The organism is Bradyrhizobium sp. YR681 (genome assembly GCF_000282615.1).
In the GTDB taxonomy this organism is placed as follows: Bacteria; Pseudomonadota; Alphaproteobacteria; order Rhizobiales; family Xanthobacteraceae; genus Bradyrhizobium.
Map to the genome: position 1 here is coordinate 1 of NZ_AKIY01000183.1, position 55,000 is coordinate 55,000.

Genomic DNA, 55,000 nt, shown 5'->3' on the forward strand with positions numbered 1-55,000 from the left:
CGAGCGCAGCGAAGCAATCCAGGCGGTTGCCGCGGAAAGATTCTGGATTGCTTCGCTGCGCTCGCAATGACGAGAGGCTTAAGCCGTGCCCGCCTCACGTCCCAAGATCCCTGCCTCGATCGCCTTGATCTGGAGCGCGAGATATTTCGAATTGATCCGGCACTGCGCGAGGCTGCCGGCGATGAACCACAGGCCGGGCTGCCGCGTGCGCGCATACATGTTGCGCAGCTCAAGGCCGTCGCCAAAGCCCCAGACCGGGCCGACGCGGTCGGCCACGGCGTCGCCGAACAGCTTTCGCACCAGATATTCCTGTGGCTTGTAGCCGGTCGAGAGCACGACGAGGTCGGCCGAAATGGCGGTGCCGTCCTTCATCCGCGCACCGTCAGCCGTGAAGCTTTCGATGTCGTCGAACTGCTTGAGCTTGATCGCACCCTCGACGATGAGGTTGGAGCAGCCGACATTGAAGTAATAGCCGCCGCCGCGGGTGAGGTATTTGAACTGCCAGCCGGTGCCGGCCTCGCCGAAGTCGAGCTTGAAGCCGACGCGGCGGAGGCCGTCCAGCAGTTCCTTGTCGAGCTCCCTGGACTGCTCGGTCAGCATCACGTGGGTTTTCTTCGCCAGCGGCGTCGGCATCGAGGTCGCGATCAGGTCGTTGTCCTCGAGCGTGCCCTCATTGTAGGTCGCATAGGCCAACTGCGCCGAGGGCTCGATATTGGTGACCAGCGTCGGCGAGCGCTGCATCAGCGTCACCTCGGCACCGCTGGAATACAGATCCTGCGCGATGTCGTGGCCGCTGTTGCCGGTGCCGATGACGATGGCGCGCTTGCCTGCCCAGTTCTCGCCGTCCTCGTAGCGGCTCGAATGCAGCAGCGTGCCCTTGAAATTGTCCAGCGTCGGAATATTCGGCACGTTGGCGATGCCGCTGACGCCGGTCCCCATCACCACATGGCGTGGATGCATGGTGCGCTTGCTGCCGTCGGCGCGCCGCAGGGTCACCGTCCAGTGGCCTTTCGCCTCGTCATAGGCGCCACCCTCGAACTCGGTACCGGTCCAGAAGTTCAGCTCCATGGCATCGACATAGGCTTCGAACCAGTTGGCGAGCTTGTCCTTTGGGATATAGACCGGCCAGTTCGGCGGGAACGGCATGTAGGGCATGTGATTGACCTGCACCTGGTTGTGCAGGGTGAGCGCGTGATAGCGCTTGCGCCAGTTATCGCCGATCCGCGTCTCGCGATCGACGATCAGCGTGTCGACCTTCAATTGCTTCAGCCGCGCCGCGATCGCGAGGCCGGCCTGACCGCCCCCGACCACCAGCACGGCCGGATCGCGATCGGTGTAGTCACGGGAGGCGTTGCGCAAATCGAGCCAGTTCGGCCCGCGAAAATCGCGCGAATAGGTCTGGCCGCGCGGCCGCGACGTGCCGAGCTGCTCCTCGAAGCCCTTGAGTTCGTCGAGCGCGGTGAGCAGCGTCCATGCTTTCAGGCGGTCGCCGTCTGCTGCGTCCGGAACAAGACGTACGATGCCGCTGCCGCGGCCGAGCACGGTCTCGAAATTGAAGATCGCCTCGATATTGCCGGTGCCGGCGCGCGTCACCCAGCGGGGCGCCGCGCGGTTCGGCGCGAGCTTTAAATTGGAGGGCGCCGCTTTGGCTGCGAGCGCGGCCAGCGCTTGTGAGACTTCATCGCGGCCGGCGATCGTTTGCAGGTTCCAGCTCAGCGCCAGCACGTCGCGCCAGAAACATTCGGCAACGAACAGGCGGTCGAGCGCTTCGTCATCGGGCTCGCCCAGCGTGCGCTCGAATTCATCGAGCCAGGCTTGTGCGGCGACGGAAATATCCTTCGTCCTGTCCAGCATGCGCGACCTCGTGGCCGTCTTCGCGGCGTTTCCTGTCGAGCATAATCCGGAAAAGTATGCAGCGGCTTTCCGAAGAGATCATGCTCCCCTTATAGAAGTCGAACGCTATACTGGATCAATGGTCGTCGAAAGCGCTTTACCCGAGCAGCGAGAGCATGTGGCCCTGCTCGGGCGGAATGCGCCCTTCAGCGTGTCGAGACCGGTCTGCCGCGCCATGTCGGGCTTGCGGGCGCTCGCGCACCCTCCTCAGGAACCGTTTGGAGCCCGGTTCGCCCAATAGGGATCGCGCAGCTTGCGCTTGAAGATCTTTCCGGTAGCCTCGCGGGGCAGCGCATTCATGAACTTGATGTCCTTCGGCACCTTGAAGTTGGCCAGGCGCTCGCGCAGAAAAGCCTGCACCGCGGCGGCGGAGAGCTGCACGCCGGTCTCCGGCTCGATGCAGGCGCACAGCCGTTCGCCATACTCCGCGTCGGGGATGCCGAACACGGCGCAATCGCGCACGCCGGGCATTCCGATCAACACGTTCTCGATCTCGGCGGGATAGATGTTGACGCCGCCCGAGATCACCATGTCGCGCTTGCGGTCGCACAGGAACAGATAGCCGTCCGCGTCGAGATAGCCGACGTCGCCGACGCTGACGAGGCCGTTGCGTCCCGCCTCGGCCCTCGCTTCCGCCTTGCCGTGATAGTCGAAATCAGGCACCGCCGTCTGGCGCATGTAGATCTCGCCGACCTCGTTGACACCGCAGAGGCTGCCGTCGTCCCGGAAGATCTTGACGATGCCGCCTTCGATGGCGCGGCCGACGGTGCCGGGCTTCCTCAATGCTTCCTCGGCCGAGTGCCACACCGGAATGCCGGTCTCGGTCGAGCCGAAATATTCGTTGATGACCATTCCCCACCAATCGAGCATGGACCGCTTGATGTCGGGCGGGCAGGGCGCGGCGCCGTGCACGACGAAGCGCAGCGACGAGAGGTCATAGCACTGCTTCACCGTATCAGGCAGCCGCAGCAGCCGGACGAACATGGTCGGCACCATGTGGATGTGCGTCACGCGGTGGCGCTCGATCAGGGCCAGCAGCTCCTCGGCGTCGAAGCGCGCCTGAAGCACGATGGTGCAGCCGCTGCGGAACGCGAGCATGCCATAGGAATGCGGCGCCGAGTGATACATCGGACCGTTGATCAGCACGACCTGATCTTCGTGTGGCTTGATGCCATAGGCGATCGCACCCATCCGTTCGGCGGCGGCCGCCTGCTCGGGCTGCATCGGCCTGCGCCGCACGCCCTTCGGCATGCCGGTGGTCCCTGACGTGTAGATCATCGCCGCGGCCCGGCGGGGTGGCTCCTGCATTTCCGGATGGCCGTCGCGCCAGCGGTCCCAATCGGTCAGTCCCGCGGGGACCTCGGTCATCTCAGGGGAAATCGCGAAGGTCGCCGCGAGCTCGGGCGGTGTTGCGACGACGAGGAGGCGGACGTCTGCCGGCAGGCCGGCGCTGATCTGCGGCAGCAGGTCGGCATGGCAGATCAGGATCTTCGCTCCGCTGTCGATGAGGATGTAGCGGACTTCCTCGGCCTTGAGATGCCAGTTGATCGGCACCACCGGACTGCCGAGCGCGGCGGAGGCTGCAACCACCTCGAACAGCGCGAAATCGTTGCGCAGCATCATGGCGACCGGGGCGCCCTCGGCGAGCCCGAGCCCGCGAAGCCCGCTTGCGGCCCGCCTGATGCGCGCCTGGATCTCGTCATAGCCGATCCGGCGTTCGCCGCTGATGATCATGGCTTGTCCTTGTTCAGCTCGAGCCTAGCGATCATCCAGCACGTCGCCAAATCCCACCCAGCTCTTGCCGTTGAAACGGCGGAGCTGAAGCTGCTGGAACGGCAGGTAATCATCGGGGCCGGTCGTCACAGCCATGCCCGGCAGCAGTAGCGGCAACTTGATCTCCTTCAGCGAGGCGGCCTGGCGCATGATGTTGTCGCGGCTGACATCGTCCTTGCACGCCTTGAGCACGGTCATCAGCAGCGTCGCGTAGTGGTAGCCGGCCGCATAGTTGGAGTTGGAGAGGTCCGCATTCGGCATGTACTGTTTCATGAAGGCGAAATACTCCTTCACGCCGGGATCGCCGGCCCATTGCGGATCCATCGTGTCCTTCTGGTTGCTCGACGAGATCAGGCCGACCGCATTGTCCAGGCCCGCCGGCTCGAGGAGCGAGATCGACGAGGCCGACGTCGGCACGAAGAACAGCTCCGGCTTCCAGCCGATCTCGGCCACGCCTTTGATCATCTGCGAGGTGAATTTTCCGAGCACGACGCCGAACAATACGTTGGCGCCGGATGCCTTCAGGGTCGAGAGCTGCGAGCTGATCGTCGGCGCGCTGGTCTCGTAGCTCGCCTCCGCGATGATCATGCCGGCGGCCTTGGACCCAAGCGCGCGCTTGAAGCCCGCGACATAGTCGCGGCCGAAATCGTCGTTCTGGGACAGGATCGCGATCTTCGCGTCAGGCTTGGATTGCAGGATGTATTTGGCATAGACGACGCCCTCGGATTCGTAGGCCGCCATGCCCGGCATCGTCCACGGATTCTTCTGCGGATCGGCCCATTTGGTCGCGCCAGAGAGCACGAACAGCTGCGGCACCTTCTTGGCGTTGAGATAGCGCTGCACGGCGCTGTTGGTGGCGGTGCCGAGCGAGCCGAACATCATCAGCACCTCGTCCTGCTCCACCAGCTTGCGGGTCTGCTCGACCGTTTTCGGCGGCGAGTAGGCGTCGTCCAGCGTGATGAACCTGACCTTGCGGCCGTTGATGCCGCCTTCGGCATTGACCTTCTCGAAGAACGCCTCCTGCGTGCGTCCGATCGTGCCGAAGCCGGAGGCCGGGCCGCTATAGGGCAGGGTCTGCCCGATGCGGATCTCGTCGGCGCCTTCGGCATGGGCGTTGCCGGCGGCAAGCGTCAGCAAGGACAGGCCGATCAGTGCGGCTGCCAGCTTCATGATGTCCTCCCGTTTGTCTTTTTTATCAGCTGGAATCGTCAGGCGCTGGCGCGCATCAGGAAATCCTGGCGCGCCTGATCGAATTCGCCCTTCATCCGGTCGACGAGCTCGGCGACCGGAGGCGCATCCAGGATCTGGCCGATGCCCTGGCCCGAGCCCCAGATGTCGCGCCACGCTTTGGATTTCATGTTGCCGCCGGAACCGAAATTCATCTTCGTCTTGTCGGCGACCGGGAGATTGTCCGGGTCCAACCCGGCGGCCGCAATCGACGGCCCGAGGTAATTGCCATGCACGCCGGTGAACAGGTTGGTGTAGACGATATCGTGCGCCGCGTGCTGCGTCAGCGCGGATTTGTAGGCCTCGTCCGCATTGGCCTCCTGTGTCGCGATGAAGCGCGTGCCGATATAGGCGAGGTCGGCGCCCAGCGTCAGCGCGGAGGCGATGCCAAAACCATCGCTGATCGCGCCCGACAGCAGGATTGCGCCGCCAAACCATTGCTTGACCTCGCGCACCAGCGCGAAGGGAGAGAGCGTGCCGGCATGCCCACCGGCGCCGGCGCAGACCAGGATCAGGCCGTCGACGCCCTGCTCGGCGGCTTTGCGCGCATGCTTGACGTTGATGACGTCGTGGAACACCAGCCCGCCATAGGAATGAGCGGCCTCGACGATCTCGGAAGGCGGCCGCAGCGAGGTGATGATGATGGGCGCCTTGTGTTTCACACAGGTCTCCATGTCCTTCATCAGCCGGTCGTTGGAGGCATGGCAGATCTGGTTGACGGCGTAGGGAGCGACCTTCTTGCCGGGATTGCGCGACTTGTATTCGCCGAGCTCGTCCTCGATGCGGCTCAGCCACTCGTCGAGCTTCTCGACCGGACGGGCGTTGAGCGCGGGGAACGAGCCGACGACACCTGCCTTGCATTGCGCGATCACCAGTTCCGGTCCGGAGACGAGGAACAGGGGCGAGCCGACGACGGGCAGCTCCAGATTGTTCTTGAGCAGAGCGGGCAATGCCATCCGATCCTCCTGACGACGCGCATCGCCGGCCTGTCGGCCGATCGTGAGCGCTTCCATGTCGATTGTCGCGCCGGCGGGGTGTCCGCCGCCCAGCGCTTTGACCGCACTATAGGGTTGGACGGCGGGCAGGGGATCGTTCAATATTGAACAAGCGGATATTCATATTTGTACGGAGCCGGCGGTGGATTGGGACCTCTGCAAGACCTTCGTCGCGGTCGCCGATACCGGCAGCTTCACTGCTGCGGCCAAACGGCTGCATGCGAGCCATCCGACCGTCAGCCGCAAGATCGCGGCGCTGGAGGCGCAGCTCGGCACCAAACTGCTGGCACGTGCCGCCGACGGATTCGTGCTCACCGCCGATGGACGTACGCTGCGCGAGCATGCCGAGGCGATGGCCGCCGCCGCGCTGCGAGCAGAGGTCGCCGTTGGTGCCGGCGGGCGCAAGGCGCGCGGCACGGTCAAGCTGTCGATCGGCGCGACGCTGGCCTCGCACTGGCTGATGCCGCGGCTGCGATCGTTCCTGGGCGCGCATGACCACATCCGGCTCGAGATCATCACCCATCCGTTTCCGGCCAGCGTGCGTCGCCGCGAGGCCGACGTCGTGTTGCGACCGGTCGATAGCGGTGAGGAAAACCTCGTCGGCCGCAGGGTCGGCCGTCTCGGCACCGGCTTCTATGCCGCGCGCGACTACGCCCTCGGCCGCTCCTTGCCGGAGCGGAGCGGCGAGTGGAAGGGGCACAGCGTCATCGGCTTTGCCGATCAGGATTCGAACGCGCAGCTGGCGCGCTGGAGCGACACGATCACACGCCAGGGCACCGTCGTGATGCGCTGCTCGTCGCAGGGTGACATGCTGGCGGCGGTGCGCGCCGGGATCGGAATCTCCGCGCTGTCCTGCTTCGTCGCGGAAAGCTATCCGGACCTCGTGCGCGTCGCGCCGCAAAAGCTCGTCAGCGTCGCCGATCTCTGGCTGCTGGCCCATCCCGACCTGGTCGAGCTGCCCGCAGTGCGCGCCGTCGTCGACTTCGTGGCGGAATGCGCCCGCGCCGATCGCGAGCGGCTGCGGGGCTAGCCTGATCCGGCCATGACGCCTTCGCGCTTCTTCACCGCGCGATAATAGCTCCACCACAGATGCGCGGCTGCGCCCCGCAGCGGACGCCAGGGCTCGGCGAGCGGGGCCATCTGCTTCTCCGTCGGCCGTGCCTGAAGGCCGAGGCCAACCTTGATTCCCTCCTGCACGGCAAGGTCGCCGGCCGGCCAGGCATCGCCATGGCCGAGGCAGAACAGCAGATAGACATCGGCCGTCCACGGCCCGATGCCGGGCAGCGAGATCAGCGTGTGATGCGCAGCGTCAGCGTCTTCCTCGGCAAGCACGTCGAGGTTCAGCCGCTCCGCGTTGATCTCGCGGGCGAGATGCTTCAGCGTCTTGATCTTCGCGGCGGACAGGCCGAGCCGTCCCAGCCGGTCGGTGCGGGCTCGGCGCACGGCGTCATGGTCGAACGGATCGAACGCCGCCGACAGCCGTCCCCAGATCGCCGCGGCGCTGGCCGTGGAGAGCTGCTGCCCGCAGACGATGTGCGCGAGCCCCGCAAAGCCCGGCTCACGCCGCCGCAACGCCGGCATGCCCGCGGCCGCGAGCACCGGCTTGAGGCGCGGATCGCGCTTGACCAGCGCGTGAACGGCCTCTTCGAGATCGGACTGGGTTTCGAGGTGGATGGTCATGACGTCATCGGCTCGCCGCGATGCGGGTTGGCGTCCTGTGGACGGTGTGGGACGATAAGATTAAGACCATACTATCGGAATCCCGGAAGCGTTCGATGACTTTGAGAAGTATTCCTGTGGAGATGGACGGCGAGAAAGTCGCCCAGATCGACGTCATGCTGGATCGTGTCATCGAGGAACACCGCGTATTCCTGCCGCTGGCGATCGAGAGCGGCAGCCGCGCTTGGGGTTTTGCGTCTCCTGACAGCGACTATGACTGTCGTTTTGTCTATGTACGCCGCGCGGTCGATCACATCACGCCGTGGGTTAGCCGTGATGTCATCGAGCTCCCGTTCGAGGGGGATCTCGACGCCAATGGTTGGGACTTGCGCAAGGCACTCCAGCTCCTGTTGAAGGGAAATGCGGTGATCGTGGAGTGGCTGTGCTCGCCAGTCGTTTACCGGGGGCAGGCATGGTTTCGCGACGAATTTCTGGCGTTTGCCAGAGGGGCCGCGAGTCGTGAGGCCGTCTGCCGCCACTATCTTCATCTCGGCGAGCGGCAGCGGCGGGTCTATTTCGGCGACGGGACGAGCGTTGCCCAAAAGAAAATCTTCTATGCACTTCGGCCCGCCGCCGCGTTGCGGTGGCTGCGTATGCGTCCTGCCGAAGCCGTGGCGCCGATGCATTTTCCCACTCTCATGGCGGAGTGCGATCCGCCGAGCGAGCTGAAATCGGAGGTCGTCGAGCTGATGGCCCGGAAGTCGATCACGCATGAACTCGGCTCGGCTCCTCTACCGCGCACCGTGGCCAACTTCCTCGATACGGAGTTCGAGCTTGCTCGTGGTCTTGTCGAAGGCCGTGGGCCAGGTGCATCGGAAGAGATGATCCTTCGGACAGAACAGTTTTACCGTGGCGTGGTGGAGCGCCTCGAACGTGAGAGCGGTGCTGTTCTTCCGTTCCGGCTTGTCTGATGCCACCCGTTTTCCGATTTGCCCCGAGCCCCAACGGTCACTTGCATCTCGGCCACGCCTATTCCGCTCTGCTGAACGCCGACCGCGCGCAACAGACCGGTGGGCGGCTGTTGCTACGGATCGAGGACATCGATGCGACCCGGTGTCGGCCGGAATTCGAGACGGCAATCTACGAGGATCTCGCCTGGCTCGGGATTGGCTGGGAGACGCCGGTGCGGCGGCAGTCGGAGCATCTTTCCGATTATCGCGCCGCGTTGGAAAATCTCTCGGCGCTCGGCCTCGTCTATCCCGCCTTCGAAAGCCGCGCCGAGATCGCAAGGCTGGTCGCCGCGCGCGAGGCGGACGGGCCGTGGCCGCGCGATCCGGATGGCGCGCCGCTTTATCCCGGCGACGCCAGATCGCTGTCGGCCGGCGAACGCGACCGGCTCGTCGCCTCGGGCGCGCCTTACGCGCTGCGGCTCGATATGGCGGCCGCCTGCCGGCGTGCCTCCGGCCTGAGTTGGCATGAGCTGGGCGAGGGCCCAGAGAGCGAGCATGGCACCGTCCCGGCGCGCCCCGAAAGCTGGGGCGATGTCGTCCTCGCCCGCAAGGAGACGCCGACCAGCTACCATCTGTCCGTGGTTGTCGACGACGCCCTTCAGGGCGCCAGCGAGGTGGTGCGCGGTCAGGACCTGTTTCACGCGACCTCGGTCCACCGCCTGCTTCAGGCCCTGCTCGGCCTGCCAGAGCCTGCCTATCGCCACCACGCCCTGATTCGCGACGGCGAGGGGCGGAAGCTGTCGAAATCGAGCCGCTCGACCGGTTTGCGGGAGTTGCGTGCCGCCGGCACCTCGCCTGCTGGCATTCGCCGATTGCTGGGATTAGGCTAAGTTTCTCTGGGGGTTAGCAAAACACCGCCGTGACTCCTGGGGTTCCGCCGTGCCATGCTGACCAGACGGCCCGAGGTTCGAAGGGGATACTTCGAAAGGGAGTTATGGCGGCGAAAACGCGCACTACGCGGACGTCCAGGCGAGTGGCTCGGAAGCGGTCCGGGCCGGCCGCGAAGGTGCGCAAGCGCAGCACCCGGGCGGTTGCGCCCGATGTGGTCCAGGCGGCGCTCGCCGCCTTCGCCCATGAGGTCCGCACCCCCCTGACCGGCATTCTCGCCATCAGCGACCTGCTCGCGACCTCCGATCTCGGCGAGCGTGAACGGCGCTGGGCCGACACCATCAAGGCCGGCGCCGAGCATCTGGCGAGCCTTGCCACCCTGTTCGTGGACGCTGCCCGGACTGGCAAGGGGGCCGGGAAGGGCAGCCTGCTGCGGCAGGATCTGTTCGACCTGCGCGCGCTCGCCCGCAGTGCCGGCGATTCGCTGGCCGGGCGTGCCGCGGCCAAGGGCCTCCAGGCCGAGGTCGATATTTCGGAGAAGCTTCCCGGCCTCGTGGTCGGCGATCCCGTCCGCCTGCGCGCCGCGCTGGAGAACCTGATCGACAACGCCGTGAAGTTCACTGACCAAGGCGGTGTGGCGCTCGCGGTCGCGCCCTGGCGTCCGGCAAAAGGCAAGGCGAAGGGAAAGGCAAAAGAGAAGAGCCGGGTCGGTGTCGCCTTTGCGGTGTCCGACAGCGGCATTGGCCTCACCATGGCCGAGATCAAGCGGCTGTTCCGCCCGTTCACCCAGGCCAATGTCACCATCGCCTCACGCTTCGGCGGCGCCGGCCTCGGGCTGTCCTCGGTGAAGCAACTGGCGCGCGCGATGGGCGGCGACATCTCGGTCGCACCGCGCCGCGGCGGCGGTGCCACCTTCATGCTGACGGTCTCGCTGGATGCGACGGGACCGACCAGGTCCCGCAAGTCGAAGGGCGAGCCCGACGTGGATGCGGTTGCGGCAATGCGCGTGCTCAGCGTCGAGGACAATCCGTTCGGCCGCGTCGTGCTCAACACGATCCTGACGGAGCTTGGCCATCATGCGGAGTTCATCGGGCGCGGCGAGGATGCGGTGAACCGGCTCGCGCAGGGCGCCTTCGACGCGGTGCTGATGGACATGGTGCTTCCGGGCATCAACGGCATCGAGGCGATCAGGCGCATCCGCACCATGGCGACGCCGCTGGCTCAGATCCCCATCATCGGGGTGTCCGGCCGCGGCGAGGACGAAGCGGCCTCACGCGAGGCCGGCGCCGACGCCTTCCTGGTCAAGCCTGTGTCTCCGCGGGCTTTAGCGACTGCGCTGCTTGAAGCGAGACGCCGTGAGGAAGCCGCGACTTGATGATCGCGGCGTTGAGCTCGCCGCCGTAAACGAAGATCGCGGCAATGAAATACAGGAACACCAGCGCGATGATCACCGAGGCGAGCCCCGCATACATCGTCACGTAATTGTTGGCGAAGCGCGCCAGATATTGGCCGAACACGATGCCCGAGATCAGCGACGCCACGATCGTGAAGACGATGCCGGGCAGGATCTGGAGGAAGCCGCGCCGTCCCGCCGGCAGCCAGGCGTGCAGGATCAGCAGCGCAACCACCAGCGCAGCCACGGTGATGCCGTAGCGCAGCCAGGTGAGAATGCTCTCGTTGGACTCGACGAATAGCGGAATATGGCGCCGCGCCGCCTCGATGAAGAGCGGGCCGAGCACGATCAGGAATGCCATGGCGAGCGCGGTGAAGGCGGCAACCAGCGTGTAGCCGATCGACTCCAGTCGCAGCCAGTACCAGCGCCGCATTTCCACCACCGCATAGGCGCGGTTGAGCGCCACCCGCAGCGCCTCGACGCCGTTGGAGGCGAAATACACCGACAGCAACGCGCCGATCGTCAGCACCCCGGTGCGGGTGGTGGTGAGCACGTCGTGGATTTCGCCGGACAGCGAGTCGGCGACCTGCTGCGGCCAGACTTGGAGCATCAGGCCCGCGGCCTGGTCGGCGAGTTCCTTGGAGCCGAAGAAGCCGGCGAGCGAGGTCAGCACGATCAGGAACGGGAACAACGCCATCAGCGTCGACAGCGCGATGTGACTGGCGATCGCCCAGCCGTCGTCGGCGAGGAACGTGTAGAAGGCGTCCTCCACGACAATGTAGATGGTGCGGATGGCTTTCACGCGCCACCTACACGACAGCTGCCGCTCGTTCGCCCCGTGCGCGGGGAGAGGCGAGGAAGCTGGGCAATTGGCACGGACCGGAAATCATCTCGCTACCATCTGATATTATTGGCGGAAAAGCCAGATCGCGAAGAGCCCCCGTCGTCATGCAATGACGCCGGGGCTGCCGTGGCACCATGGCGCATCTGCAAGCCCGGTGTTATCTACTGCCCATGGCATCTATCCTGAGTACTTTCATCCTGCCGGTGGCAGCCGGCGCCGTGGCGTTGGTGCTGCTGCTCGGTCTCGTCAACATGATGCGTGGCGGCTCGCCCAACACCTCGCAGAAGCTGATGCGCTGGCGCGTGCTGCTTCAGTTCGTGGCGATCGTCATTGCGATGATCGCGGTCTGGGCGATGGGACGCTGAACATGGTCGTGCTCAACCGCATCTATACCAGGACTGGTGACGACGGCACGACGGCGCTCGGGTCGGGGGAACGCCGTCCGAAATATGATCTGCGCATCGAAGCCTATGGCACCGTCGACGAGACCAATGCCGCGATCGGCGTTGTCAGGCTCCACACCCATGACGTGCCCGAGTTCGATGCGATGCTGGGCCGTATCCAGAACGATCTGTTCGACCTCGGCGCCGATCTCGCAGTGCCCGAGCGCCAAGACAAGGACAAAGGCAAGGCGGAACGGCTGCGGGTGGTGGCAAGCCAGGTCGAGCGGCTCGAGCGCGACATCGACATGCTCAACGACAAGCTGGCGCCGCTGACCTCTTTCGTCCTGCCCGGCGGCACGCCGGCCGCCGCCTACCTCCACGTCGCCCGCACGATATGCCGCAGGGCGGAACGCGTGATGGTGGAACTCGCGGGCCGGCCAAATGAACCGGTCGGCGCGGCTGGCATCCAATATATGAACCGCCTGTCCGACTTCCTGTTCGTGGCGAGCCGCGCTGCCAACCATAACGGCGCCGGCGACGTGCTCTGGGTTCCGGGCCAGAACCGCTGACCCATTGAGGTCAGTATTTCCAAGGTCTAAAAATTGGCCCCTTCGCGCGTTGACCGGGCCGGATCAGGCCTTTAGGTTCCGCGCCAGTTGATAACCCCCCTCCCAAATTGAGTGAAAGAGGATCGATGAAGGTCTTGGTGCCGGTAAAGCGGGTGGTCGATTACAACGTCAAGGTCCGCGTCAAGGGCGATGGATCGGGCGTTGAACTCGCCAACGTCAAAATGTCCATGAACCCGTTCGACGAGATCGCGGTCGAGGAAGCGTTGCGCCTGAAGGAAGGCGGCAAGGCGACCGAAGTCGTGGTGGTCTCCATTGGACCTGCGCAGGCGTCGGAGACGATCCGCACCGGTCTTGCCATGGGCGCCGACCGCGGCATCCTGGTGAAGGCGGAAGGCGCCGTCGAGCCGCTCGCCGTTGCCAAGATCCTCAAGAAGATCGCCGAGGAAGAGCAGCCGGGCCTGATCATTCTCGGCAAGCAGGCGATCGACGACGACAGCAATCAGACCGGCCAGATGCTGGCCGCGCTGCTGGGCTGGTCGCAGGCGACGTTCGCCTCCAAGCTCGAAGTCGAAGGCTCCGATTTCAAGGTCACGCGCGAAGTCGATGGTGGTCTTCAGACCGTGAAGCTGAAGGGCCCCGCGATCGTCACCACCGATCTGCGTCTCAACGAGCCGCGCTACGCCTCGCTGCCCAACATCATGAAGGCGAAGAAGAAGCCGATCGCGGAGAAGACCGTCGCCGATTACGGTGTCGATATCGCCGCGCGCCTCGAGGTTCTCAAGACGACTGAGCCGTCGGGCCGCAAGGCAGGCGTCAAGGTCAAGGACGTCGCCGAGCTGGTGTCGAAACTCAAGAACGAAGCCGGGGTGCTCTGATGACGACGCTTCTGATTGCCGAACACGAACACGAAGTCCTCAAGGACTCCACGAACAAGGCGCTCACTGCCGCCTCCCAGCTCGGCGGCGACGTTCATGTGCTGGTCGCCGGCGGCGGGCAGGGCACCAAGACTGCGGCCGAGGCGGCCTCGAAGCTCGCCGGCGTTGCCAAGGTGCTGGTCGCCGAGGGCGAGACTTATGCGCACGATCTCGCCGAGCCACTGGCCGCGCTGATCGTCTCGCTGGCCCCGTCCTATGACGCGATCGTCGCGCCCGCGACCTCGCGCTTCAAGAACGTGCTGCCGCGTGTTGCAGCCCTGCTCGACGTCATGCAGGTTTCGGAGATCATCAAGGTGGTCGCCCCGGACACCTATGAGCGTCCGATCTATGCCGGCAACGCCATCCAGACGGTGAAGTCGAAGGACGCCAAGAAGGTCATCACGGTCCGCACCTCCACCTTCGCCGCGGCAGGCGAAGGCGGCAGCGCGCCGGTCGAGGCCGTCGCTGCGGCGGCTGATCCCGGCCTGTCGTCCTTCGTCGGCGAGGAAGTCGCCAAGAGCGACCGTCCCGAGCTGACCTCGGCGAAGATCATCGTCTCCGGTGGCCGTGCCATGCAGAGCCGCGAGAACTTCGCCAAATACATCGAGCCGCTCGCCGACAAGCTCGGCGCCGGTGTCGGCGCCTCGCGCGCGGCGGTGGACGCCGGCTATGCGCCAAACGACTGGCAGGTCGGCCAGACCGGCAAGGTCGTGGCCCCTGAACTCTACGTAGCGGTCGGCATTTCCGGCGCCATCCAGCATCTGGCCGGCATGAAGGACTCCAAGGTGATCGTGGCGATCAACAAGGACGAGGACGCGCCGATCTTCCAGGTCGCCGATTACGGTCTGGTCGCCGACCTTTACCAGGCGGTTCCGGAGCTGACCGACGCACTCGCCAAGCTCGGCAAGTAAAAACGCGCTAAAAACACCGGCCGGAGTGGTACACTCCGGCCGGTTTTTCTTTTTCGAGGCGTTTTCTTTGGCGTGGGGCACGCCTTCGAAGCGATCCAATCTAGGTTTCGAGCCCGGGTTCTGATTAAATCGGACCTCCCGGCTCAGGGGATTAAGGCAGGGCGCGATATGCGCGCCGTTCCGGTGGATGACATTATGGCGGCAGTGATCAAGAAGGTCGGCGTGATCGGCGCGGGGCAAATGGGCAACGGCATCGCGCACGTCGCGGCGCTGGCCGGTTTCGACGTGGTGCTCAACGACGTCTCGGCCGACCGGCTCAAGTCCGGCATGGCGACCATCAACGGCAATCTGGCGCGCCAGGTCTCCAAGAAGGCCGTCTCCGAGGACGACAAGGCCAAGGCGATGGCGCGCATCAAGCTCGCCGAGAAGCTCGACGACCTCTCCGACTGCGACCTCGTGATCGAGACCGCGGTCGAGAAGGAAGAGGTCAAGCGCAAGATCTTTCACGAGCTCTGTGCGGTGCTGAAGCCCGAGGCGATCGTCGCCTCCGACACGTCCTCGATCTCCATCACGCGGCTTGCCGCGGCCACCGACCGGCCCGAGCGCTTCATCGGCATTCACTTCATGAATCCGGTGCCGCTGATGGAGCTGGTGGAGCTGATCCGCGGCATCGCCACCGACGATTCGACGTTCGAGGCGTCCAAGGAATTCGTCGCCAAGCTCGGCAAGCAGGTCGCGGTCTCCGAGGATTTCCCGGCCTTCATCGTCAACCGCATCCTGCTGCCGATGATCAACGAGGCGATCTACACGCTGTATGAAGGCGTCGGCAACGTCGAGGCGATCGACGCTGCGATGAAGCTGGGCGCCCATCATCCGATGGGTCCGCTTGAGCTTGCCGATTTCATCGGCCTCGATACCTGTCTGTCGATCATGCAGGTGCTGCACGAGGGGCTCGCCGACTCCAAATACCGCCCGTGCCCGCTGCTGGTGAAATACGTCGAGGCCGGCTGGCTCGGCCGCAAGACCCAGCGCGGCTTCTACGACTACCGCGGCGCCAAGCCGGTTCCGACGAGGTAGGGCGGCGATGCCGTAGGGTGGGCCAAGCGAAGCGTGCCCACGCATTTTTCGCGACCATGATGAGGTGGAGGGCCCGGCGCAAGTGCGCCTTTGCCCACCCTACGGCACCTCGGCCGCGCACCCGCTTCGTGATAATTCATGTCGCGTTAACCCATCGCCCGTAGTCTGCCGCCCGTAAATTGGGTTCGCGTAATGGACATGATGGCAATGGTCAGCACCATGCTGGCCGCTCAGCAGGGCGCGTTGCAGTCGAATATTGCGGCGACGCTGACCAAGCAGAACATGGACATGGAGAAGTCCACCGTCCTGACGCTGCTCGGCGCCGGCCAGCCCTCGCTGGCCAATGTCGGCGCTGGCGTCGGCGGCAATCTCAACGTCACCGCCTGAATTCCTAAAGCGACGCGGCGGCCTTGCCGGTCGCGGCCCGGATCAGCTTGAGGGCGTCCTCGCTCGCCCATTCCGCCGGCCCCGCGATCGTCGCGATCTCGCAGCCTTGCGGATCGACCAGCACCGAGGTCGGCATGCCCAGGGCCCGGCCTATGGCCTTAAGATCCTGGAAAACCTTGGCTTTCTGGTCGCTGAAATAGCCAAGCCGGGTCAGATTGGCCTCTTTCAAGAAGGTCTTGGGCTTCTCGGCGTCGCGGGTGTCGATGTTGATCGCCACCACCTCGAAATTCGGCCCTGAAAGCTTGCCCTGAAGCTCGTCCAGCGCCGGCATTTCCTTCCGGCAGGGCACGCACCAGGTGGCCCAGAGGTTCACCAGCAGCGTCTTGCCGCGGAAATCGGACAGCTTTTTCGGCTTGCCGTCGACGTCCTCGAAGGTGAGGTCCGGCAGCTTCAACGGTGCGCTCGCCATGGTCAGGGCGGCGATCTCGCCATGGGCGAGCGGGGCGATCTTTTGCGCCGTCGCGACCGCCGGCTTGCAGGTCGGATCGCCCGAGGGCGCCCGGCCGAGGCCCAGCCCATACAGCGCGGCAAAGCCGGCCAGCCCGCCGACCGCCACGGTGGCGATGACGAGCGGGATCCGGCGCGTGGCGGAGGGCTTCCTGTCGAGCATATTGTTTGTCATCCGGTCGCAGATATGGCTATCAGAGGCCTCTTAATACGGCTGGCTGCGGCCAGCAAATGTGCGGCAAGGCAAGGCGTGAGCAGGGGATCATGAGCAACAAGATGTGGGGCGGCCGGTTCTCGGAACGTCCCGACGAGATCATGGAAGAGATCAACGTCTCCATCGACGTCGATCGTCACCTGTTTGCCCAGGACATTGCCGCGTCCAAGGCCCACGCCGCGATGCTGGCCACGCAAGGCATCATCACGGCCTCTGATGCGAAAAATATCGGCAAGGGTCTAGACACGATTCTGTCAGAGATCGGCAAGGGCGGCTTCACGTTCAAGCGCGCGCTCGAAGACATCCATATGAACGTCGAGAGCCGCCTGTCCGAGTTGATCGGCCCCGCCGCCGGCCGCCTGCACACGGCCCGCTCGCGCAACGACCAGGTCGCGACCGATTTCCGTCTCTATGTCCGCGACGTTCTCGACGAGACCGATGCCGCGCTCGCCGCATTCCAGGCCGCCCTGGTCAACCGCGCGCTCGAACACGCGGCGACCGTGATGCCGGGCTTCACGCATCTGCAGACCGCGCAGCCGGTGACCTTCGGCCACCATCTGCTCGCCTATGTCGAGATGGCCGCGCGCGACCGCGGCCGTTTCCAGGATGCGCGCAAGCGACTGAACGAATCGCCGCTCGGCGCCGCCGCGCTGGCCGGCACCTCGTTCCCAATCGACCGCCACGCCACCGCGAAGGCGCTCGGCTTCGACCGCCCGATGGCGAACTCGCTCGATGCGGTCTCCGACCGCGACTTCGTGCTGGAGACCTTGTCGGCGGCCTCGATCTGCGCGGTGCACATGTCGCGCTTCGCCGAGGAGATCGTGATCTGGACCTCGCCGCTGGTAGGCCTGATCCGCCTCAGCGACAAGTTCACGACCGGCTCCTCGATCATGCCGCAGAAGCGCAATCCGGATGCGGCCGAACTCGTGCGCGCCAAGACCGGCCGCGTCATCGGCGCGCTCAACGGCCTGCTGATCGTGATGAAGGGCCTGCCGCTCGCCTATCAAAAGGACATGCAGGAAGACAAGCAGGGCGCCATGGAGGGCTTTGCCGCGCTGTCGCTGGCGATCCGTGCCATGACTGGCATGGTCCGCGACCTCGAGCCTGACGAGGCCAAGATGAGGCTTGCTGCCGGCGAGGGCTATGCCACCGCGACCGATCTTGCCGACTGGCTGGTACGGACGCTGAAAATGCCGTTCCGCGACGCCCACCACGTCACCGGCCGCATCGTGGCCAAGGCCGCCGAGGGCGGCGTGGCGCTGCACGAGCTGCCGCTCAAGGAGATGCAGGCGATCGAGCCGAAGATCACCAAGGACGTGCTCGGCGTACTCTCGGTCGAATCGTCGGTGAAGAGCCGGACCAGCTTTGGCGGCACCGCGCCGAAGAACGTGGCGTCGCAGGCCAAGGCCTGGGCCAAGCGGCTGGAAAAAGAGCGAAAATTGGGCTGAGGGCAAAATTTCGCTGATGTTTCATGGTCATCCGGCTCTCGCCAGAGCGCGCCAATCTCTGTATGGTGCGCCCCGTAGTGGGGATTTCGTCGTGACGTCAAAGTTTCGCCCGGCCGGCTCGGGGTGGGCCATCATTGTCTTGAGCCTGACGGCGCTTGCGCTGGCTGGCTGCGGCCGCAAGGGCCCGCTCGATCTGCCGCCGACCGCCTCCAGCGCGTCCACGGCCAATGTCGCAGCGCCGGCCGATACCGAGACCGAGACCCAGAGGACGCCGAGCGTGTTCAATCCCACCTATGGTGCGGATGCGGGGCCTGCCGCGACCAAGGGCAAGAAGAAACCGTTCATTCTCGACCCGCTCCTGGACGAACCTCCCGGCAAGAAATAAGCCGGGACAACCGAGCCAACGCCATGAACCATTTCGACTATCGCAACGGCGTGCTGCACGCCGAGGCGGTGAACCTGTCCGAGCTGGCGGCAACCGTCGGCACGCCGTTCTATTGCTATTCGACCGCGACGCTCGAGCGGCACTACCGCGTCTTCGCCGATGCCTTTGCCGGCGAGAAGGTGCTGGTCTGCTACGCCATGAAGGCGAACTCCAACCAGTCGGTGCTGCGCACGCTGGCCAAGCTCGGGGCCGGTGCCGACGTGGTCTCGGGCGGTGAATTGAAGCGCGCGCTGGCCGCCGGCATTCCCGCGGGCAAGATCCTGTTCTCCGGCGTCGGCAAGACCGAAGATGAGCTGCGCGCCGCGCTTGCCGCCGACATCCTCTGCCTCAACGTCGAATCCGAGCCAGAGCTCGAGTTGCTCTCGCGCCTTGCGACCGAGATGGGCAAGACCGCGCGGATCTCCGTGCGCGTCAATCCCGACGTCGACGCCGGCACGCATGCAAAAATCTCGACGGGCAAGTCGGAGAACAAGTTCGGCATTCCGCTCGCGCATGCCCGCGAGGTCTACGCGCGGGCCGCGAAGCTGCCGGGCATCCAGGTGACCGGCACCGACGTGCATATCGGCAGCCAGATCACCGACCTCTCCAAGATGGAGATCGCGTTCCGCATCCTCTCCGAATTCGTGCAGACGCTGCGCGCCGACGGCCACGACATCAGCCATGTCGATTTCGGCGGCGGCCTCGGCATTCCCTATTACATGGACCGCGAGGCGCCGCCGGCGCCCGACGCCTATGCCGCCATGGTCAAGCGCGTCAGCCACAATCTCGGCTGCACCCTGATGTTCGAGCCGGGCCGCATGATCGTCGGCAATGCCGGCATCCTGGTCGCCAAGGTGATCTACGTGAAGCACGGCGACGGCAAGAATTTCGTCATCATCGACGCTGCGATGAACGATCTGATCCGCCCGACGCTGTACGAAGCCCATCACGACATCCTGCCGGTGACGCAAGCCCCGAAGGGCGCGGCCACCATCATGGCCGACGTCGTCGGCCCGGTCTGCGAGACCGGCGACTATCTCGCGCTCGACCGCGCGCTGCCGACGCCGAAGGCGGGCGATCTCATCGCCATCATGACCGCCGGCGCCTATGGCGCGGTGCAGGCCGGCACCTACAACACGCGGCCGCTGGTGCCCGAGGTGCTTGTGAAGGGCGATCAATACGCCGTGGTGCGCCCGCGCATCGAGGTCGAGCAACTGATCGCGATGGATACGCCGGCGCCGTGGCTGTGAGGCGGGGCGCTACTTTCCCGCCAATCCGCCCTTGGCTCCGCCGACCACGACCCCGGCCTTCTTCTCGATCGGCTTGATCGCGGCGGTGAAATCGGACTCGGCGCCCTCCGCGCTGATCACGGTCTCCCACAGGCGCCCGACGGCGTCGGCGACCTCCATCGACAGTCCGAGTGATTTCATCTCCTCCAGCGCCAGCCGCACGTCCTTCACCATCAACCCCGTGGCGAAGCCGAAATCGAAGCTGCGCGGCAGCACCGAGCGCGGAAACTTGTCGCGGCTCGCCGTGTTCATGCCGGAGCCGGCATTGATGACGTCGATCATCACGGCGGGATCGAGACCGGCCTTGACGCCCATCACCACGGCTTCCGACGTCGCCACCATTGCGGTTGCCGACAGGAAATTGTTGGCGAGCTTCATGGTCTGCGCCGCGCCCGGTTTCTCGCCGATGAAGAACACCTTTCCGATCACGTCGAGCGCCGGCTTGATCAGTTCGAACTCCGCCTTCGGCCCCGACACCATCACCGCCAGCGTGCCCTTCTCGGCGCCGCCGACACCGCCCGAGACGGGGCAGTCCACCTGCACGATGTTGCGCGCGGCCAGCAGGCCGTGAATTTTTGAAGCCATCGTCGAGCCGACGGTGGAGAGATCGATGAAGCGTTTTGCGCGGCTTCCTTCGATGACGCCGTTCGGTCCCGTCGCAACCGCGAGCGAAGCCTGCAGCGACGGCAGGCTCGCCATCACGGTCTCGACCTGGTCAGCGACGTCCTTCGGTGACGTCGCGGCAGTCGCGCCGCGCGCCACGAGCTTGTCCATGACCTCCTTGCGTGTGTCGAACACGACGAGCTTGTGGCCGGCCTCGATCAGCCGCCGCGCCATCGGGAAACCCATGTTTCCGAGGCCGATGAATCCGATGTCCATGGTGTTTCCTTCTTTAGTTTTCGTTGTTCGTTGGACGTGACGTGGCGACTATTCTCCGCTCGTCGTCCCGGGGCATCGCGAAGCGATGAGCCCGGGACCCATAACCCCAGGATGGGGTCATTGCGCGGAGGCGGTAACTCCGAGTCCCCATAACCACATCTTCCTGTGGTTATGGGTCCCGGGCTCGCGCTGCGCGCGCCCCGGGACGACGGAGGAAAGAGGCTCCCCTCACGCCTTCCCGTCGATCTCCGCGAACACCTCGCGCGCGGTGCGGAAGCTGTCGACGGCAGCCGGCATGCCGCCATAGATCGCGACCTGCATCAGGATCTCGCGGATCTCGTCGCGGCTGACGCCGTTGGTGAGTGCGCCCTTCAGGTGCCCGCGGAATTCGTGCTGGCGGTTCAGGATCGCGATCATCGCGATGTTGAGCATGCTGCGGGTCTTGCGCGGCAGCTCCTCGCGGCCCCACACCGCGCCCCAGCAATATTCGTTGAGCAGCTCCTGGAACGGACGGTTGAAGTCGTCGACAGTCTTCAGGGCATTGTTGACATAGGCTTCGCCCATCACCGCCTTGCGAATTTCCAGGCCCTTGTCGTGCATTTTCTTGTCCATGGCGTTTCCTCTCGTCTTTCTTGGATGGCGGCGCGGAAATTACGGGGTTGCGGCGGGCCAGTCACGTCCTCGTGTTATGCGGGAAAAGGGGTGTGTCCAGTACAGGAACGGATGCCTCAGTGCTGCCGTTGTGATACGCTTGGCTCTACCGGGCAACCTGGAGAGCTGATTGAACGGCGTCACCCCCGACCCGTCAGACCCGAACCGCGATGGCGACGCTCTGTCGCGGCTGAAGCTGGCGCAGGCCCTCGATCGGGCGATTTATGCCATCGCGTGGGAGCGTGCCTGGCCAAATCTGGCGCGGCTGCTCACCGTCGTCGGCCTGTTCCTGGTGGTGTCCTGGGCCGGTCTCTGGCTCGCGCTGCCGTTCCTCGCCCGCGCCGTCGGTCTCGTTGTTTTCACCGGTATCGCGATTGCCGTCCTGCTCCCGCTGCTCCGCTTCCGCTGGCCGAGCCGCGAGGAGGGGCTCGCCCGGCTCGACCGTGGCTCCGGCATCCGTCACCGCCCGGCCACCACGCTCACGGACACGCTGACTTCGCAGGATCCGATCGCGCAAGTGCTGTGGCAGGCACAGCGCGAGCGCACGCTGGCCTCGCTCAAGCGCATCCGTGCCGGTCTGCCGCACCCCCGCCTGGCGCTGCATGACCCCTGGGCGCTGCGCGCGCTGGTCATGGTGATGCTGGTTGCGACCTTCTTCGCCGCCGGCGACGAGCGCGCGATGCGGCTGGGCGCCGCCTTCGACTGGAATGGCGTGCTGGCGCCCACGAATGTTCGCGTCGACGCCTGGGTCACCCCGCCGCTCTACACCGGCAAGCCGCCCGTGATCCTGTCCGCGGCGAACAAGGAAGCCGCGGCGCTGCCGACCTCCGGCCCGCTCGCCGTTCCCGCCGGCTCGACCCTGATCGTGCGCTCCTCCGGCGGCAATCTGGATGTCGCCGTCTCCGGGGGCCTCAAGGAGGTTGCCCCGACCGAAGCCACGCCCAAGGGCACCAACGAGAAGCATTTCACCATCACCGGTGACGGCACCGCGCATGTCCGTGCGCCCTCCGGCCAGCCGCAATGGGCATTCGCGGCCACGCCGGACCGCGCGCCGACGATTGCGCTCGCCAAGGATCCGGAGCGCCAGGCCCGCGGCGCGCTCCAGCTCTCCTACAAGATCGAGGACGATTACGGCGTCACCGGCGCCGAAGCGCAAATCGGCCTGCGCGCTGCCGACGGCAAGGATGCTGGCAAGGATGCCGGCAAGGGCGGCGATACCAAGGCCGCGGCGCGGCCGCTGTTCCAGCCACCGCAATTCCCGCTGGTGCTGCCGAATGCGCGCACCCGCAACGGCGTCGGCCAGACGGTGAAGGATCTCAGCGAAGACCCCTATGCCGGCGCCGACGTCACGCTGACGCTCGCCGCCAAGGACGAGGCCGGCAACGAGGCGAGGAGCGAGCCGTTCAGCATGCGCCTGCCCGAGCGGCTGTTCACCAACTCGCTCGCGCGCGCGCTGATCGAGCAGCGCCGCATCCTCGCACTCGACGCCAACAAGAATTCCGACGTCTACGCCGCGCTCGACGCGTTGATGATCGCACCGGAATTGTTCACGCCGGATGCCGGCTGCTATCTCGGCCTGCGCAACCTCGCGCTCCAGCTCGAGGCGGCCCGCACCGACGACGCGTTGCGCGACGTGGTCTCGAGCATGTGGGCGTTCGCGGTCACGATCGAGGACGACGGTGTCGCGGGCAGCGTCAACGCCGCGCTGCGCTCGGCGCAAGACGCGCTCAAGCGGGCGCTGGAACGCGGCGCCAGCGAGGACGAGATCAGGGTTTTGACGCAGAAGCTCCGCGAGGCGATGGCCGGCAAGGTGCGCGACCTCGCCCGGCGCGCGGAGCAGAATCCGCTTGGGCCCCGGCAGCCGTTCCCGGCGGAGGTCCAGCTCATCCTCGACAAGTCCGTCGAGCTGCGACAGAAGACCCAGAACGCCACGCCCGAGCAGCTCGAAGAGCTGGCGAAACAACAGGACGCGCTGCGCGAGCAGCTCCAGGCCTATCGGAAGTCGGCGAACAACCGGGCGAAGGCGGGCAACGACGGGTCCAACCAGTCTATGCGAGACCGTAAATGCGGAAGCTAGGACGCGCGCCAGTCTTGAAGGCGATCTCGATCGCCTGCCTCGCCTTCCTGTTGGGAGGCGTCTCGCCCGTCGCTGCCCAGCAGGATCAGGATGTCGACGCATTGCTCGACGGCGCCGAAAAGGCGATGCAGGATTCCGGCGACAGCCTGAGGCAGAAGGAATCCGGCAAGAGCCTGTCCAATCAATCCGATGCCATCCAGAAGCTCGAGGAATACAAGCGGGCGACGGAACGGAGCCAGTCATCCAGCCGCGATCGCTCCACGCTGACCCAGCGCGACCTGGACGAGATGGTGAAGCAGATCGAGAAGCTGGCGCGCGAAGGCAATCGCGAGGCGGCCCAGCGCATGCTCGAGCAGCTTGCCCAGATCATGGAAAATCTCCAGATGGCGCAGCCGGGACAATCCGGCGAAAGCGACATGGAGCAGGCGCTGAACGAGCTCAGCGACATGATCCGCAAGCAGCAGCAATTGCGCGACAAGACCTACAAGCAGGGCCAGGACTCCCGGCGTGACCGCTCGCGCGGCAAGCCGCAGGGCGACCAGTCGATGTCGGACCTCCAGCAGGACCAGCAGGCGCTGCGCGACCGCCTGAAGAAGTTGCAGGACGAGCTTGCCAAGCGCGGCCTCGCGCAGAAGGGACAAAAGGGCCAGAAAGGTCAGCAGGGACAGAAAGGCCCGCAGGGCGACCAGGGCCAGCCCGGCCAGAATGGCGATCAGGACGGCGACGATGGTGATGACGACGGCAGTCTGGACAGCGCCGACGGGGCCATGGGCGATGCCGGCTCGAAGCTCGGCGACGGCAATGCCGACGGCGCCGTCGACTCGCAGGGCAAGGCGCTCGACGCCTTGCGCAAGGGCGCGCAGAAGATGGCCGAGGCGATGCAGCAGGGCGATGGCGACGGGCAGGGCGATGGTCCCGGCAACCGGGCCGGCCGCCAGCAGAGCGGCGGCAATCAGACCGACCCGCTCGGTCGCCCGCTTCACGGCCGCGAGTTCGGCGACGACTACACGGTCAAGATCCCCGGCGAGATCGACGCCCAGCGCGTCCGCCGCATCCTGGAAGAGCTCCGCCGCCGCCTAGGGGATCCCTCGCGCCCGCAGATCGAGCTCGATTATATCGAGCGGCTGCTGAAGGATTTTTGAGGGGCGATCGGTGCTGTTGCCCGGATGGAGCGCAGCGCCTCCGGGATAGCTGCAGCCCCGGACTTCCCGTATTCCGCTTCGCTCCATACGGGCTACAAGAGCACCGCTACCCCTTCTTCGCCGCCAGCGCGTCCGCCACTGCGGTGCGGATGTCCGCGACGGAGAACGGTTTGGTCACGACGTCATGCACCAGCGCATTCAGATTCGAGGCGCGCTCGCGCTGGTCGGCATAGCCGGTCATCAGCAAAATGGTCAGGTCGGGGAAATCGCGCGCGGCGGACAGCGCCAGCGCGATGCCGTCCATCACGGGCATCTGGATGTCGGTGAGCAACAGATCGAACGCGCCGTCCTCGCGGGTCAGGATCTCGAGCGCCTCGGCGCCGTCCTGCGCGGTGACGGTCTCGTGGCCGTCCATGGCGATGGCGCGCGCCACCAGCTGGCGCATCGAATCCTCGTCGTCGGCGATCAAGACTTTTGGCATCAGATCAAACCTTGGGACGAACCTTCCCGTGCGGGATCTCGAGCATGATCCGGAAAAGTGTGTAGCGGTTTTCCGAAAAGATCATGCTCAAATAACGGCTGGCTGATTATACGCTGCCGCCGGCAATGTCGCGCCGGTTGAAGAAGCGAACATCGATATTGCGGCCCTCCGGCGGCGGCGAGGCCAGGCGCGAGCGGAAGAAGGCGCGCTCGCCGGGTTGCAGCACGGTCTGCTCCAGCACGGCATTCCAGGCGTAGATCTCGGCGCCTTGCGCGTCGCGCACGGCAAAGCGCAACCGCGGGATATCGAGCGGCTTCTTGCCCTGGCCGACGATCACGCCCTCGATCACCAGCACCTGCTTACCGTCAACGGTCTCGCTGGAGAGTTTCACATCCCTGAAGGCTAGCCCGCGCAGGTTCACCTCCAGCCCGACCATCTTGTAGAAGGCCGCGGTTTGCGGCAGCAGGCGCACCACGTCGCCGCGCCACACCACGAGGGCCACGACCAGCGCGCCCATGGCGGCGCAGGCCGTCGGCAGGCCGAAAGAGGATTTCCGCGGCGTCTTGGCCGGGGCCGGGCGGCTGACCCGTGCCCCACGACGGCTGAACAGGCTACGGAACCAGGACTGGTGCTGTACGCCGACGACCTCCTCCTCGGCGACCCGGGCGGCTGCCGACCACTCGTCCTCGATCTCCTTGGCGCCCTCGTCCGGCCAGTCGCTGGCGATCGAGGGGCTGTCGACAACAGGAGTGTCGGCGGTGCCATCGTCCTTGGCGTAGGAGTTCCACTCCGCGGCGAGGTCGGACTGGTCGTCGGCCTGGCTGGCCGCCGCCATGGCCGGGACCGAGGCCTCCTCGATGGCGTCGTCGGCAAAGGCGACCCAGGTCTCCTTGCAGCGGGAGCAGCGGACGGTACGCCCGTTCGCCCCCAGGCTCGCGAGCTTGATGGCGTAGGATGTCGTACAATGGGGACAGACGATATGCATGGACGAGCCTTGATGCACGGACTGGTCTTGACGATGAGCCGGTCGAGGAGAGCCCGGCACCCCAAATGCTACAGGGCGACCGTTAACGAACCGGAAACCATAACGGCCGCACAACCCCCTGATCGCGTGTGGCCGAGCGCCGCGGCGCTCCTGCCGCCACCTCTCGAACGGAGCTGAGCTTGGTTCGGTTCGAAAATGTCGGATTGCGTTACGGTCTGGGGCCGGAGGTCCTGCGCGACCTCAATTTCCAGATCCCCGCGCATTCCTTCCAATTCCTCACCGGCCCGTCCGGCGCCGGCAAGACGTCGCTGCTGCGCCTGCTGTTCCTGTCGCACCGGCCGACGCGGGGTCTCGTCAATCTGTTCGGCCACGACATCTCGCAGCTCGGCAAGGACGAGATCGCGGACTTGCGCAAGCGCATCGGCATCGTGCTCCAGGATTTCCGCCTGCTCGACCACATGACGACCTACGAGAACGTCGCGTTGCCGTTCCGCGTCATGGGTCGCAGCGAGTCGAGCTACCGCAAGGAGGTCATCGACCTCCTGAAATGGGTCGGGCTCGGCGAGCGCATGGACGCGCTGCCGCCGATCCTGTCGGGCGGCGAGAAGCAGCGCGCCGCGATCGCGCGCGCGGTGATCTCGCGGCCGCAGCTCCTGCTCGCGGACGAGCCGACCGGCAGCGTCGATCCGACGCTCGGCCGCCGCCTGCTGCGGCTCTTCATCGAGCTCAACAAATCGGGCACCGCCGTCATCATTGCCACGCACGACATCGCCCTGATGGACCAGTACGAGGCGCGACGCTTCGTGCTGCATCAGGGACGGCTGCACGTCTATGAGTAGGACCGACGAGCGCGGCGTACTGGTCGACCTCGGACAGGAGCGTCCGCCGCTTCCGGCCAGGGCGCGCAACCTGTCGCCGATCGTGCCGCGCGCCTCGATCCACGGGCGTGCGCTGGTCGCCGTCGTCGCCATCATGACGTTCCTGGCGTCGATGACCACGGGCACGGTGCTGCTGGTGAGCGCCTCGGCCGCCGAATGGCAGTCGGACGTCGCCAGCGAAATCACCATCCAGGTCCGTCCCCAGACCGGCCGCGACCTCGATCGCGACACGGCGGCGGTGACCGAGGCGATGCGCGCGCAGGCCGGCATCGTCGAGGTCAAGCCCTTCACCAAGGACGAGAGCGGCAAGCTGCTCGAACCATGGCTCGGCACCGGATTGTCGATGGACGATCTGCCGGTGCCGCGCATGATCATCGCGCGCGTGCAGCCCGGCACGCCGCTCGATCTCGGCGCCTTGCGCGCCCGCGTGACGCAGGTGGCGCCGAGCGCCAGCGTCGACGATCACCGTGCCTGGATCGAGCGCATGCGCTCGATGACCAATGCCACCGTGCTCGCCGGGCTCGGCATCCTCGCGCTCGTCATCATCGCGACGATCATCTCGGTCTCGTTCGCGACCCGCGGCGCCATGGCGGCGAACCGGCCGATCGTCGAAGTGCTGCATTTCGTCGGCGCCGGCGACCGCTACATCGCCAACCGTTTTTTGCGCCATTTCCTGCGTCTCGGTCTCGAAGGCGGCGTGATCGGCGGCGGCGCCGCCATGCTGGTGTTCGGCTTCTCCGAGTCCATTGCAGGCTGGTTCTCGGGCACGCCGGTCGGCGATCAGTTCGCCGCCCTGCTCGGTACCTTCTCGCTGCGGCCGTCCGGCTATGTCGTGCTCGCGGTGCAGGCGGTGCTGATCGGCGCCATCACCGCGGTCGCCTCGCGCCAGACGCTGTTCGCAACACTGAACGACGTCGACTAGGCTCGATAAACCGGACTCCACTTCGCCTCAAAACGTCTTAAAATCATCCGGGGAAGGGATCACCGACATCATATGACCTCGCCGACCGACGATCGATCGCCGAAACTGCCGCGCGGCTGGCTGCGCGCGGCCTTGGTATCGACGTTTGCGTTCGCCTTCGTCGGTGCGGCGGCGGGTTTCATCGCGTTCCTGTCACACCTGCGCGGCGCCGAGATCGCGCCGGATCGCAAGGCCGACGGCATCGTGGTGCTGACCGGGGGCTCCTCGCGGGTGTCGGACGCGATGGAGCTGCTCGCTGCCGGCTATGGCAAGCGGCTGCTGATCTCCGGCGTGCATCCGACCTCGACGGCAAGCGACATCTCCCGGACCTTGCCGGAGAACCAGTCCTTCATGACCTGTTGCGTCGACCTCGACCGCACCGCGCTCTCGACCCGGGGCAACGCGGCGGAAGCGCGGCGCTGGGCGGAGGGGCGCGGCTTCAAATCGTTGATCGTGGTGACCTCGAACTATCACATGCCGCGCGCGCTGGTGGAATTCTCGCACGCGATGCCCGAGACGGCGCTGATCCCGTTCGTGGTGGTCGGCGACAAATGGCGGGAGGAGCCGTGGTGGACCTCGGCGTCCACCTTGCGGTTGCTGATGTCGGAATATGTCAAGTACATCGCGGCTGAGCTGAGGGTGCGGCTGGAGGATTTCGGGATTGACCTTTCGCCCGAGATGTCGGAGCAGCCTCCCGGAATGCAGCCGAAGCGGCCCGCCACCGCACAGGCCAATTGATCGGATTGTTGATGTTCCTGATTTTCCTGCGCTCGCTGCTGTTCAACGTGCTGTTCTATGCCGTGCTGGTGTGCCTTGCGATCGTGGCGCTGCCGACCTTCGCATTGCCGCCGCGCGCCATGCTGACGGTCGCGCAATGGTGGGCGAAGGCGACGCTGTTTTTGATGCGCGTGGTCTGCAACATCAAGGTGGAATTCCGTGGTCTCGAGAAGATCCCGCAAGGGCCGCTGGTGATCGCCGCAAAACATCAGTCGTTCTTGGAGACCTTCGTGCTGCCGGGCTTCTTCAACCGCCCGATCTTCATCCTCAAGCGTCAGCTCATGCAGATCCCTGTCTTCGGTCAGTTCCTGGTCAAGACCGGCATGATCGCGATCGACCGCAAGGCCGGCGTGAAGGCGCTGCTGGACATGACACGCCGCGCACGCGAGGCGGTGCGCGCAGGCGGGCAGCTCGTGATTTTCCCGGAAGGCACCCGCCGTGCGCCGGGTGCACCTCCCGATTACAAGACCGGGTTTGCACAGATCTATTCGTCCTGCGGCGTGCAGTGTCTGCCCATCGCGCTCAATTCTGGCCTGTTCTGGCCGCGCCGCACCTTCATGCGCTATCCCGGCACGCTCGTGGTGGAATTTCTCGATCCCTTGCCCGCAGGGTTGCCGAAAGATGAGTTTCTCTTGCGCGTGCAGACGGCCATCGAAGACGCGACCGGCCGCCTCGTCGAGGCGGGCCGCAGGCAGCAGGAGCAGCTGATCGGCGCCTCGCCGAGCCACATGAGTGCCGGCGGCGGGGATCGCGCCGTGTGACCGCGGCGCCGTGGCCGGCGTTCAATTTCCCGCCGCAGCCGCGTTGGTGTCGTCCGTCGTGATGATCCTGACGACCTCCACCCGGGGATCCCGGCAGTTCTGCTCGGCATAGTCCGGGCTGACCGGCGTGTTGGTCTCGTCCTTGCTGCGCGCCGTCGTCGCAATCCTGGCCACGCCGCGGATTTGATTGACGCCCAGCAGTACGGCCGTGCAGACGGACTTCGGCATGGAGTACAGGTCGATGACCCAGCGCTTGCCGTCCCTTTGAACGGCGACGTCACCCCACGGCAGGGACAGGCGGTTCTCCGCCACAAATAGCTTGGGAACGGCAATCTTCGCATCCCGGAGCTTCTGCAGCTCGAACCGTCCGCCGGCCGCGATACGCGACTGCTTGAGCGCACCGATGAGCTCTGTGAGGGCATCGACCACCTCGCCAGCAGACGCCTGTATTGCATGCGGGGCGCTCGCAACGGGGCGGTTCGCAACGATGATGCGGACAAATCCTTCGCTCGAACGCGAACAGGCCTGCCTGACCTGCTCGGGTTTCATAGGAGCCTCCATTTCGTCTGCCGCCGCCGCCGACGTGGCGAGCTGTGTGACGCCCGCGATCTGGCCGGCGGCAAGCAGCAGCGTCGTGCAGGCATTCCCGGGTGTGGAATGGAAGTCGAGATGCCATCGGGCCCCCTCCCTCGAGACGACGAAGTCGCCCCACGGCCCGGCCAGTTCGCCGTCGCCGATCAGCGAATCCGGAACGGTGACATCGGCTTCGCGCAATGCAGACAGCGTCATGCGCCCTTGCCGGTCGCTCTTGGCGGCTTGCAACCCGCCGATCATCGTGGCGAGGTCGGCGACCGCGCGTTCCAGGGAAAGGTTCTCGACCGGGATTTCGGCGAGATGCTCGAACGCGTCGAGCACGAACACCCTGAGCTCGCGCGTGCCGACCTTGTCGAGACAGTCCTCGGCGAGGATCAGCGTGAAAGTATTGGCAACGTCCTCCTCGCCAAGATCCGTGGTCCGGGTCGCGCCGCAGAAGCGATCACCCAATGCAACAAGGACGTTTCGCGCCTCTCCATCCTGCTTTCCGCCGGTGATCCGCACGTCGATGCGAGCGGAATCGGGGATCGCCGTGCGCCGGGTGCCGTTCGGCCCGAGCATCGCGGCGACGGCGTCGGGCGTCCAGGTGGACTGGAATTCGCTGACGCGCCGGCCGATGTAGTTGCGGAACTCGCCGAAGCCGTACAGATCTGCGCTCGAGACCCCGGTTCCGAACCAGCCGATGCGCCGCTTGAGCGTCGGGTCCGCGCGATGGGCGGTGGACTTCACGGCTTCGGCCGGAACCGCTTTCCGGATCGCATCGAGAAAGGACGTGCCTTGGACATCCGCTGCGCCGGCAATGCCGAGATAGTCGAGGATGGTCGGGTAGATGTCGGTCGTCCTGACCGTTTCGAGCGAGACCAGTGGAACTGTTTGCTCCGGCAACTTGACCAGGAGAGGGATCGCCGAGATGTCCGGCTTGTGAGATACGTTCGGATCGCGCGGCGACTCGCCCGGCCACAGCGAGACGCCGTGATCGGCGACGACAACGATCATCGAATGGTCGTATGCGCCGGTCGCCTTCAGCCGCGCAATGATCTCACCGAGCAGCTTGTCCGCGTGCATCGATTGCAGCAAGTGTGCCTGGTAGTCGTGCCTGATCCGCGCGTTGTCGACGCCGAGCTTCGTGATCTTGCGATCGAGCGAAATGTAGTCACCCCATCGCGGCGGCGGGTAGGGCGTGCCGGACGGGTAGTGGGTCCAGGCATTGTGCGGGTAGATGTTGTGGTAGACGGCCAGGAACGGCGGCTTCGCGTCATTCAGTGCGGCAACGAACCGCTGGTGATGCGGCGTGCCGTACGGCAGGACGGTGATGTCTTCGCCAAAGCGATTGTGCTGCCGGTTGATCGGCGGAAGTCCGGCCACCAGTTGCGCCGGCGTGACGATATGGGCGTAGATGATCGCAATGTCGAGCGCGATCCGTCGGGCTCGCGCGGAGAACGACGATTCGGAACCGTTTTCGGACTGTCCGAACGGATTGAGATTGGTGACGCTCTGGAGATCCAGGACGTTGTAGCTCGCCCCCAGGGTGTAGAAGATATTTTGAGGGTAGATCGCGTAAGTTGCCGGCGCGTTGCCTTTCATCAACCGGCCCGAGAGGATCGCAGGCACGGCGAACTCGGTTTCTCCCGACACCGAGCGCGCATCGGCGAACCAGGTGCTGTCCTGTGCGAACTGATGGAAATTCGAAAACTTCTCCTTGTCGATCAGCCCGTCACCGTCAAGGATCGTGGTGAGCGGCAGCTCGTCATAGACGATGAGCACGATGTTCGGCCGCGATGGGAGGTCGAGTTTCGGCGGAGGCGGAATCTGCGAAAACCGGATTACGCCGAACTCGTGGCCGCGGAGCAGCATGAGCGCGGGGAAGACGATCGTCATCACCGCAACAAGCCGAACGAAACCGCGCACCCCCGGTTTCGACAGCAGCAGCCAGGTCAACGTGGCCGAGAGCGCCAGCAATACCGCGCCGGCGGCGAGTTGCTCCCTGATCGGAACGAATGGCGCGCTACGCGCCAGCTGCTGCGCGGCATTGGCGACCGCAAGCCCGATATATGCCGTGAAGATGACGAACGCCAAAGCCTGGCCGAGACGCTGGTGTAACCGGGCGCCCAGCGAGACGAGCAGGTAGGTGAGGAGCGGCGGCACGGCGTAGATCAGCAGAATCCACGCGGCGAACTCCATCCCGCCCATCCGCCAAGCCACGAAGAAATTCAGATTCGTGCCGGTCACTGAATAGAACGGCTGTGCGATCGCGATCGCCGACAGCGCGACATGCAGCAGAAAGGAGCCTCGTTCGAAGGTCGTGCTGCGCCTCTCGTCCGGACCCGCGATCATGCCGACGCCTCCGTGGGCTCCTGCGCCTTGGGCTGGAGCAGGTAGATTCGTCTTCGGCCGCCCTTGAGCGGTGCCGAATCCAGGATGTCGAACATCGACCTCGCAACGGATTCGAATGCCTCCTGCGTATAGCCCGAATGGACGTTGCGTCTGTTCTTGAGCAGTTGCAGCGTCATTTCGTCGTCGGGCCCCACGAACTCGAGAATGACGCTGGCGCCGAAAGCGCGGATCCAGTCCAGAAAATTCCGCAAGGGAATGTTTGCTGAAACGACCATGTGATGGATGAGCGCAAGGCAGAGGATCAGGTCGGGTCTGGCGCGATGCTCGAACGACTTTCTCTCGCGGCCACGCCATCCCTGATCCGGCGATACGTTGCTCAGCGGCATGACCAGCGGAATGATGTTGCCCGATGCCGGCGTCTTGATGCGCCGGTAGAGCGTGTCGACGGCCAATTCGTCCTGGTCGATCGCGACGATGCAGTCGGCGTGTTCGCTGCACAGGCGCGAAAACGTGCCGGTGTTGCAGCCGAGATCGTAGACGAGCGGCCATCGCCTGCCGCGAACGTGCCGTTCGACGAAATCCTTCTTCTGGGAGAACGACCCATCGTCGTAGGAATGCGTCTCCTCATACGCCGACCAGGATGTACGGGCGTCCCGGCGTTCGAGCTTGCTGACCAGTCGCCCGAGAGACTGGACCATGCGAAGCGTCATTTCGGCGGTCTGTCTTATCGCCCATTTGGGAGGAGCCGAAGATACGGCAGCTTCAGCGCGCCGCGCGCGGGCTTGCAGCCTGGCGTGAAGATAGATGTGGGACAGTACGCCGCGACGGAAGATGTCGCGGACCGAGATGAACTTTAGCGCCTCCTCCGGATCGATGCCCTCGAGATCGCTTCGGCACAGCGCTGCCGTGTCGATGTCGCGATGCGCCTTCAGCAGAAGCGGGATGAGGAACATCATGCAGAACTGGCGATACCCGATCCAGGACTCGCCGGGGCGGTACGGCTCGAAGGAAGAGACGTCGATGAAGACGGGCCGTTGCCCCCGCCACTGCACGTTGTAGGCAGAGCCGTCCTTGAGCGTCCAGCCGTTCGCGAGGGCATCTTCGAGAATGCCGAGCTGCAGCAGGGCTGCATCCTTCAGCATGTTGAAGGTCCACTCGTACGGATAGGAAACGAACGGAATTCTCTCGTGCCGGAGCAACTCGGTCCACCGGCCGGAGAGCGCTTGCTCTCTCACGCCCGGCCGGTCTTCGGTCTCGGTGGCGACAACGGCCTCGCGCTTGACGAGTGCCTGGAAGAACGTCGTCTGGCGGAGTTGGTGCCAGTGAGCTGCGCTCTCGGCATCGAGCGTTCGGAAGACCTGTTCGTCGAGGTAGAAGACCTGATTGCCGGGATCCCGGAACGAGCCCGGCTCCGGCGTCATGGGTGTGGGTTTCTGTTGGTCGGTCCGAGGGGGCTGGGGCATTTCGCCGTGACCATGCTGAGGGTCAATCTGGCTCCCGCGTCGAAGAGCCGGCGACGTCACGGTGTCCTCTGCGGAAGACGCCTGTGATCCGATGCATATATCCCTTGAGCGTGTAGATGGTGGCCGCAACGATTCCGAGAATCGACGTCAGGATCATGCTGCCCGCGCCGGGATCGAGATAGGCAAAGCTTTCATGCGTCGAGGTGATATAAAACACCACCCCAAGTGCAAGCGCGCCTGCGATCTTGTCGAGGCTGCCAAGCATTCCCGGTCCTTCCCAATTATTACACGTACCTGACAGGTCTATACTTGGCTCGATGCTTTTACAATTCCTGCGAGTATCGAGGTGCGGTGGTTTGTCGCGTAATAAGTCGGTGGCCGAAAGTATGATCTCGATTGTTTCCATCAGGAAATAAAGTGCTGCATTGATCTGCAGCCTTTACCGATCAAGCATCGTTTGCGTGAGAGGATCGGTTGCGTGATGATCGTGCAGCATCGCCGCGAGCTGATGCAGTTGTGCATCGCGAAAGCCCTCGGCCTCGATCGCTTTTACCGTGGCGGTCACGTAGTCGCGGTTGGCGCCGGACTGGCCATGGCCCTGGACGACATGGCGGTGCTGGTCGGCCAGCGACAGCCGGCCGGCATATTGCACATGGCCGCGGTCGACGACATAGGCGAGGGCGGAGACGCGCTCGCGCGCATCGTTCTCCAGCCACACCGAGCGCATGACCTCGCGATAGACCGACGTCACCTGTTCGCGCGCGCGCAAATAGGCGACGACGTCGGCGCGGTTCGCTTCAGCGACGCGGAAGGCGATGCCGCGGCAGGCGCCGCCGCGGTCGAGCCCGAGTACCAGGCCCGGCTTCTCCGGCGTGCCGCGATGCACGAAGGAATAAACGCAGAGCGCGCGATGCTCGCCGACCAGACGCGCCGGGACGCGCTCGATAAACTCGAAGCCCGGCCGCCACATCAGCGAGCCGTAGCCGAACACCCAGAGGTCGCCCTTGGCTGTGGTGACGGAGGGGAGGGTGATTTCGGACATTTCGGGCACGGCTACCAGAACGGCGGCCCCAAGCGAAGCGAATTCTCCGCCTTTCGGAGCAGGCCCATCTCGCTTACATTTGCCATCATCTGGGGTCAAAGGGTCGCCGCATGTCCGATATGACCGTTGCCGCAGGCCGGCGCTCCCGTTGGGGCCTTTTCATCGCACCCGTTCTCCTCCTGATCCTCGCGGTCGCGTGGAGCTGCTTCTGGTTCTATGCAGCCTCCCAGGCCGAAATCGCCGCAGATGCCTGGCGCGCACAGGAGGCCAAGTCCGGCCGCATCTATGATTGCGCCAAGCGTTCGGTCGCGGGTTTCCCGTTCCGCTTCGAGGTCCAGTGTTCCGGCGCCAGCGTCGCCCTGGTCTCGCAGAACGCCAGCAAGACGCCGTTCACGGCCAAGCTCGACAACATCCTGGTCATCGCCCAGGTCTATGATCCCAAGCGGGTCATCGCCGAGTTTTCCGCGCCCGCGACGGTGACCGACGGCGTCACGCAAAACACCTTCGTGGTGAACTGGAGCAAGGGCCGCAGCAGCGTGGTCGGCCTGCCGGCGGTGCCGGACCGCGCTTCCATCGTGTTCGACGATCCCGCCATGACCAGGCTCGACGGCAGCGTGCAGGTGCCGCTGGCGCGCGCCAAGCAGGTCGAGCTGCACGGCCGCCTCGCCGATGGCTCGCCGGCCGATCATCCCGTGATCGAGACCGTGGCCCACATCGCACAGGGCAGCATTCAGGGCGTCCATCCCCTGCTTGCCGAGCCGTTCGAGGCCGACACGCGCGCCAAGATCACCGGCCTTTCCGACCTCACGCCAAAACCCTGGCCGCAGCGCTTCCGCGAGATCCAGGCCGCCGGCGGTCACATCGAGATCGTGCAGTCGCGCATCCAGCAGGGCGAGATGATCGCGGTCGCGGCCGGGACGCTCGGCCTCTCGGCCAATGGCCGACTGGACGGCGAATTGCAGATGACCGTGACGGGCCTTGAGCGCGTGATCCCGGCGCTCGGCATCGAGAAGATGCTGGAAGAGGGCGTGCCGCAGGCAACGCTCGACCGCGTCGCGCCCGGCGTGAAGTCGCAGGACCTCAACAATCTGTTCGGCGCGCTCGATCGCGCCGTTCCCGGCCTTGGCAAGGTGATCAAGCAGAACGCCAATGCCGGCGTTGCCGCCGGTATCAATTCGATCGGCACCGAGAGCACGCTGGAAGGCAAGAAGGCCCGCAGCTTCCCGCTGAAATTCGTCGACGGCACCGTGCTGCTCGGCCCGGTCAAGGTCGGCCAGATCCCGCCATTGTATTAGGGACGACGGAGCGCGACGACGCGCTACGGCTTCTTGCCGAGCTGGGCATGCGGCCGGCCGAAATCGGCCGCCGCCGAATCCTGGCCGATCTCGACGATGCCGCGGCGGATGGCGCGGGTGCGGGTGAAATGGTTGAACAGCGCCTCGCCGTCGCCGCGACGCATGGCACGCGTGAGCTTTGCCAGATCCTCGCTGAAGGTGCCGAGCATCTCGAGCACGGCCTCCTTGTTGGCCAGGAACACGTCGCGCCACATCGTCGGGTCGGAGGCGGCGATGCGGGTGAAATCGCGGAAACCGCCGGCGGAGAATTTGATCACCTCGGATTCCGTGACTTCCTGCAGCTCGTCGGCGGTGCCGACGATGGTGTAGGCGATCAGATGCGGCAGATGGCTGGTGATCGCGAGCACGAGATCATGATGATCCGGCGTCATGACCTCGACCTTGGCGCCCATCGCGGCCCAGAAGGCGCGCAGGCGGTCGGTGGCACCGGCATCGACGCCTTCCGGCGGCGTCAGAATGCACCAGCGGTTGATGAACAGCTCGGCGAAGCCGGAGTCAGGTCCCGAATGCTCGGTGCCCGCCACGGGATGCGCCGGCACGAAATGGACATTCTTCGGCAGATGCGGCGCCATGTCCCTGACGATCGCGCCCTTGACCGAGCCGACGTCGGAGATAACAGCGCCGGGCTTCAGGTGCGCGGCGATTTCCTGCGCCACCGGCCCGCAGGCGCCGACGGGAATGCAGAGGATGACGAGGTCGGCGTCCTTCACGGCCTCCGCATTGGTCGCCACGACCCGGTCGACGATGCCGAGCTCGAGCACCCGCGCGCGCGTCTTCTCCGAGCGCGCGGTGGTGACGATCTCGCCGGCCAGGCCCTGGAGCTTCGCAGCGCGCGCGATCGAGCCGCCGATCAGGCCGAAGCCGATCAGGGCGACGCGCTGGAAGTGCGGGTTCGTACTCATTTGCCGGCCATGAAGTCGCGCAGGCCCTCGATCACGAGGCGGTTGGCCTCCTCGGTGCCGATGGTCATGCGCAGCGAATGCGGCAGGCCGTAATTCTTCAGCGCGCGCAGCACGAGGCCGCGCCTGGTCAGATAGGCATCGGCCGCGTCCGAGGTCTTGCCGGTTTCGGGGAAGTGGATCAGCACGAAATTGGCGACGCTGGGCGTCACCTTCAGGCCGAGCTTGCCGATCTCCTCGGTCAACCGGTTGCGCCAGGTCTCGGTGAACTGCTTCGACATCGCCTGGTGCGCGGTGTCCTCGATCGCGGCGACCGCAGCGTACATCGCCGGCGTCGACACGTTGAAGGGACCGCGGATGCGGTTGACGGCGTCGATGATGTGCTCGGGACCGAACATCCAGCCGATGCGCAGCGCGGCGAGGCCGTGGATCTTGGAGAAGGTGTGCGTCACCACCGTGTTCTCGGTGGTGGCGACCAGCTCGATCCCCATCTCGTAGTCGTTACGGGACACGTAGTCGCAATAGGCGGCATCCAGCACCAGCAGCACGTGCGAGGGCAGGCCGGCGCGCAGGCGCTTGACCTCGTCGAACGGAATATAGGTGCCGGTCGGATTGTTCGGGTTGGCGAGCCAGACCAGCTTTGTCTTCGGCGTCACCGCCTTGAGGATGGCGTCGACGTCGCAGGTGAGGTTCTTCTCCTGCGCGATCACGTTCTTGGCGCCGACCGCCATGGTCGCGATCGGGTAGACCAGGAAGCCGTGCGTGGTCGAGATCGCCTCGTCGCCGTGGCTGAGATAGGTGTGCGCGAGCAGATTGAGGATCTCGTCCGAGCCGGCGCCGCAGATGATGCGATTGGGGTCGAGACCGTAGGCGCGGCCGATCGCTTCGCGCAGCACGCGGGAGGTGCCTTCCGGATAATCTTCCAGATGATCAGCCACGTGCTTGAAGGCCTCGATCGCCTTGGGCGAGGGCCCGAACGGCGTCTCGTTGGCCGAGAGCTTGAACACCTTGCGGCCCGGCTCCGGCACCGGGGTCTTGCCGGGCGTGTAGGGCGCAATATCGAGAATGCCGGGATTCGGCACGGGGCGGGACATCTTCAACTCCGGATAGGCTTAGGCTGTTCGCGATTTACGATTTGGGCCCGGTCGGGGCCACCGTATAGCGCGTTGCGTGGCTGCCGACGAGGGCCGTGGAGCGCACCGAGGCCCCCGCCTCGATCAGGGCAGCTTTGATCTTGTCGATGCTGCTCGCAGCCGTGACCGAGACCAGCAGCGCGGCGCCGTCGAAGGCGGTATCGGGCACCGCCACGATCTCGGCGAGCGGCGACAGCGCCCGCGCGATCTCGGCATTCCAGCCGGAGACGCGCACGCTGAAGGTCTCGACCTCCGTCACCAGGGCGCTGTCGGCGACGCGCGAGATCGCGAACACGGGCAGTGCGGCCGGATGGTCGGCGCGCTCGACGAAGGGCATCCGCGCGATGATTTTCGGTGCGCCTGCTGCCTCCAGCTCCAGCCACCATGGCGTGCGGCTGGAGGTCGCCGAGACCAGCGCCAGATCGCCCTTGGATTTCGCCACCGCCTCGACTGCGGCCTGCGCGCTGAAATGCGCGACGTAAGGCACGGTGAAGCCGAAATGGAAGCGCACGGAATCGCGCATGGCAGGCTCGCTCACCGAGATGTCGGCGTGCACCGAGAACGGCGCCTGCACATAGGTGAACGTGGAGATGATGACGCGCCAGATGCTCTCGACCGTGTCGAGCGGCAGGATGCCGCGATGACGCTGGACGATGTCGCGCATCATGGAGGCCTCGCGGGCGGGGCGGAACGCCGAGCCGACCTCCTGGGTCTGCTTCACCTGGATCAGGCGGTCGATGATGTCGCCGCGCTTCATCAGCAGGCGATGCATGCCCTCATCGATCTCGTCGATCTCCTTGCGCAATTCCTGCAATGACGGTGGCGCGGGCGGACGTTGGGACATATCTGGCAAGGGCGGTTGAGAGGCGTTCCAATGCGGATCCATCAGGCCGGTCCGCTGCGATCGATGTCCTGATTAGGCAGTCGGGGCGGCGAAAGCAAAGAGAAATGACGGCCTTTTGAGCCGCTGGCGCAGAGAGGAATTTGGTCAATCCGGACCGCGGCTTGACGAAAACCGCCCAAGACAGTAGATTTTGCCTGTTCCGTGGTCATTTGAGCCGGCCGGCTTGCAGCCACGTTAAAAAACTCGCTAAACAGGCCGGGGACGCTTTCGATCCCGGCCGAACCTATCGTTCAGGCCGGGTTTTTCATGGCCTGATGTCACTGCGATCTGAAGTCCGATCGCACATGAGGTCGATGGTCAGATGGTTGGCGTCAAGTCGATTCCAAGTCCCGCGATCAGTGCCGACGAGCGTTCGCACGAGGTGGATCATCCGAGTTCGCTCGTCGCCCATTTCGGCGCTGATCAGCCGCTGCCGCTCGACTGCGGGGTGGATCTTTCGCCGTTCCAGATCGCCTACCAGACCTATGGCGAACTCAACGCGGACCGCTCCAACGCCATCCTGATCTGTCACGCGCTGACCGGCGACCAGCATGTCGCCAATGTGCATCCCGTCACCGGCAAGCCGGGCTGGTGGGAAACATTGGTCGGTGCGGGCCGTCCGCTCGATCCGAGCCAATACTTCATCATCTGCGCCAACGTCATCGGCGGCTGCATGGGTTCGACCGGGCCAGCCTCGCTCAATCCCGCGACCGGCAAGGTGTGGGGGCTGGATTTTCCCGTCATCACCATTCCCGACATGGTGCGCGCGCAGGCGATGCTGATCGACCGGCTCGGCATCGACACGCTGTTCGCGGTCGTCGGCGGCTCGATGGGCGGCATGCAGGTGCTGCAATGGACTGCGGCCTACCCTGCGCGCGTGTTCTCCGCGCTGGCGATCGCCTGCTCGACGCGGCACTCGGCCCAGAACATCGCCTTCCACGAGCTCGGCCGCCAGGCCGTGATGGCCGACCCCGACTGGCACAACGGCGGCTATGCCGATCAAGGCATTCATCCGCATCGTGGCCTCGCGGTCGCGCGCATGGCCGCACACATCACGTATCTGTCGGACGCCGCGCTGCACCGAAAATTCGGCCGCCGCATGCAGGATCGCGATCTGCCGACCTTTTCGTTCGACGCCGACTTCCAGGTCGAATCCTATCTGCGTTACCAGGGCTCGTCCTTCGTCGAGCGCTTCGACGCCAATTCCTATCTCTATCTGACCCGCGCGATGGACTATTTCGACATCGCCGGCGACCATGGCGGCGTGCTCGCGAAGGCGTTTGCGGGCATCCAGACCCGCTTCTGCGTGGTCTCCTTCACCAGCGACTGGCTGTTTCCGACCTCGGAATCGCGCGCGCTGGTGCATGCGCTGAATGCGTCGAGCGCACGGGTGTCGTTCGCCGAGATCGAAACCGATCGCGGCCACGATGCCTTCCTGCTCGACGTGCCCGAATTCCTCGACATATCCCGCGCCTTCCTGCAATCGGCGGGCAAGGCGCGCGGGCTCACCGGCAAGAATGACTGATAAGGACGGCTAGCCATGTCTGTACAGGAAGTGTTGCCGCTCGGCGGTCTCGCTGCGGGGCAATCCGGTCAGTTTCGCGCCGACCATCTGCTGGTCGCCGAAATGGTCAAGCCGGGCTCGAAAGTGCTCGATGTCGGCTGCGGTGACGGCGATCTGCTCCAACTGCTGGAAACGCGCGGCATCGACGGCCGCGGCATCGAGCTGTCGCGCGAGGGCGTCAACCGCTGCGTCGCCAAGGGCCTTGCGGTGGTGCAGGGCGACGCCGACACCGATCTCGTCAACTATCCCGACGACGCCTTCGACTACGTGATCCTGTCGCAGACGCTGCAAGCGACGCGGCAGCCGAAGGTGGTGCTGGAGAATCTGCTGCGTATCGGCCGCCGTGCCATCGTCTCGTTCCCGAATTTCGGCTTCTGGAGGATGCGGCTGCAACTCCTGATCGGCGGCCACATGCCGCGCACGGAAAATCTGCCGGCAAGCTGGTACGACACCGCCAACATCCACTTCTGCACCATCAAGGACTTCGTCGAGCTCTGCGACGAAATCCACGTCAAGATGGAGCGCGCAGAGGCGCTGGATCTCTACGGCCGCCCGCTGCGGCTGCGGATGCCGTGGTGGGTGTGGAATCTGTTCGGCGAGCAGGGCGTGTTTCTGCTGACGCGCGGGCAAGGAAAGTAGTTTTTCGTAGCCCGGATGGAGCGAAGCGCAATCCGGGGCAGGCCATGCCGCATGCAAGAATCCCGGATTACGCTTCGCTCCATCCGGGCTACGCAGCGCGCTAATGCGCCGCCAGCGACCTCGCATCGCGCACCGGCCACCGGCCCGCTTCCACCAGTGTCACGAACCGCTCCACGCTCTCGTTGAACAGCGCGGGCTCCTCGAGGTTGAGCACGTGGCCCGATTTCGGAAACATCGCGAGCCCCGCGGCCGGCAGGTGCTTCTTCAAGAACAGGCTCGCCCCGACGCAGGGATCGTCCTCGTCGCCGCAGATGATCAGCGCCGGCGTGGACGCCTTCTTGATCGCATCCGTCATGGTGTAGATCGACGGCCTGCCGCCCTGGAAGCCGCGCATCGTGTTGGCCGATCCCCGGGAATCATGCCGCGCCAGTGCGGCGTAGAAATCGGCGTGGCCGCGCGGGTCCTTGACCAGGAAGGGAATCCGGCTCGGTGCCTCGCGCGTGATTTTTGCGACTTCCGCAGAGCCTGATGTCTCGAACTGCTCGGCATTGGCGCGGCACTGCTTGCGCCAGGCCTCGAGGTTGTCGAGCTCCGAGCCCGAGCCGACGCCGGCCAGCGTCATCGACAGCGCACGCTGCGGCGCGTTCAATCCGATCTGGAGCGCGGAATAGGCACCCATCGATAATCCCACGAGATGCGCATGCTCGATCCCGAGATGATCGAGCACGGCCAGCGCGTCGGTATAGAAATGCGTGTAGGTGTAGACTTCGCCGGCGGGCACGTCCGACGGCGTGTAGCCGCGCGCCGAATAGGTGATGCAGCGATGGCCGCGCGAGAAGTAACGCATCTGCGGCTCCCAATTGGTGTAGTCGGCCGCGAACTCGTGCAGAAAAAGTATCGGCGTTCCCTGACCCGCTTCCTCGAAATAGATGCGGACGTCGTCCCTGGTCGTGGCGTGGGGCATTAACTGTTTCCCTCTCTTCAAGCCGCCTTTGGAGGATTGCAGTTAATGTTGTTGTCCGCAATGCGGCAGCATCGGGCGAGCAACGGCGCAAAATCATCGCAGCCATTCGCGGGCGTGGCGTCTTCTTCTCGCCACATCGGGCGGCTTAACGGCGAGACGGATGTCGGCCACCGCACGGGCCGATTGGAACTGGGGGTGTCAACGAAGGATGAAGAATGTTTGAGTTGTTTGCGTCTCGCCTGTCGCGTTGTGTTGTCGCGCTGGCGATCTTCTTCGCGGCCGTTGCCGCGTTCGTTTCTCCGGCCTCAGCGCGGCCGCATCATCGTCACAGCGCAGAGCGGCACGCTCACGCGCATCACGCCAGCAGATATCATCATTACCGCCACCATGGACGCAGCTCGCGCTTCGAGCGCGGAGCGGCGCAGTTGCAGGCCGGCGGCTTCATGAACACGCAGGCCAGCTACGATCCGAACGCCAACAGCGGCGGCATGGGTGACATGCGCTACACGGGCGGCGGAGAGATGGGCTTCGGCGGAAACATGAGCCGTGCTGGCAATATGACCCGTGCCGGCAGGATGAGCCACGCTGTCAACAAGAACGGCGCTGGCGACATCGGCAATGCCAGCAGCACGGCCATGAGCAGCGGCTTCGGCGGTGGATCGGGCCTCGTGTCAGAGGCGCGCCGCTATGTCGGCAGTAATCCGACCGGGCGCGGCAGCCTGTGGTGCGCGCGCTTCATGAACATGGTGCTGGAGAAAACCGGCCACCGTGGCACCGGATCGGACATGGCAAATTCTTTCGCGCATTACGGCACGCGTGTCTCCGGTCCGCAGGTCGGTGCCATCGCCGTGATGTCTCGCGGCGGTCGGGGCGGTCATGTCGGCATCATCACCGGCATCGACGCTCAGGGCAATCCGATCATGATCTCCGGCAACAACGGCAACCGCGTCCGCGAGGCGCCGATCTCGCGCGGGCGGATCTATGCGTATGTGATGCCGAACTGAGACACGTCATTGCGAGCGAAGCGAAGCAATCCAGAATGCCTCCGCGGAAATAGGCTGGATTGCTTCGTCGCTTCGCTCCTCGCAATGAGGAGTCTGTTGAGGCGGCGTCCCGTTACACCAGTCTCGGCTCTTCCACCGCGACCGCATCCCCCACGCCGATCTCGCCGTCGGCGATCACCTCGGCATAGATGCCGCAATCCATGTGGCCGAGATGGCGCGAGAGCGTCGGCGGTATCTCGAGATCGCGCACCGCGGTCTCGGGATCGACATTTGTGGCGGGGCAACGGACGATGCGCTTGACCACCTTCAGCCGGGCCTGGCCGATCGCGAGCGTCTGGCCGACGAGGTCGAGCTCGGACCAGGCCGGCCAGCCCTTAACGTAAAGATTGGCGCGGAAGCGCAGCGGGTGGACCGGGGCCCCGCCGAGCATGGTTTCGATGGCGCGGACGCTGCCGAGATTGATGATCGACACGACCTTGCGGGCGACGTCGGAAAAGCTGTGGTCGCGGCCGGACAGCACTTTTGGCGGCCCCTTCAGCTCCGGCTGAAAATTTTTGCGGAAATAATCCTCGATGGCGGCGCGCCCGGCTTCGGTTTCCAGATCGCCGCTGGCGACGATCTGGCCGTCCTTGCGGATGGTCAGGCGGTTGGTCGCATCCTCGAACCGGCTGTCGAGGGACGCCAGCCGCTCATTGCGCGCCAGCATCAGGAACTGGATTTTCGGCTTCCACCCGGGCTGCTCGGGATCGAACCCGCTCGGCCCGTTCTCGATGGCGTAGCGGCGGTCGGCGGGCAGGGTCTGACCGGTTCTTAAGGGGACACGGGGCAGCGGTTCCGGCGTCAGGCCCTTGATCGGGTAGCGATAGAGGCCGGTGATTTCGGCAGTCTGGCTGGCTGTCATGCCGCTACTTAAGGGATTCGACCGAGACCCGCCAGCAGACGGATCAGCGCACGAAATTGTGAACGCGCCTCTTCCGATCCGAGGCTTTGCTTCCCACATCTGGGTCAGGCCGGCGCCAGCGCCGGCTGATAACGACACCGTTTGATGCTTTGAGGAACGTCAACGTATCAGGTGGAAACCCAATGAAGATGCCGTTTGGAGTGCCTTAGAGGGCTCCAGGGGCAGGCCGAGGGAAAGAAAAGACCATGAATATCGACAAATATACCGAGCGCTCCAGGGGCTTCATCCAGTCCGCGCAGTCGCTCGCCGTGCGCGAGGGGCACCAGCAGTTTTCGACCCTGCACGTCCTGAAAGTCCTGCTGGACGACAATGAAGGGCTGGCTGCCGGCCTGATCGACCGCGCCGGCGGTAATTCCCGTGCCATCCTGAAGGCGACCGACGAGGCCCTGGGCAAGGTGCCGAAGGTCTCCGGCGGCGGCGCCGGGCAAATCTATCTGGCGCCCGATCTCGCCCGCACCTTCGACGCCGCTGAAAAGGCCGGCGAGAAGGCCGGCGACAGTTTTGTCACCGTCGAGCGGCTGCTGCTCGGCCTCACGCTGGAGAAGACCAGCGAGGCCGGCGCGATCCTGAGCAAGGGCGGTGTCACCCCGCAAAATCTCAACGCCGCGATCGAAGCGCTGCGCAAGGGCCGCACGGCGGATTCGGCGACCGCCGAGAACGCCTATGACGCGCTGAAGAAATATGCCCGCGACCTGACCCAGGCCGCGCGCGACGGCAAGCTCGATCCGGTCATCGGCCGCGACGAGGAGATCCGCCGCACGATTCAGGTGCTCTCGCGCCGGACCAAGAACAACCCCGTTCTGATCGGCGAGCCCGGCGTCGGCAAGACCGCGATCGCCGAAGGGCTAGCGCTGCGCATCGTCAACGGCGACGTGCCCGAGAGCCTCAAGGACAAGAAGCTGCTGTCGCTCGACCTCGGCTCGCTGATTGCGGGTGCGAAATACCGTGGCGAGTTCGAGGAGCGGCTGAAGGCCGTGCTCCAGGAAGTGACCGGGAGCGAGGGCACCTTCATCCTGTTCATCGACGAGATGCACACGTTGATCGGCGCGGGCAAGGGCGATGGCGCGATGGATGCCTCCAACCTGCTCAAGCCGGCGCTCGCGCGCGGCGAGCTGCACTGCATCGGCGCGACCACGCTCGACGAGTATCAGAAGCACGTCGAGAAGGACGCGGCGCTGGCGCGGCGGTTCCAGCCGATCTTCGTCAGCGAGCCCTCGGTCGAGGATACCATCTCGATCCTGCGCGGGTTGAAGGACAAGTACGAGCAGCACCATGGCGTGCGGATCACCGATTCCGCGCTCGTGGCGTCCGCGACGCTGTCCAATCGCTACATCACCGACCGTTTCCTGCCGGACAAGGCAATCGACCTCATGGACGAGGCCGCGGCGCGGCTGAAAATGCAGGTCGATTCCAAGCCTGAAGAACTCGATTCGATGGATCGGGAAATCATCCGGCTGAAGATCGAGCAGGAGGCGCTCAAGAAGGAAAGCGATGCCGGCTCGAAGAGCCGCCTGCAGACGCTGGAGAAGGAGCTGGCCGACCTCGAGGAGAAATCGGCTGCGCTGACGGCACGCTGGAGCGCGGAGAAGAACAAGCTCTCCGACGCCCAGAAGCTGAAGGCGGAGCTCGATGGCCTGCGCGTCGAGCTTGCCAACGCGCAGCGGCGCGGTGAATTCCAGAAGGCCGGCGAACTCGCCTATGGCCGGATTCCCGAACTCGAGAAGCAGCTTGCCGACATCGAGGCCAAGGAGAACTCCGGCGAGATGATGGAGGAGGCGGTCACCGCCAACCATATCGCGCAGGTGGTCTCGCGCTGGACCGGCGTGCCCGTCGACAAGATGCTGGAGGGCGAGAAGGACAAGCTCCTGAAGATGGAGGAGCAGCTCGGCACCCGCGTCGTCGGCCAGGCCGAGGCCGTGCGTGCGGTCGCAACCGCCGTGCGCCGCTCGCGGGCAGGCCTGCAGGACCCGAACCGGCCGATGGGCTCGTTCATGTTCCTCGGGCCCACCGGCGTCGGCAAGACCGAGCTGACCAAGGCGCTCGCCGAGTACCTGTTCAACGACGAGACCGCGATGGTTCGCCTCGACATGTCCGAATACATGGAGAAGCACTCGGTCTCGCGGCTGATCGGCGCGCCTCCGGGCTATGTCGGCTATGACGAGGGCGGCGCGCTCACCGAAGCGGTGCGGCGCCGGCCTTACCAGGTCGTGCTGTTCGACGAGATCGAGAAGGCGCATCCCGACGTCTTCAACGTCCTGTTGCAGGTGCTCGACGACGGCCGCCTGACCGATGGCCAGGGCCGCACCGTCGACTTCCGCAACACGCTGATCATCATGACGTCGAACCTCGGTTCGGAGTTCCTGGTGAACCAGCCGGAGGGCGAGGACACCTCGGCCGTGCGCGAGCAGGTGATGGGAATGGTGCGCGGGCATTTCCGCCCCGAATTCCTCAACCGCGTCGACGAGATCATCCTTTTCCACCGCTTGCAGCGGAGCGAGATGGGCCGGATCGTCGAGATCCAGTTCGCGCGGCTCCAGAAGCTCCTGGCCGATCGCAAGATCGTGCTGACGCTCGATGCCGCGGGCCGCGACTGGCTTGCCGCCAAGGGCTGGGATCCCGCCTACGGCGCAAGGCCGCTGAAGCGGGTGATCCAGCGTTACGTCCAGGATCCGCTCGCCGAGATGATCCTCGGCGGCGACGTCAGGGACGGCGATGCGGTCGCGATCTCTTCCGAAGGCAACGTGCTGACCTTCAACGGCAAGGCGCCGCAGACCGCAGAGATCACCCAGTTCGAGGCGCCGGCTTCGAAGCGCAAGCTGAACTGATCACCGGCGTTCCCTGCTCAATAGAGTCCCCTCGGAGAGGCGTTCTTTCCGGGGGGGGGGGTTGGTCACGCCGGCCGGCTGGCTCGCCGACTGCGGCGAGCCGGACGCTACTTCTTCACGACCCTGTAGATCGCGTTCTCGATGTCGGAGCTGAAATAGATCACTCCGGAGGCGCCGATCGCCACGCCCGTCGGGATGTGGGTCGGCAGCCCGCCGGGCGCGCCGGTCAGGCCGATCGGAAGGTTGGCGGCGATCTCGGTCACCTTGCCGTCCTCCGGCGCGATCTCGATCAACCGCTTCGCGCCGACTTCCGCCACGATCAGCTTGCCGTCGCTGGCGCGTGCGAGGCCCTCGGGCATTTTCAGGTCCTTGGCGATCACGGTTCTTTCGCCGTTCTTGTCGACCCTGGACACCTGCCCCGCAAAGGCCTCGGTGACATAGACCTCGCCGCTCGACCCGCCGGCGAGCCCGAGCGGGCCCTCGAGGCCGCCGATCAGCGTCGTACGGTCCTTGCCGTGCTCGCCGCTGACGCGGACCAGCGATTTGGTGCCGAGCTCGGCGACCAAGATGCTGCCGTCCTCGATCACGATCGCGTCATGCGGCGCCTTGAAGCCGTGCAGCATGTCGCGCGTCGCGCCGGTCTTGCCGTCGATCACCTGCACGGTGCCGGTGAACCAGCTCGACAGGACCACGTCGTTGCCCCTGGCCGTCGCACTCATCGGATATTCGAGGCTGACGCCGTCGGCATGCATGCGCGCCCTCTCGGTGACCTCGCCGGTCGCACCGTCCACCGTGCGATAGGCAAATACGTCGGCGACGTGGATCGTATCCTTGCCATTCTCCGAGGTGACGCCGATGCCGCCGGGCAAAGCGAGCTTGCCGATGATGACCTGCCTTGTCTTGCCTGTCGCCGGATCGACCTCCTGGATGCCGTTGTCGGCCATGTTGGAGACGTAGATGCGGTCCTTGGCGTCGATCGCGAGATTGTCCAGCGACGGCTTCAGCTGCGCGACCATGGTCTTGGCGCCCGATTTGGGATCGACCCGGACGAGCTGGCCGAGCGCGGTGTCGACCACCCAGAGATTGCCCTTGGAATCGAAGTTTACCGCGGCCGGGACCTTGAAGCCCTCGGCGACCACGGTCAGCTCCGCCGTGTCGACGTCGACCCTGGCGACCTGGCCCTTGAACCAGAGCGGCCCGTAGAGCTTGTCGTCGGGCCCGAACTCGAAGCCGTTGAGGCCTCCCATCTTCTCCATGATCTGGCGCGGCGGTTTGACGCCCTCGACGTCGATCTCATAGAGCGTGTCGCCGAGGAAAACGGTGGTGGCGTAGAGCCTGCCATCCTTGCGGAAGGCCAGCGAATTGATGCCGGGAAGGCCGGACGCGAGCTTCCTGATCGGGCCGTCGCCCTTGCGCGCATAGAGATCGCCGGCCAGGAAGCCGGTCCAGGCCATGGTGCCGTCGGGCGCGAATGCGATGTCGTCAGCCATTCCGATCGGTGCGGGGATTGCAACCTTGGCGGTACCGCCTGAAATGTCGACCTCATAGAGCATTGCGCCCGCGACGCTGCCGGCGAACAGGTGACCGTCCTTGTCGATTCCGAGCCCGTGCACGCCATGGAACGCCGAGCCGGGGACGAGTTTCGTAACGTCCCAGGTTTGAGCCGATGCGCTCGTGACGGAGAAAACGGCAGCAATCAGGGCTGCGCAGGCGAGCCTGTTCTTCATGGCGAGACCTCCCGTTTTTTGGAAAGTATTCGCCCCTCGATCGGCTTTGGCAAACGAAACTTGAAATTGTGATGCCGTGAAGCGGCCTCGCTTCACTGCATTCCATTCATCCATGTCGATGAAGATGTCCGGCCGGTGTCGGTCGGTTGCTACTAGCGGTTGCTCACCTGCAACGGCCCGCCGGTCGCATCCGACATGCGGGCGATGGCGCCGCCGCGGCCGCTCATCATGCCGTCGAGCCGGTCGCGCTCCTTCTCGAAGCCGGCCAGCATCGGGCCTTCCAGCGAACGGCCGCGCGGCAGTTTCACGCGCAGCGGGTCGACGAAGCGGCCGTTGACCAGGATTTCGTAGTGCACATGTGGGCCGGTCGACGCGCCGGTCGAGCCGACGAAGCCGATCACCTGGCCCTGGCGCACTTTCTTGCCGACTTCCATGCCCTTGGCGAAAGCCGACATGTGGCCGTAAGCGGTCTCGTAGCCGTTATTGTGCTTGATGCGGATGTATTTGCCGTAACCGCCCTCGGGGCCGATCTTTTCGATCGCGCCGTTGCCGGAGGCGAAGATCGGCGTGCCGTAGGCGGTGGCCCAGTCGACGCCGGTGTGCATCTTCACATAGCCCAGGATCGGATGGCGGCGGCCGCCGAAGCCCGAGCGCATGATGGCGTTGTTGACGGGCTTCCTGACCAGGAACTTCTTCGCGCTCTTGCCGGTCTCGTCATAGTAGTCGACGACGCCGTCGTCGGGGCTCTGGTAGCGATAGTATTTCTTGGTCTCGCCGCCGACCGTGAGGGACGCGAACAGCACGTCGTTCTTTTCGGTGGACGTCACGCCCTCGTCTTCGCCGGCGTAGAAGACGTCGAATGAATCGCCTGGCTGCACCTTGCGCTGGAAATCGACGTCGTAGGAGTAGATCTTGATCATGTCGTCGATGACAGGCATCGGCACTTTGTTGCGCATCGCGGTCTCGTAGATGCTCTGGTAGAGCCGCACGCCGGTGCCGTCATCGTCGTCATCGTCGTCGCTGTTGGCGTTGGCCGCAGCCTCCGCGACGGTGTTCATGCTGGAGACGTCGACCGCGACGTATTTGCCGAGATCGGACAATGCCGCGATCGCTTCGACCATGGTGTCGTTTGCAACCACGACGCGATAGGGCTGGAGGCGGGCGCCGGGGCTTGCGGGCGCCATCAGGATGCGGAGTTTTTCGCCTTCCTTCAGGCCGCCGTCGCGGCCGCGGGGCCCGAGCGTTGCGGTGATCGCCTTGATTTCGTCGGCGGTCGCGCCGAGATCGCGCAGGACGGAGCCGACGCTGTCGCCCTTCTTGACCGCATGGATGCGTTCGCCGTTGGGATTGCCGCCGGTGATCTGTTCCTTGGTCTTCGGCAGCAGCGTCACGTTTTCCGGCACCACGCGGGTCTCGAAGCCGGCATAGGGATCGGAGGGCGAGGCTTCGGCGGCGTAGGCGCTTCTGATGTCGGACGGGCCGGTCGCGCCGGAGATGTCGGCGGTGGCATTGGCCAGCGAGGCGTAGCGCACCCCGCCATTGCCGCGCCAGTTGGCGGCGTCGCGCACCCGCATCAGGATGTCGTCGAGCGCAACCACTGCGCTAATCTTGGCCTTCGGCAGCACCTGCGACAGGTCCTTGGTGACGAAGGAGACCTCGGCGTCGGGCTCGACGGCTTCCGGATTGTTCGGGTCTTCGGCTGCGGTCTTCGGGTCGGAGCCGACGTCGGTGAGCAGGCGCTGGGCGTTGAACGGCGGGATCTTCGCCGACAGATCGCTCGTCGTCATCGACAGATTGCCGGCGATCCGGATGAAGGGGCGCACCCGCATCACGTCGCGGTTGCCGACGCGGGCGACCGTCGAGACGCGCACGATGTTGCGCGACGCGGTGGATTCGCTCGGCGGCGGCAGGCGATCGCTCTTGTGCAGCGTGGCGGCGCGGTCGGCGGCGCCGAATGCACCGCGCAGCGCGCCCTCGACGCGCTCCGGCACCTTGGCGAAGGTCATCTCGCCGTCCAGAGATGCGAAAACGGCGCCGCCGATCAGGGCTGCGCCGCAGAGTCCGGTCAGAATTGTCCCGCTGAACCATTGCACCGAGACGCGACGGCGATCGATGACGGCGGCTTCCGAACCATCGACGGACAGCGGCGGCTCGTGGCCGAGATCGATGATCCCGGTCTCACGCCCGTAAGCGCCGCGTGACGTCCTGTGGTTCAACCCAAGTCCCCCAATCAACGACCCAAGAGGTCCATACAGCCTGGCCTATACCGGCCCGGTTTCGAGCCGCTTCCCAGTCGCCCTCTTCGAGGGGCATCGCAGGAAACGGCAAGCCGCACAGGCGTCCGCGGTCAGAAGGCCCTGATGACGGGCCGGCCGAAATTACGAACAGCTAAGCGGAAAAAGATCTCTCGATGTCTCTCGAATGTCTGAAGAAGGCCGCTTCATCGTATGATTGCCTTCCTCTGACCCCACGAAAACCGCCGGCAGCCCCCACTGGCATCCCCGCGATTCAAGCTTGTCTCTTATCAGAACGCCGCGGGAATGTGGCTCAAGTACGGCGCCTAATATGGAAAAAGTTTCCTGAAGGGCCGGACGCCGGGGGCCGCCAGGGGAGGGCGCCCAAAGCCGCGTCCGGAGCCCCTCCAGGGCCCCTCCAGAGCCCGCTGGGACACAAACTTTTTTTGAGATTTTTTGCCGGGCCGGATCGGCCGGCGCATTCTCGGTCCGTCTAATTGGCTGGAATCGCTGGAGTTTTTCGACAATCCACTGTGCGACGATTTGTTGACGATTGGCGTTGACAGCCCGGAAGGTGGGGCCTATAACCCCAACCACTGAGCGCGGCGCCGCCGGGTCACTGACCAAGGCGAGCGAACGCGCCACTGATGCTCCTCACCTTGTTGAGTGACACAACAGCCGACACCAGTCGGTTGGAGTTCATCCATCGTCGGTAAGGGTGTCGGAACCCTTCCTCTCTGGAAGGTTGGGGCCTCCACGGTCCCGGGCTGTTTGACAAGTGAAGATGAAGAAAGAGAAACGTGGACGGCGGAGTCCTTGCGGGTCTCGCTCTTGAAGAGCTTCGGCTTTTCGGGTTCGGGACCGGACGAAAGACTTCGGCGGTACACGTTTTAAAGGAAACACCATCGTTGCCAGCGATGTGAATCGCGGGCAGCTCGGCGGCTTCGGTCGTCGGAAAAATGGTGGGACCTCGTCAAACGTTGTGATCAGCCGGTTCAAAGTTCAAGTCCAACTTGAGAGTTTGATCCTGGCTCAGAGCGAACGCTGGCGGCAGGCTTAACACATGCAAGTCGAGCGGGCGTAGCAATACGTCAGCGGCAGACGGGTGAGTAACGCGTGGGAACGTACCTTTTGGTTCGGAACAACACAGGGAAACTTGTGCTAATACCGGATAAGCCCTTACGGGGAAAGATTTATCGCCGAAAGATCGGCCCGCGTCTGATTAGCTAGTTGGTAGGGTAACGGCCTACCAAGGCGACGATCAGTAGCTGGTCTGAGAGGATGATCAGCCACATTGGGACTGAGACACGGCCCAAACTCCTACGGGAGGCAGCAGTGGGGAATATTGGACAATGGGGGCAACCCTGATCCAGCCATGCCGCGTGAGTGATGAAGGCCCTAGGGTTGTAAAGCTCTTTTGTGCGGGAAGATAATGACGGTACCGCAAGAATAAGCCCCGGCTAACTTCGTGCCAGCAGCCGCGGTAATACGAAGGGGGCTAGCGTTGCTCGGAATCACTGGGCGTAAAGGGTGCGTAGGCGGGTCTTTAAGTCAGGGGTGAAATCCTGGAGCTCAACTCCAGAACTGCCTTTGATACTGAAGATCTTGAGTTCGGGAGAGGTGAGTGGAACTGCGAGTGTAGAGGTGAAATTCGTAGATATTCGCAAGAACACCAGTGGCGAAGGCGGCTCACTGGCCCGATACTGACGCTGAGGCACGAAAGCGTGGGGAGCAAACAGGATTAGATACCCTGGTAGTCCACGCCGTAAACGATGAATGCCAGCCGTTAGTGGGTTTACTCACTAGTGGCGCAGCTAACGCTTTAAGCATTCCGCCTGGGGAGTACGGTCGCAAGATTAAAACTCAAAGGAATTGACGGGGGCCCGCACAAGCGGTGGAGCATGTGGTTTAATTCGACGCAACGCGCAGAACCTTACCAGCCCTTGACATGTCCAGGACCGGTCGCAGAGATGTGACCTTCTCTTCGGAGCCTGGAGCACAGGTGCTGCATGGCTGTCGTCAGCTCGTGTCGTGAGATGTTGGGTTAAGTCCCGCAACGAGCGCAACCCCCGTCCTTAGTTGCTACCATTTAGTTGAGCACTCTAAGGAGACTGCCGGTGATAAGCCGCGAGGAAGGTGGGGATGACGTCAAGTCCTCATGGCCCTTACGGGCTGGGCTACACACGTGCTACAATGGCGGTGACAATGGGATGCTAAGGGGCGACCCTTCGCAAATCTCAAAAAGCCGTCTCAGTTCGGATTGGGCTCTGCAACTCGAGCCCATGAAGTTGGAATCGCTAGTAATCGTGGATCAGCACGCCACGGTGAATACGTTCCCGGGCCTTGTACACACCGCCCGTCACACCATGGGAGTTGGTTTTACCTGAAGACGGTGCGCTAACCCGCAAGGGAGGCAGCCGGCCACGGTAGGGTCAGCGACTGGGGTGAAGTCGTAACAAGGTAGCCGTAGGGGAACCTGCGGCTGGATCACCTCCTTTCTAAGGATGATCCTTCAGATAGCTTGCTATCTATCGGATCGTTTTAGAAACATCAGTGGCCAACGGTCGTCAGGATCGTTGAGCTGCATTGGCGGGATTTCGCCGTCTTCGTTTCTCTTTCTTCGCGGACGAACACGCGCTGGGGCTGCAGGCTTGCAGATCCCTGGTCCTTGACTGGATATGCGTTAGGGGCTTGTAGCTCAGTTGGTTAGAGCGCGCGCTTGATAAGCGTGAGGTCGGAAGTTCAAGTCTTCCCAGGCCCACCACTTTCATCGAGTGAGCATTCGTCTTCTGGTTACGGGGCCATAGCTCAGCTGGGAGAGCGCGTGCTTTGCAAGCATGAGGTCGTCGGTTCGATCCCGTCTGGCTCCACCAGATGGTTTGATCATCGACTGATCGTGCACCTGAAATCGTCCGCGAAACATCACTTCGCACTTGCTAGTCCGGATGGACGGCAAGCTGCGTGATTTCTGACATCGTAAAGAGGAGATCGATCCGAGTTGGATCGTGCGGCAAGCAATTGCCACGCGATACTTCATTATCTCCGGATCATTTCGGCGCTCGCGCGCCTTTCAGTGTGGCTCACAAGGCTGCGTCTGGAAGGAATGCGAGTTGTAAATGATCCTTTTAGCGAAGCTTGACCGCCTCGCTATCGGAACGATCTTACGAAGCAAGCTGGTCTTTCTAATCATTGTCCGGCTGTACGTAGCGTTCATCGAGGGCGCGCGCCGCAAGGCAATCGTACAGACAACATTCTGCCGAGTGTGTGGACATTGATAATGAGAGCAATCAAGTGCCTTAAGGGTGTTCGGTGGATGCCTTGGCGCTGAGAGGCGATGAAGGACGTGCTACGCTGCGATAAGCCGTGGGGAGCTGCGAAGAAGCTTTGATCCATGGATTTCCGAATGGGGAAACCCACCTTCGATAGCCGGAACTCCAAGACCTCAGTCGAGAGACTGTGGTGTGGAGTTCGACCAGAGATGGAAGACGCCAGACCTTTAGATTTCGATCGAAGAGGTTTTGGATTTCCGGTTATCAAGAGAAGGTATGAGACTTCTGAATACATAGGAGGTTTCAAGCAAACCCAGGGAACTGAAACATCTAAGTACCTGGAGGAAAGGACATCAACAGAGACTCCGTTAGTAGTGGCGAGCGAACGCGGACCAGGCCAGTGATACATCAAAGACAATCGGAACCAGTCAGGAAAGCTGGGCCTCAGAGGGTGATAGCCCCGTACGAGTAATGCGATGATGTATCCACGAGTAAGGCGGGACACGTGAAATCCTGTCTGAACGCGGGGGGACCACCCTCCAAGCCTAAGTACTCCTCAGCGACCGATAGTGAACCAGTACCGTGAGGGAAAGGTGAAAAGCACCCCGACGAGGGGAGTGAAATAGACCTGAAACCGGACACCTACAAACAGATGGAGCCCAAGATACGTTCTGGGTGACATCGTACCTTTTGTATTATGGGCCAGCGACTTAATTTAACGAGCAAGCTTAAGCCGATAGGCGAAGGCGTAGCGAAAGCGAGTCTGAATAGGG

46 protein-coding genes, 2 tRNA genes, 2 rRNA genes and 1 riboswitch (1 of these 51 cut by a window edge) are annotated in these 55,000 nt (G+C 64.5%); of the genes, 28 read left to right on the plus strand and 22 right to left on the minus strand.

The window, feature by feature from the left end:
* Positions 1–78: 78 nt before the first annotated feature.
* From PMI42_RS14460 to PMI42_RS14475, 4 genes are all read right to left on the minus strand, one after another.
* Positions 79–1,854, minus strand: a complete 1,776-nt coding sequence (locus PMI42_RS14460) for a flavin-containing monooxygenase (RefSeq protein ID WP_008135273.1) — start codon at positions 1,852–1,854, stop codon at positions 79–81.
* Between the two features lie 246 nt (positions 1,855–2,100).
* Entirely contained in the window at positions 2,101–3,627 is a 1,527-nt protein-coding gene (locus PMI42_RS14465; RefSeq protein ID WP_008135275.1) for an acyl-CoA synthetase, read from the minus strand.
* Between the two features lie 24 nt (positions 3,628–3,651).
* Entirely contained in the window at positions 3,652–4,836 is a 1,185-nt protein-coding gene (locus PMI42_RS14470) for an ABC transporter substrate-binding protein (RefSeq protein ID WP_008135277.1), read from the minus strand.
* Between the two features lie 38 nt (positions 4,837–4,874).
* Complete coding sequence (locus PMI42_RS14475; protein WP_008135279.1) at positions 4,875–5,849, minus strand: NAD(P)H-dependent flavin oxidoreductase; 975 nt, start codon at positions 5,847–5,849, stop codon at positions 4,875–4,877.
* Between the two features lie 181 nt (positions 5,850–6,030).
* On the opposite strand from PMI42_RS14475, the gene PMI42_RS14480 reads away from it, so the two are divergent.
* Complete coding sequence (locus PMI42_RS14480; protein ID WP_008135280.1) at positions 6,031–6,918, plus strand: LysR family transcriptional regulator; 888 nt, start codon at positions 6,031–6,033, stop codon at positions 6,916–6,918.
* On the opposite strand, the gene PMI42_RS14485 is transcribed toward PMI42_RS14480, so the two are convergent.
* Positions 6,915–7,568: a DNA-3-methyladenine glycosylase family protein gene (locus PMI42_RS14485; protein WP_008135282.1), complete on the minus strand. Its 654-nt coding sequence runs from the start codon at positions 7,566–7,568 to the stop codon at positions 6,915–6,917. The two genes, PMI42_RS14480 and PMI42_RS14485, sit on opposite strands and share 4 nt — an antisense overlap.
* Positions 7,569–7,663: 95 nt before the next feature.
* Here PMI42_RS14485 and PMI42_RS14490 point away from each other — a divergent pair, with 95 nt between their 5' ends.
* From PMI42_RS14490 to PMI42_RS14500, 3 genes are all read left to right on the plus strand, one after another.
* Positions 7,664–8,518 carry a nucleotidyltransferase domain-containing protein gene (locus PMI42_RS14490; RefSeq protein ID WP_008135285.1) on the plus strand — a complete coding sequence of 285 codons (855 nt, stop codon included), beginning with the start codon at positions 7,664–7,666 and terminating at the stop codon, positions 8,516–8,518.
* Positions 8,518–9,387 (plus strand): tRNA glutamyl-Q(34) synthetase GluQRS, encoded by an 870-nt coding sequence (gluQRS, locus tag PMI42_RS14495; RefSeq protein WP_008135286.1) that lies wholly within the window; start codon positions 8,518–8,520, stop codon positions 9,385–9,387. The genes PMI42_RS14490 and gluQRS overlap by 1 nt, the downstream gene beginning before the upstream one ends.
* Positions 9,388–9,491: 104 nt before the next feature.
* The gene (locus tag PMI42_RS14500; RefSeq protein ID WP_008135288.1) at positions 9,492–10,760 is read left to right on the plus strand and encodes an ATP-binding protein; all 1,269 of its coding nucleotides are present in this window, start codon (positions 9,492–9,494) and stop codon (positions 10,758–10,760) included.
* Here PMI42_RS14500 and PMI42_RS14505 read toward each other — a convergent pair.
* A complete protein-coding gene (locus PMI42_RS14505) occupies positions 10,687–11,580 on the minus strand; it encodes a YihY/virulence factor BrkB family protein (RefSeq protein ID WP_008135290.1) in 894 nt (297 codons plus the stop codon). The two genes, PMI42_RS14500 and PMI42_RS14505, sit on opposite strands and share 74 nt — an antisense overlap.
* Before the next feature lie 212 nt (positions 11,581–11,792).
* Between PMI42_RS14505 and PMI42_RS14510 the strand changes: the two genes are divergently transcribed.
* The 6 genes from PMI42_RS14510 (at position 11,793) to PMI42_RS14535 (ending at position 15,863) form a co-directional block, all read left to right on the plus strand.
* Entirely contained in the window at positions 11,793–11,987 is a 195-nt protein-coding gene (locus PMI42_RS14510; RefSeq protein WP_008135291.1) for a twin transmembrane helix small protein, read from the plus strand.
* A gap of 2 nt (positions 11,988–11,989) precedes the next feature.
* Entirely contained in the window at positions 11,990–12,574 is a 585-nt protein-coding gene (locus tag PMI42_RS14515; RefSeq protein WP_008135293.1) for a cob(I)yrinic acid a,c-diamide adenosyltransferase, read from the plus strand.
* A 125-nt stretch (positions 12,575–12,699) separates the two neighbouring features.
* Positions 12,700–13,449: an electron transfer flavoprotein subunit beta/FixA family protein gene (locus PMI42_RS14520; protein WP_008135294.1), complete on the plus strand. Its 750-nt coding sequence runs from the start codon at positions 12,700–12,702 to the stop codon at positions 13,447–13,449.
* Positions 13,449–14,399 (plus strand): electron transfer flavoprotein subunit alpha/FixB family protein, encoded by a 951-nt coding sequence (locus PMI42_RS14525; protein ID WP_008135295.1) that lies wholly within the window; start codon positions 13,449–13,451, stop codon positions 14,397–14,399. The genes PMI42_RS14520 and PMI42_RS14525 overlap by 1 nt, the downstream gene beginning before the upstream one ends.
* A gap of 195 nt (positions 14,400–14,594) precedes the next feature.
* Entirely contained in the window at positions 14,595–15,476 is an 882-nt protein-coding gene (locus PMI42_RS14530; protein ID WP_035965713.1) for a 3-hydroxybutyryl-CoA dehydrogenase, read from the plus strand.
* A 192-nt stretch (positions 15,477–15,668) separates the two neighbouring features.
* The gene (locus PMI42_RS14535) at positions 15,669–15,863 is read left to right on the plus strand and encodes a putative motility protein (protein ID WP_035965699.1); all 195 of its coding nucleotides are present in this window, start codon (positions 15,669–15,671) and stop codon (positions 15,861–15,863) included.
* Positions 15,864–15,867: 4 nt separating this feature from the next.
* On the opposite strand, the gene tlpA is transcribed toward PMI42_RS14535, so the two are convergent.
* Positions 15,868–16,533: a thiol:disulfide interchange protein TlpA gene (gene tlpA / locus PMI42_RS14540; protein ID WP_008135302.1), complete on the minus strand. Its 666-nt coding sequence runs from the start codon at positions 16,531–16,533 to the stop codon at positions 15,868–15,870.
* Between the two features lie 101 nt (positions 16,534–16,634).
* On the opposite strand from tlpA, the gene argH reads away from it, so the two are divergent.
* From argH to lysA, 3 genes are all read left to right on the plus strand, one after another.
* Positions 16,635–18,032, plus strand: coding sequence for an argininosuccinate lyase (gene argH / locus PMI42_RS14545; RefSeq protein ID WP_008135304.1), 1,398 nt, complete (start codon positions 16,635–16,637; stop codon positions 18,030–18,032).
* Between the two features lie 91 nt (positions 18,033–18,123).
* A complete protein-coding gene (gene lptM, locus PMI42_RS14550) occupies positions 18,124–18,417 on the plus strand; it encodes an LPS translocon maturation chaperone LptM (RefSeq protein ID WP_008135306.1) in 294 nt (97 codons plus the stop codon).
* A gap of 23 nt (positions 18,418–18,440) precedes the next feature.
* Positions 18,441–19,706 carry a diaminopimelate decarboxylase gene (lysA, locus tag PMI42_RS14555; RefSeq protein ID WP_008135309.1) on the plus strand — a complete coding sequence of 422 codons (1,266 nt, stop codon included), beginning with the start codon at positions 18,441–18,443 and terminating at the stop codon, positions 19,704–19,706.
* A 9-nt stretch (positions 19,707–19,715) separates the two neighbouring features.
* Here lysA and PMI42_RS14560 read toward each other — a convergent pair whose 3' ends face one another.
* Positions 19,716–20,624, minus strand: a complete 909-nt coding sequence (locus PMI42_RS14560) for an NAD(P)-dependent oxidoreductase (RefSeq protein WP_008135312.1) — start codon at positions 20,622–20,624, stop codon at positions 19,716–19,718.
* A gap of 228 nt (positions 20,625–20,852) precedes the next feature.
* Positions 20,853–21,236 carry a carboxymuconolactone decarboxylase family protein gene (locus PMI42_RS14565; protein WP_008135314.1) on the minus strand — a complete coding sequence of 128 codons (384 nt, stop codon included), beginning with the start codon at positions 21,234–21,236 and terminating at the stop codon, positions 20,853–20,855.
* Positions 21,237–21,405: 169 nt separating this feature from the next.
* Between PMI42_RS14565 and PMI42_RS14570 the strand changes: the two genes are divergently transcribed.
* Both PMI42_RS14570 and PMI42_RS14575 read left to right on the plus strand, forming a co-directional pair.
* A complete protein-coding gene (locus tag PMI42_RS14570) occupies positions 21,406–23,352 on the plus strand; it encodes a TIGR02302 family protein (protein WP_008135316.1) in 1,947 nt (648 codons plus the stop codon).
* Positions 23,340–24,494: a DUF4175 family protein gene (locus PMI42_RS14575; protein ID WP_008135318.1), complete on the plus strand. Its 1,155-nt coding sequence runs from the start codon at positions 23,340–23,342 to the stop codon at positions 24,492–24,494. Before PMI42_RS14570 ends, PMI42_RS14575 begins: the two co-directional genes overlap by 13 nt.
* 106 nt (positions 24,495–24,600) lie before the next feature.
* Here PMI42_RS14575 and PMI42_RS14580 read toward each other — a convergent pair whose 3' ends face one another.
* Positions 24,601–24,975 (minus strand): response regulator, encoded by a 375-nt coding sequence (locus tag PMI42_RS14580; protein WP_008135321.1) that lies wholly within the window; start codon positions 24,973–24,975, stop codon positions 24,601–24,603.
* 106 nt (positions 24,976–25,081) lie between these two features.
* Positions 25,082–25,960, minus strand: a complete 879-nt coding sequence (locus tag PMI42_RS14585; protein ID WP_008135323.1) for an MJ0042-type zinc finger domain-containing protein — start codon at positions 25,958–25,960, stop codon at positions 25,082–25,084.
* Positions 25,961–26,139: 179 nt separating this feature from the next.
* On the opposite strand from PMI42_RS14585, the gene ftsE reads away from it, so the two are divergent.
* The 4 genes from ftsE to PMI42_RS14605 all read left to right on the plus strand — a co-directional run bounded on the left by ftsE (position 26,140) and on the right by PMI42_RS14605 (position 29,337).
* Positions 26,140–26,799 carry a cell division ATP-binding protein FtsE gene (gene ftsE, locus PMI42_RS14590; RefSeq protein ID WP_008135325.1) on the plus strand — a complete coding sequence of 220 codons (660 nt, stop codon included), beginning with the start codon at positions 26,140–26,142 and terminating at the stop codon, positions 26,797–26,799.
* Positions 26,792–27,760: a cell division protein FtsX gene (locus tag PMI42_RS14595; RefSeq protein WP_008135326.1), complete on the plus strand. Its 969-nt coding sequence runs from the start codon at positions 26,792–26,794 to the stop codon at positions 27,758–27,760. The genes ftsE and PMI42_RS14595 overlap by 8 nt, the downstream gene beginning before the upstream one ends.
* Positions 27,761–27,832: 72 nt before the next feature.
* Positions 27,833–28,537: a YdcF family protein gene (locus PMI42_RS14600; RefSeq protein ID WP_008135327.1), complete on the plus strand. Its 705-nt coding sequence runs from the start codon at positions 27,833–27,835 to the stop codon at positions 28,535–28,537.
* 11 nt (positions 28,538–28,548) lie between these two features.
* Positions 28,549–29,337: a lysophospholipid acyltransferase family protein gene (locus PMI42_RS14605; RefSeq protein WP_008135328.1), complete on the plus strand. Its 789-nt coding sequence runs from the start codon at positions 28,549–28,551 to the stop codon at positions 29,335–29,337.
* Between the two features lie 21 nt (positions 29,338–29,358).
* On the opposite strand, the gene PMI42_RS14610 is transcribed toward PMI42_RS14605, so the two are convergent.
* The 4 genes from PMI42_RS14610 to PMI42_RS14625 form a co-directional block, all read right to left on the minus strand.
* Positions 29,359–32,265 carry a sulfatase-like hydrolase/transferase gene (locus PMI42_RS14610; RefSeq protein WP_008135329.1) on the minus strand — a complete coding sequence of 969 codons (2,907 nt, stop codon included), beginning with the start codon at positions 32,263–32,265 and terminating at the stop codon, positions 29,359–29,361.
* On the minus strand, positions 32,262–33,788 hold the full coding sequence (locus PMI42_RS40460) for a class I SAM-dependent methyltransferase (RefSeq protein ID WP_157195753.1): 1,527 nt from the start codon (positions 33,786–33,788) through the stop codon (positions 32,262–32,264). The genes PMI42_RS14610 and PMI42_RS40460 overlap by 4 nt, the downstream gene beginning before the upstream one ends.
* Complete coding sequence (locus PMI42_RS14620; RefSeq protein WP_008135331.1) at positions 33,751–33,993, minus strand: hypothetical protein; 243 nt, start codon at positions 33,991–33,993, stop codon at positions 33,751–33,753. Before PMI42_RS14620 ends, PMI42_RS40460 begins: the two co-directional genes overlap by 38 nt.
* A 174-nt stretch (positions 33,994–34,167) precedes the next feature.
* Positions 34,168–34,770 carry a gamma-glutamylcyclotransferase gene (locus tag PMI42_RS14625; RefSeq protein WP_008135332.1) on the minus strand — a complete coding sequence of 201 codons (603 nt, stop codon included), beginning with the start codon at positions 34,768–34,770 and terminating at the stop codon, positions 34,168–34,170.
* A 110-nt stretch (positions 34,771–34,880) separates the two neighbouring features.
* Between PMI42_RS14625 and PMI42_RS14630 the strand changes: the two genes are divergently transcribed.
* A complete protein-coding gene (locus tag PMI42_RS14630) occupies positions 34,881–36,065 on the plus strand; it encodes a DUF2125 domain-containing protein (RefSeq protein WP_008135333.1) in 1,185 nt (394 codons plus the stop codon).
* 23 nt (positions 36,066–36,088) lie between these two features.
* Here PMI42_RS14630 and PMI42_RS14635 read toward each other — a convergent pair whose 3' ends face one another.
* The 3 genes from PMI42_RS14635 to PMI42_RS14645 are packed head-to-tail and all read right to left on the minus strand — an operon-like array spanning position 36,089 to position 39,001.
* Complete coding sequence (locus PMI42_RS14635; protein WP_008135334.1) at positions 36,089–37,027, minus strand: prephenate/arogenate dehydrogenase family protein; 939 nt, start codon at positions 37,025–37,027, stop codon at positions 36,089–36,091.
* Positions 37,024–38,118, minus strand: coding sequence for a histidinol-phosphate transaminase (hisC, locus tag PMI42_RS14640; protein ID WP_008135335.1), 1,095 nt, complete (start codon positions 38,116–38,118; stop codon positions 37,024–37,026). Before hisC ends, PMI42_RS14635 begins: the two co-directional genes overlap by 4 nt.
* 34 nt (positions 38,119–38,152) lie before the next feature.
* A complete protein-coding gene (locus tag PMI42_RS14645) occupies positions 38,153–39,001 on the minus strand; it encodes a chorismate mutase (protein WP_035965702.1) in 849 nt (282 codons plus the stop codon).
* 191 nt (positions 39,002–39,192) lie between these two features.
* Positions 39,193–39,272: riboswitch (SAM riboswitch) on the plus strand.
* A gap of 90 nt (positions 39,273–39,362) precedes the next feature.
* Here PMI42_RS14645 and metX point away from each other — a divergent pair.
* Positions 39,363–40,565: a homoserine O-acetyltransferase MetX gene (gene metX, locus PMI42_RS14650; protein WP_008135337.1), complete on the plus strand. Its 1,203-nt coding sequence runs from the start codon at positions 39,363–39,365 to the stop codon at positions 40,563–40,565.
* Positions 40,566–40,580: 15 nt separating this feature from the next.
* Complete coding sequence (gene metW, locus PMI42_RS14655) at positions 40,581–41,243, plus strand: methionine biosynthesis protein MetW (RefSeq protein WP_008135338.1); 663 nt, start codon at positions 40,581–40,583, stop codon at positions 41,241–41,243.
* 100 nt (positions 41,244–41,343) lie between these two features.
* On the opposite strand, the gene PMI42_RS14660 is transcribed toward metW, so the two are convergent.
* Positions 41,344–42,207, minus strand: a complete 864-nt coding sequence (locus PMI42_RS14660) for an alpha/beta fold hydrolase (protein WP_008135341.1) — start codon at positions 42,205–42,207, stop codon at positions 41,344–41,346.
* Between the two features lie 215 nt (positions 42,208–42,422).
* Here PMI42_RS14660 and PMI42_RS14665 point away from each other — a divergent pair, with 215 nt between their 5' ends.
* A complete protein-coding gene (locus PMI42_RS14665) occupies positions 42,423–43,211 on the plus strand; it encodes a TIGR02594 family protein (RefSeq protein ID WP_035965704.1) in 789 nt (262 codons plus the stop codon).
* Positions 43,212–43,323: 112 nt separating this feature from the next.
* Here the strand turns inward: PMI42_RS14665 and PMI42_RS14670 are convergent, their stop codons facing one another.
* Positions 43,324–44,112, minus strand: a complete 789-nt coding sequence (locus tag PMI42_RS14670) for an MOSC domain-containing protein (protein ID WP_008135343.1) — start codon at positions 44,110–44,112, stop codon at positions 43,324–43,326.
* Between the two features lie 245 nt (positions 44,113–44,357).
* Here PMI42_RS14670 and clpB point away from each other — a divergent pair, with 245 nt between their 5' ends.
* A complete protein-coding gene (gene clpB, locus PMI42_RS14675; protein WP_008135344.1) occupies positions 44,358–46,997 on the plus strand; it encodes an ATP-dependent chaperone ClpB in 2,640 nt (879 codons plus the stop codon).
* Between the two features lie 107 nt (positions 46,998–47,104).
* Here the strand turns inward: clpB and PMI42_RS14680 are convergent, their stop codons facing one another.
* Entirely contained in the window at positions 47,105–48,724 is a 1,620-nt protein-coding gene (locus PMI42_RS14680; RefSeq protein WP_008135345.1) for an NHL repeat-containing protein, read from the minus strand.
* 152 nt (positions 48,725–48,876) lie between these two features.
* Positions 48,877–50,940 (minus strand): M23 family metallopeptidase, encoded by a 2,064-nt coding sequence (locus PMI42_RS14685; RefSeq protein WP_008135347.1) that lies wholly within the window; start codon positions 50,938–50,940, stop codon positions 48,877–48,879.
* A 1,027-nt stretch (positions 50,941–51,967) separates the two neighbouring features.
* Here PMI42_RS14685 and PMI42_RS14690 point away from each other — a divergent pair.
* The 4 genes from PMI42_RS14690 to PMI42_RS14705 all read left to right on the plus strand — a co-directional run.
* A 16S ribosomal RNA gene (locus PMI42_RS14690) occupies positions 51,968–53,456 on the plus strand.
* Positions 53,457–53,645: 189 nt separating this feature from the next.
* Positions 53,646–53,722 (plus strand) — tRNA-Ile (locus PMI42_RS14695).
* A gap of 33 nt (positions 53,723–53,755) precedes the next feature.
* Positions 53,756–53,831, plus strand: a tRNA-Ala gene (locus PMI42_RS14700).
* Between the two features lie 412 nt (positions 53,832–54,243).
* A 23S ribosomal RNA gene (locus PMI42_RS14705) occupies positions 54,244–55,000 on the plus strand; it runs 2,115 nt beyond the window's last position.
* The 16S and 23S rRNA genes sit together here with 2 tRNA genes alongside, the layout of an rRNA operon.

What these genes read in the sequence shown, in the direction of transcription:
- PMI42_RS14460 (WP_008135273.1), bottom strand. Translation starts at nt 1,854, where the DNA reads ATGCTGGACAGGACGAAGGATATTTCCGTCGCCGCACAAGCCTGGCTC.
- PMI42_RS14465 (WP_008135275.1), bottom strand. Translation starts at nt 3,627, where the DNA reads ATGATCATCAGCGGCGAACGCCGGATCGGCTATGACGAGATCCAGGCG.
- PMI42_RS14470 (WP_008135277.1), bottom strand. Translation starts at nt 4,836, where the DNA reads ATGAAGCTGGCAGCCGCACTGATCGGCCTGTCCTTGCTGACGCTTGCC.
- PMI42_RS14475 (WP_008135279.1), bottom strand. Translation starts at nt 5,849, where the DNA reads ATGGCATTGCCCGCTCTGCTCAAGAACAATCTGGAGCTGCCCGTCGTC.
- PMI42_RS14485 (WP_008135282.1), bottom strand. Translation starts at nt 7,568, where the DNA reads ATGACCATCCACCTCGAAACCCAGTCCGATCTCGAAGAGGCCGTTCAC.
- PMI42_RS14490 (WP_008135285.1), top strand. Translation starts at nt 7,664, where the DNA reads ATGACTTTGAGAAGTATTCCTGTGGAGATGGACGGCGAGAAAGTCGCC.
- gluQRS (WP_008135286.1), top strand. Translation starts at nt 8,518, where the DNA reads ATGCCACCCGTTTTCCGATTTGCCCCGAGCCCCAACGGTCACTTGCAT.
- PMI42_RS14500 (WP_008135288.1), top strand. Translation starts at nt 9,492, where the DNA reads ATGGCGGCGAAAACGCGCACTACGCGGACGTCCAGGCGAGTGGCTCGG.
- PMI42_RS14510 (WP_008135291.1), top strand. Translation starts at nt 11,793, where the DNA reads ATGGCATCTATCCTGAGTACTTTCATCCTGCCGGTGGCAGCCGGCGCC.
- PMI42_RS14515 (WP_008135293.1), top strand. Translation starts at nt 11,990, where the DNA reads ATGGTCGTGCTCAACCGCATCTATACCAGGACTGGTGACGACGGCACG.
- PMI42_RS14520 (WP_008135294.1), top strand. Translation starts at nt 12,700, where the DNA reads ATGAAGGTCTTGGTGCCGGTAAAGCGGGTGGTCGATTACAACGTCAAG.
- PMI42_RS14525 (WP_008135295.1), top strand. Translation starts at nt 13,449, where the DNA reads ATGACGACGCTTCTGATTGCCGAACACGAACACGAAGTCCTCAAGGAC.
- PMI42_RS14530 (WP_035965713.1), top strand. Translation starts at nt 14,595, where the DNA reads ATGGCGGCAGTGATCAAGAAGGTCGGCGTGATCGGCGCGGGGCAAATG.
- PMI42_RS14535 (WP_035965699.1), top strand. Translation starts at nt 15,669, where the DNA reads ATGGACATGATGGCAATGGTCAGCACCATGCTGGCCGCTCAGCAGGGC.
- tlpA (WP_008135302.1), bottom strand. Translation starts at nt 16,533, where the DNA reads ATGCTCGACAGGAAGCCCTCCGCCACGCGCCGGATCCCGCTCGTCATC.
- argH (WP_008135304.1), top strand. Translation starts at nt 16,635, where the DNA reads ATGAGCAACAAGATGTGGGGCGGCCGGTTCTCGGAACGTCCCGACGAG.
- lysA (WP_008135309.1), top strand. Translation starts at nt 18,441, where the DNA reads ATGAACCATTTCGACTATCGCAACGGCGTGCTGCACGCCGAGGCGGTG.
- PMI42_RS14560 (WP_008135312.1), bottom strand. Translation starts at nt 20,624, where the DNA reads ATGGACATCGGATTCATCGGCCTCGGAAACATGGGTTTCCCGATGGCG.
- PMI42_RS14565 (WP_008135314.1), bottom strand. Translation starts at nt 21,236, where the DNA reads ATGGACAAGAAAATGCACGACAAGGGCCTGGAAATTCGCAAGGCGGTG.
- PMI42_RS14575 (WP_008135318.1), top strand. Translation starts at nt 23,340, where the DNA reads ATGCGGAAGCTAGGACGCGCGCCAGTCTTGAAGGCGATCTCGATCGCC.
- PMI42_RS14580 (WP_008135321.1), bottom strand. Translation starts at nt 24,975, where the DNA reads ATGCCAAAAGTCTTGATCGCCGACGACGAGGATTCGATGCGCCAGCTG.
- PMI42_RS14585 (WP_008135323.1), bottom strand. Translation starts at nt 25,960, where the DNA reads ATGCATATCGTCTGTCCCCATTGTACGACATCCTACGCCATCAAGCTC.
- PMI42_RS14595 (WP_008135326.1), top strand. Translation starts at nt 26,792, where the DNA reads ATGAGTAGGACCGACGAGCGCGGCGTACTGGTCGACCTCGGACAGGAG.
- PMI42_RS14600 (WP_008135327.1), top strand. Translation starts at nt 27,833, where the DNA reads ATGACCTCGCCGACCGACGATCGATCGCCGAAACTGCCGCGCGGCTGG.
- PMI42_RS14605 (WP_008135328.1), top strand. Translation starts at nt 28,549, where the DNA reads ATGTTCCTGATTTTCCTGCGCTCGCTGCTGTTCAACGTGCTGTTCTAT.
- PMI42_RS14610 (WP_008135329.1), bottom strand. Translation starts at nt 32,265, where the DNA reads ATGATCGCGGGTCCGGACGAGAGGCGCAGCACGACCTTCGAACGAGGC.
- PMI42_RS14620 (WP_008135331.1), bottom strand. Translation starts at nt 33,993, where the DNA reads ATGCTTGGCAGCCTCGACAAGATCGCAGGCGCGCTTGCACTTGGGGTG.
- PMI42_RS14625 (WP_008135332.1), bottom strand. Translation starts at nt 34,770, where the DNA reads ATGTCCGAAATCACCCTCCCCTCCGTCACCACAGCCAAGGGCGACCTC.
- PMI42_RS14630 (WP_008135333.1), top strand. Translation starts at nt 34,881, where the DNA reads ATGTCCGATATGACCGTTGCCGCAGGCCGGCGCTCCCGTTGGGGCCTT.
- PMI42_RS14635 (WP_008135334.1), bottom strand. Translation starts at nt 37,027, where the DNA reads ATGAGTACGAACCCGCACTTCCAGCGCGTCGCCCTGATCGGCTTCGGC.
- hisC (WP_008135335.1), bottom strand. Translation starts at nt 38,118, where the DNA reads ATGTCCCGCCCCGTGCCGAATCCCGGCATTCTCGATATTGCGCCCTAC.
- PMI42_RS14645 (WP_035965702.1), bottom strand. Translation starts at nt 39,001, where the DNA reads ATGTCCCAACGTCCGCCCGCGCCACCGTCATTGCAGGAATTGCGCAAG.
- metX (WP_008135337.1), top strand. Translation starts at nt 39,363, where the DNA reads ATGGTTGGCGTCAAGTCGATTCCAAGTCCCGCGATCAGTGCCGACGAG.
- metW (WP_008135338.1), top strand. Translation starts at nt 40,581, where the DNA reads ATGTCTGTACAGGAAGTGTTGCCGCTCGGCGGTCTCGCTGCGGGGCAA.
- PMI42_RS14660 (WP_008135341.1), bottom strand. Translation starts at nt 42,207, where the DNA reads ATGCCCCACGCCACGACCAGGGACGACGTCCGCATCTATTTCGAGGAA.
- PMI42_RS14665 (WP_035965704.1), top strand. Translation starts at nt 42,423, where the DNA reads ATGTTTGAGTTGTTTGCGTCTCGCCTGTCGCGTTGTGTTGTCGCGCTG.
- PMI42_RS14670 (WP_008135343.1), bottom strand. Translation starts at nt 44,112, where the DNA reads ATGACAGCCAGCCAGACTGCCGAAATCACCGGCCTCTATCGCTACCCG.
- clpB (WP_008135344.1), top strand. Translation starts at nt 44,358, where the DNA reads ATGAATATCGACAAATATACCGAGCGCTCCAGGGGCTTCATCCAGTCC.
- PMI42_RS14680 (WP_008135345.1), bottom strand. Translation starts at nt 48,724, where the DNA reads ATGAAGAACAGGCTCGCCTGCGCAGCCCTGATTGCTGCCGTTTTCTCC.